The organism is Ornithinimicrobium avium (genome assembly GCF_003351765.1).
Taxonomy (GTDB): domain Bacteria; phylum Actinomycetota; class Actinomycetes; order Actinomycetales; family Dermatophilaceae; genus Ornithinicoccus; species Ornithinicoccus avius.
The window spans coordinates 3251684-3307505 of the sequence record NZ_CP031229.1 but is presented as its reverse complement, the minus strand read 5'-3'; the positions used below and the strand labels follow the sequence as shown (position 1 = coordinate 3307505).

General features: G+C 72.9%; 55 protein-coding genes, 3 tRNA genes and 1 pseudogene (2 of these 59 cut by a window edge). 21 read left to right on the top strand and 38 right to left on the bottom strand.

Features of this window, described 5'->3' with window-relative positions; translation table 11 throughout:
• Positions 1-374, top strand: the final stretch of a protein-coding gene (locus DV701_RS15170; RefSeq protein WP_114929468.1) for an SPFH domain-containing protein. 598 nt of this gene lie to the left of the window's left edge; 374 of the gene's 972 nt are visible here — the last part of the coding sequence; its start codon lies off the left edge, out of view; it ends in the stop codon at positions 372-374.
• A 40-nt stretch (positions 375-414) separates the two neighbouring features.
• A complete protein-coding gene (locus DV701_RS15165; protein WP_114929466.1) occupies positions 415-669 on the top strand; it encodes a hypothetical protein in 255 nt (84 codons plus the stop codon).
• Here the strand turns inward: DV701_RS15165 and DV701_RS15160 are convergent.
• From DV701_RS15160 to DV701_RS15140, 5 genes are all read right to left on the bottom strand, one after another.
• Positions 666-1094 carry a hypothetical protein gene (locus DV701_RS15160; protein ID WP_114929464.1) on the bottom strand — a complete coding sequence of 143 codons (429 nt, stop codon included), beginning with the start codon at positions 1092-1094 and terminating at the stop codon, positions 666-668. The two genes, DV701_RS15165 and DV701_RS15160, sit on opposite strands and share 4 nt — an antisense overlap.
• A gap of 91 nt (positions 1095-1185) precedes the next feature.
• On the bottom strand, positions 1186-2025 hold the full coding sequence (gene rsmI, locus DV701_RS15155) for a 16S rRNA (cytidine(1402)-2'-O)-methyltransferase (protein WP_114929462.1): 840 nt from the start codon (positions 2023-2025) through the stop codon (positions 1186-1188).
• A gap of 82 nt (positions 2026-2107) precedes the next feature.
• Positions 2108-2851 (bottom strand): succinate dehydrogenase/fumarate reductase iron-sulfur subunit, encoded by a 744-nt coding sequence (locus DV701_RS15150; protein ID WP_114929460.1) that lies wholly within the window; start codon positions 2849-2851, stop codon positions 2108-2110.
• Positions 2848-4818, bottom strand: a complete 1971-nt coding sequence (locus tag DV701_RS15145) for a fumarate reductase/succinate dehydrogenase flavoprotein subunit (RefSeq protein WP_114929458.1) — start codon at positions 4816-4818, stop codon at positions 2848-2850. Before DV701_RS15145 ends, DV701_RS15150 begins: the two co-directional genes overlap by 4 nt.
• Before the next feature lie 18 nt (positions 4819-4836).
• A complete protein-coding gene (locus DV701_RS15140) occupies positions 4837-5532 on the bottom strand; it encodes a succinate dehydrogenase cytochrome b subunit (protein WP_114929456.1) in 696 nt (231 codons plus the stop codon).
• Positions 5533-5598: 66 nt separating this feature from the next.
• Here DV701_RS15140 and DV701_RS15135 point away from each other — a divergent pair, with 66 nt between their 5' ends.
• Positions 5599-7200 carry a dolichyl-phosphate-mannose--protein mannosyltransferase gene (locus DV701_RS15135; protein ID WP_114929454.1) on the top strand — a complete coding sequence of 534 codons (1602 nt, stop codon included), beginning with the start codon at positions 5599-5601 and terminating at the stop codon, positions 7198-7200.
• 25 nt (positions 7201-7225) lie between these two features.
• On the opposite strand, the gene DV701_RS15130 is transcribed toward DV701_RS15135, so the two are convergent.
• From DV701_RS15130 to argF, 4 genes are read right to left on the bottom strand one after another with little or no spacing between them, the layout of a single operon-like run.
• Entirely contained in the window at positions 7226-7624 is a 399-nt protein-coding gene (locus DV701_RS15130; protein WP_228255065.1) for a tetratricopeptide repeat protein, read from the bottom strand.
• A gap of 8 nt (positions 7625-7632) precedes the next feature.
• Positions 7633-9255, bottom strand: coding sequence for a PH domain-containing protein (locus tag DV701_RS15125; protein WP_114929452.1), 1623 nt, complete (start codon positions 9253-9255; stop codon positions 7633-7635).
• Positions 9252-9752 carry a PH domain-containing protein gene (locus tag DV701_RS15120; RefSeq protein ID WP_228255064.1) on the bottom strand — a complete coding sequence of 167 codons (501 nt, stop codon included), beginning with the start codon at positions 9750-9752 and terminating at the stop codon, positions 9252-9254. Before DV701_RS15120 ends, DV701_RS15125 begins: the two co-directional genes overlap by 4 nt.
• A gap of 11 nt (positions 9753-9763) precedes the next feature.
• Positions 9764-10768, bottom strand: coding sequence for an ornithine carbamoyltransferase (argF, locus tag DV701_RS15115; RefSeq protein ID WP_114929448.1), 1005 nt, complete (start codon positions 10766-10768; stop codon positions 9764-9766).
• 152 nt (positions 10769-10920) lie between these two features.
• Here argF and DV701_RS15110 point away from each other — a divergent pair, with 152 nt between their 5' ends.
• A complete protein-coding gene (locus DV701_RS15110; protein WP_114929446.1) occupies positions 10921-12051 on the top strand; it encodes a cysteine desulfurase family protein in 1131 nt (376 codons plus the stop codon).
• A gap of 117 nt (positions 12052-12168) precedes the next feature.
• Here DV701_RS15110 and DV701_RS15105 read toward each other — a convergent pair.
• The 5 genes from DV701_RS15105 to DV701_RS15085 all read right to left on the bottom strand — a co-directional run bounded on the left by DV701_RS15105 (position 12169) and on the right by DV701_RS15085 (position 15774).
• Positions 12169-12244, bottom strand: a tRNA-Ala gene (locus DV701_RS15105).
• Between the two features lie 93 nt (positions 12245-12337).
• On the bottom strand, positions 12338-13264 hold the full coding sequence (locus tag DV701_RS15100; RefSeq protein ID WP_114929444.1) for a hypothetical protein: 927 nt from the start codon (positions 13262-13264) through the stop codon (positions 12338-12340).
• A gap of 121 nt (positions 13265-13385) precedes the next feature.
• On the bottom strand, positions 13386-14018 hold the full coding sequence (locus DV701_RS15095) for a GNAT family N-acetyltransferase (RefSeq protein ID WP_114929442.1): 633 nt from the start codon (positions 14016-14018) through the stop codon (positions 13386-13388).
• Positions 14015-14515, bottom strand: coding sequence for a cyclic pyranopterin monophosphate synthase MoaC (moaC, locus tag DV701_RS15090; RefSeq protein ID WP_114929440.1), 501 nt, complete (start codon positions 14513-14515; stop codon positions 14015-14017). The genes DV701_RS15095 and moaC overlap by 4 nt, the downstream gene beginning before the upstream one ends.
• Positions 14512-15774, bottom strand: a complete 1263-nt coding sequence (locus DV701_RS15085; protein WP_114929439.1) for a molybdopterin molybdotransferase MoeA — start codon at positions 15772-15774, stop codon at positions 14512-14514. Before DV701_RS15085 ends, moaC begins: the two co-directional genes overlap by 4 nt.
• A 58-nt stretch (positions 15775-15832) precedes the next feature.
• Between DV701_RS15085 and DV701_RS15080 the strand changes: the two genes are divergently transcribed.
• Entirely contained in the window at positions 15833-16492 is a 660-nt protein-coding gene (locus DV701_RS15080; protein WP_114929437.1) for a 5-formyltetrahydrofolate cyclo-ligase, read from the top strand.
• Here the strand turns inward: DV701_RS15080 and DV701_RS15075 are convergent.
• The gene (locus DV701_RS15075) at positions 16461-19157 is read right to left on the bottom strand and encodes a penicillin acylase family protein (RefSeq protein WP_114929435.1); all 2697 of its coding nucleotides are present in this window, start codon (positions 19155-19157) and stop codon (positions 16461-16463) included. The two genes, DV701_RS15080 and DV701_RS15075, sit on opposite strands and share 32 nt — an antisense overlap.
• A 59-nt stretch (positions 19158-19216) precedes the next feature.
• Here DV701_RS15075 and DV701_RS19290 point away from each other — a divergent pair.
• Positions 19217-19357 (top strand): annotated as a pseudogene (locus DV701_RS19290) (FmdB family zinc ribbon protein); the annotation flags it as partial.
• Between the two features lie 14 nt (positions 19358-19371).
• Here DV701_RS19290 and DV701_RS19285 read toward each other — a convergent pair.
• Positions 19372-19572, bottom strand: a complete 201-nt coding sequence (locus DV701_RS19285; protein WP_324616631.1) for a hypothetical protein — start codon at positions 19570-19572, stop codon at positions 19372-19374.
• 53 nt (positions 19573-19625) lie between these two features.
• On the opposite strand from DV701_RS19285, the gene DV701_RS15065 reads away from it, so the two are divergent.
• Both DV701_RS15065 and mscL read left to right on the top strand, forming a co-directional pair.
• Entirely contained in the window at positions 19626-20327 is a 702-nt protein-coding gene (locus DV701_RS15065; protein ID WP_114929431.1) for an SAF domain-containing protein, read from the top strand.
• A 192-nt stretch (positions 20328-20519) separates the two neighbouring features.
• Complete coding sequence (gene mscL / locus DV701_RS15060) at positions 20520-20921, top strand: large conductance mechanosensitive channel protein MscL (protein ID WP_114929429.1); 402 nt, start codon at positions 20520-20522, stop codon at positions 20919-20921.
• Between the two features lie 130 nt (positions 20922-21051).
• Here mscL and DV701_RS15055 read toward each other — a convergent pair whose 3' ends face one another.
• Genes DV701_RS15055 through DV701_RS15040 form a run of 4 tightly spaced genes read right to left on the bottom strand, consistent with a single transcriptional unit; the run spans position 21052 to position 26618 of the window.
• Positions 21052-21354, bottom strand: coding sequence for a hypothetical protein (locus tag DV701_RS15055; protein ID WP_114929427.1), 303 nt, complete (start codon positions 21352-21354; stop codon positions 21052-21054).
• Positions 21351-24974 (bottom strand): hypothetical protein, encoded by a 3624-nt coding sequence (locus tag DV701_RS19175; protein ID WP_162803072.1) that lies wholly within the window; start codon positions 24972-24974, stop codon positions 21351-21353. Before DV701_RS19175 ends, DV701_RS15055 begins: the two co-directional genes overlap by 4 nt.
• The gene (locus DV701_RS15045) at positions 24971-26260 is read right to left on the bottom strand and encodes an MFS transporter (RefSeq protein WP_114929425.1); all 1290 of its coding nucleotides are present in this window, start codon (positions 26258-26260) and stop codon (positions 24971-24973) included. The genes DV701_RS19175 and DV701_RS15045 overlap by 4 nt, the downstream gene beginning before the upstream one ends.
• Before the next feature lie 7 nt (positions 26261-26267).
• Complete coding sequence (locus tag DV701_RS15040; RefSeq protein ID WP_114929423.1) at positions 26268-26618, bottom strand: 6-pyruvoyl trahydropterin synthase family protein; 351 nt, start codon at positions 26616-26618, stop codon at positions 26268-26270.
• Between the two features lie 77 nt (positions 26619-26695).
• On the opposite strand from DV701_RS15040, the gene DV701_RS15035 reads away from it, so the two are divergent.
• The 4 genes from DV701_RS15035 (at position 26696) to DV701_RS15020 (ending at position 30928) form a co-directional block, all read left to right on the top strand.
• Positions 26696-26768: transfer RNA gene (locus tag DV701_RS15035), tRNA-Arg, on the top strand.
• 245 nt (positions 26769-27013) lie between these two features.
• Positions 27014-28285, top strand: coding sequence for an ATP-binding protein (locus tag DV701_RS15030; RefSeq protein ID WP_114929421.1), 1272 nt, complete (start codon positions 27014-27016; stop codon positions 28283-28285).
• 517 nt (positions 28286-28802) lie between these two features.
• The gene (locus DV701_RS15025) at positions 28803-29516 is read left to right on the top strand and encodes a tyrosine-type recombinase/integrase (protein ID WP_228255063.1); all 714 of its coding nucleotides are present in this window, start codon (positions 28803-28805) and stop codon (positions 29514-29516) included.
• Positions 29513-30928, top strand: coding sequence for a tyrosine-type recombinase/integrase (locus DV701_RS15020; RefSeq protein ID WP_162803071.1), 1416 nt, complete (start codon positions 29513-29515; stop codon positions 30926-30928). Before DV701_RS15025 ends, DV701_RS15020 begins: the two co-directional genes overlap by 4 nt.
• A 35-nt stretch (positions 30929-30963) precedes the next feature.
• On the opposite strand, the gene DV701_RS15010 is transcribed toward DV701_RS15020, so the two are convergent.
• Entirely contained in the window at positions 30964-32298 is a 1335-nt protein-coding gene (locus DV701_RS15010) for a glycoside hydrolase family 36 protein (RefSeq protein ID WP_202863553.1), read from the bottom strand.
• Positions 32299-32678: 380 nt separating this feature from the next.
• Between DV701_RS15010 and DV701_RS15005 the strand changes: the two genes are divergently transcribed.
• On the top strand, positions 32679-32927 hold the full coding sequence (locus tag DV701_RS15005) for a ribbon-helix-helix protein, CopG family (protein WP_114929415.1): 249 nt from the start codon (positions 32679-32681) through the stop codon (positions 32925-32927).
• Positions 32928-32995: 68 nt separating this feature from the next.
• Positions 32996-33166, top strand: a complete 171-nt coding sequence (locus tag DV701_RS15000) for a hypothetical protein (protein WP_407669324.1) — start codon at positions 32996-32998, stop codon at positions 33164-33166.
• 55 nt (positions 33167-33221) lie between these two features.
• On the opposite strand, the gene DV701_RS14995 is transcribed toward DV701_RS15000, so the two are convergent.
• From DV701_RS14995 to DV701_RS14980, 4 genes are all read right to left on the bottom strand, one after another.
• Entirely contained in the window at positions 33222-33452 is a 231-nt protein-coding gene (locus DV701_RS14995; RefSeq protein ID WP_114929411.1) for a helix-turn-helix domain-containing protein, read from the bottom strand.
• On the bottom strand, positions 33439-34065 hold the full coding sequence (locus DV701_RS14990) for a hypothetical protein (protein ID WP_114929409.1): 627 nt from the start codon (positions 34063-34065) through the stop codon (positions 33439-33441). Before DV701_RS14990 ends, DV701_RS14995 begins: the two co-directional genes overlap by 14 nt.
• Before the next feature lie 234 nt (positions 34066-34299).
• The gene (locus DV701_RS14985; protein ID WP_114929407.1) at positions 34300-34572 is read right to left on the bottom strand and encodes a Txe/YoeB family addiction module toxin; all 273 of its coding nucleotides are present in this window, start codon (positions 34570-34572) and stop codon (positions 34300-34302) included.
• A complete protein-coding gene (locus DV701_RS14980) occupies positions 34569-34811 on the bottom strand; it encodes a type II toxin-antitoxin system Phd/YefM family antitoxin (RefSeq protein ID WP_114929405.1) in 243 nt (80 codons plus the stop codon). Before DV701_RS14980 ends, DV701_RS14985 begins: the two co-directional genes overlap by 4 nt.
• Positions 34812-34988: 177 nt before the next feature.
• Between DV701_RS14980 and DV701_RS18335 the strand changes: the two genes are divergently transcribed.
• From DV701_RS18335 to DV701_RS14965, 4 genes are all read left to right on the top strand, one after another.
• Positions 34989-35086 (top strand) — tRNA-Arg (locus DV701_RS18335).
• Positions 35087-35228: 142 nt separating this feature from the next.
• Positions 35229-36173 (top strand): cold-shock protein, encoded by a 945-nt coding sequence (locus tag DV701_RS19400; RefSeq protein ID WP_114929403.1) that lies wholly within the window; start codon positions 35229-35231, stop codon positions 36171-36173.
• A gap of 145 nt (positions 36174-36318) precedes the next feature.
• Positions 36319-36795 (top strand): OsmC family protein, encoded by a 477-nt coding sequence (locus DV701_RS14970; RefSeq protein WP_114929401.1) that lies wholly within the window; start codon positions 36319-36321, stop codon positions 36793-36795.
• A 21-nt stretch (positions 36796-36816) separates the two neighbouring features.
• Positions 36817-38919, top strand: coding sequence for a heavy metal translocating P-type ATPase (locus DV701_RS14965; RefSeq protein WP_114929399.1), 2103 nt, complete (start codon positions 36817-36819; stop codon positions 38917-38919).
• Positions 38920-38951: 32 nt separating this feature from the next.
• Here the strand turns inward: DV701_RS14965 and DV701_RS14960 are convergent, their stop codons facing one another.
• Together DV701_RS14960 and DV701_RS14955 are read right to left on the bottom strand one after the other, a co-directional pair.
• Positions 38952-41633, bottom strand: a complete 2682-nt coding sequence (locus DV701_RS14960) for an AAA family ATPase (protein ID WP_114929397.1) — start codon at positions 41631-41633, stop codon at positions 38952-38954.
• The gene (locus DV701_RS14955; RefSeq protein ID WP_202863552.1) at positions 41630-42844 is read right to left on the bottom strand and encodes a metallophosphoesterase family protein; all 1215 of its coding nucleotides are present in this window, start codon (positions 42842-42844) and stop codon (positions 41630-41632) included. Before DV701_RS14955 ends, DV701_RS14960 begins: the two co-directional genes overlap by 4 nt.
• 237 nt (positions 42845-43081) lie before the next feature.
• Between DV701_RS14955 and DV701_RS14950 the strand changes: the two genes are divergently transcribed.
• Both DV701_RS14950 and DV701_RS14945 read left to right on the top strand, forming a co-directional pair.
• Positions 43082-44515 carry a hemolysin family protein gene (locus tag DV701_RS14950; RefSeq protein WP_114929395.1) on the top strand — a complete coding sequence of 478 codons (1434 nt, stop codon included), beginning with the start codon at positions 43082-43084 and terminating at the stop codon, positions 44513-44515.
• The gene (locus DV701_RS14945) at positions 44512-45621 is read left to right on the top strand and encodes a hemolysin family protein (protein ID WP_114929393.1); all 1110 of its coding nucleotides are present in this window, start codon (positions 44512-44514) and stop codon (positions 45619-45621) included. Before DV701_RS14950 ends, DV701_RS14945 begins: the two co-directional genes overlap by 4 nt.
• Positions 45622-45728: 107 nt before the next feature.
• On the opposite strand, the gene DV701_RS19275 is transcribed toward DV701_RS14945, so the two are convergent.
• The 8 genes from DV701_RS19275 to DV701_RS14905 all read right to left on the bottom strand — a co-directional run bounded on the left by DV701_RS19275 (position 45729) and on the right by DV701_RS14905 (position 54054).
• Complete coding sequence (locus DV701_RS19275) at positions 45729-46580, bottom strand: C40 family peptidase (RefSeq protein ID WP_324616595.1); 852 nt, start codon at positions 46578-46580, stop codon at positions 45729-45731.
• A 431-nt stretch (positions 46581-47011) separates the two neighbouring features.
• Positions 47012-47695, bottom strand: coding sequence for a metal-dependent transcriptional regulator (locus DV701_RS14935; RefSeq protein ID WP_114929391.1), 684 nt, complete (start codon positions 47693-47695; stop codon positions 47012-47014).
• A gap of 46 nt (positions 47696-47741) precedes the next feature.
• A complete protein-coding gene (gene pdxH, locus DV701_RS14930) occupies positions 47742-48434 on the bottom strand; it encodes a pyridoxamine 5'-phosphate oxidase (protein WP_114929389.1) in 693 nt (230 codons plus the stop codon).
• 1 nt (position 48435) lies between these two features.
• Positions 48436-48825 (bottom strand): hypothetical protein, encoded by a 390-nt coding sequence (locus DV701_RS14925; RefSeq protein WP_114929387.1) that lies wholly within the window; start codon positions 48823-48825, stop codon positions 48436-48438.
• 51 nt (positions 48826-48876) lie between these two features.
• Positions 48877-50631: a gamma-glutamyltransferase family protein gene (locus DV701_RS14920; protein ID WP_114931229.1), complete on the bottom strand. Its 1755-nt coding sequence runs from the start codon at positions 50629-50631 to the stop codon at positions 48877-48879.
• Between the two features lie 136 nt (positions 50632-50767).
• Positions 50768-52063, bottom strand: a complete 1296-nt coding sequence (locus DV701_RS14915) for an MFS transporter (RefSeq protein WP_202863551.1) — start codon at positions 52061-52063, stop codon at positions 50768-50770.
• Complete coding sequence (locus DV701_RS14910; protein WP_228255062.1) at positions 52060-52482, bottom strand: MarR family winged helix-turn-helix transcriptional regulator; 423 nt, start codon at positions 52480-52482, stop codon at positions 52060-52062. Before DV701_RS14910 ends, DV701_RS14915 begins: the two co-directional genes overlap by 4 nt.
• 111 nt (positions 52483-52593) lie before the next feature.
• Entirely contained in the window at positions 52594-54054 is a 1461-nt protein-coding gene (locus tag DV701_RS14905; RefSeq protein WP_114929383.1) for an NCS2 family permease, read from the bottom strand.
• A gap of 18 nt (positions 54055-54072) precedes the next feature.
• Here DV701_RS14905 and DV701_RS14900 point away from each other — a divergent pair, with 18 nt between their 5' ends.
• Positions 54073-54333 (top strand): DUF2530 domain-containing protein, encoded by a 261-nt coding sequence (locus tag DV701_RS14900; protein WP_114929381.1) that lies wholly within the window; start codon positions 54073-54075, stop codon positions 54331-54333.
• A 40-nt stretch (positions 54334-54373) separates the two neighbouring features.
• Here the strand turns inward: DV701_RS14900 and DV701_RS14895 are convergent, their stop codons facing one another.
• From DV701_RS14895 to DV701_RS14885, 3 genes are all read right to left on the bottom strand, one after another.
• The gene (locus DV701_RS14895; RefSeq protein ID WP_114929380.1) at positions 54374-55120 is read right to left on the bottom strand and encodes a DUF3027 domain-containing protein; all 747 of its coding nucleotides are present in this window, start codon (positions 55118-55120) and stop codon (positions 54374-54376) included.
• A 2-nt stretch (positions 55121-55122) separates the two neighbouring features.
• Complete coding sequence (locus DV701_RS14890; protein WP_114929378.1) at positions 55123-55524, bottom strand: cold-shock protein; 402 nt, start codon at positions 55522-55524, stop codon at positions 55123-55125.
• A gap of 137 nt (positions 55525-55661) precedes the next feature.
• On the bottom strand, positions 55662-55822 hold the end of the coding sequence (locus DV701_RS14885) for an ABC transporter ATP-binding protein (RefSeq protein WP_114929376.1). Its footprint extends 1714 nt past the window's final position; the window shows 161 of its 1875 coding nt (coding positions 1715-1875); its start codon lies off the right edge, out of view; its stop codon occupies positions 55662-55664.

Below are 55822 nucleotides of genomic sequence, written 5' to 3'. Positions count from 1 at the left end.
CCGACGCCTCGGCGGTCAGCCTGCGCGGCGACACCGACGTCATCTCCGGAGAGCTGGCCACCGAGGTGGCCGAGCGCATCACCCTCGCCGGCCTGGAGGTCATCGAGGTGCGGATCTCGGCGCTGGCCTACGCCCCGGAGATCGCCCAGGCCATGCTGCAGCGCCAGCAGGCCTCGGCGATCATCGCCGCCCGCGAGAAGATCGTCGAGGGCGCGGTCGGCATGGTGGAGAACGCCCTGCACAGGTTGGAGGACAAGGGGCTCGTGGACCTCGACGACGAGCGCCGCGCGGCGATGGTCTCCAACCTGCTCGTGGTGCTCTGCTCCGAGCGCGGGACGACCCCCGTCGTCAACGCGGGGTCGCTCTACGCCTGAGCGGCGGAGCCGGACGCACCGACCCGTGAGCGGACCTGAGATGAGCGAGGAGCAGGAGGACCGCCCGCCCAGGCGCCGTGCCGGGGCGGAGCGCAAGTCCGTCCTGCTGCGCCTGGACCCGGCGGTCCACGAGGCCCTGCAGCGGTGGGCGGCCGACGAGCTGCGCAGCGTCAACGCCCAGGTCGAGCTGCTGCTGCGGGACGGCCTGCGACGCGCCGGGCGCGCACCGCGCGACGCCGGCCCGCTGCCCCGTCGCGGGCGTCCGCCCAAGGGGCAGCGCGGCGACCGCTCCTAGACGTCGGTCGCCGGGCGGGCCGCCGCTGAGGCGGGCCGCAGCAGCGCGACGGTCAGCCCGCACACCGCGACCAGCGCCACGAGGGCCACCCCGAGCAGGATGATCGCACCCACGACGTAGAGGCCGGTCTCGTCGGTCGGCCCCACCACACGCACCCACGCGACCGTGGCCCACACGGCCCCCACGAACGAGACGATCGCCGCGATCCCGCTCAGGCCCGAGGCCCGTCGGCCGTTGCCCAGCCACCCGAGCAGCGTTCCGAGCACGCCGCCGCCGAGCGCGACCGCACCGGCGCGCACCATGTCCCCGGTCGAGTAGGCGCCGGAGGCGGCGTGCAGGACGGTCGTGACCGCATACCCCGCGACCCAGGCGGCCACCGCCCCGCCGAGCAGGCCGGACAGGATCGCCCGCCAGTTGATCACCACGTGCCGACCTCCAAGTCCCAGCGCGCCTCCACCTCGAGGCGTCGGACCAAGTCTGTCGCCGGTCGGCCTCGTGTCAAGACCGCGCGGTCGGTCAGCGGGCGGCGAGGGCGCCGTCGTAGAGCTCCTTGACCGACAGGCCGGTCGCCGCGGCGACGTCCCGGCACACGTCCTTGAGCCGCTCGCCGGCCGCCACCCGCGCCAGCACCTGGGGGATGACGTCCTTCGCCTCCTGCGGCCCGCCCGCCAGCGGGTCCGCCCCCGCCACCACGACGGTGATCTCCCCCCTGACGCCCTCGGCGGCCCAGGTCGCGAGCTCGGCGAGCCCTCCGCGGCGGACCTCCTCGTAGGTCTTGGTCAGCTCCCGGCACACGGCCGCCGGCCGGTCCTCCCCCAGCGCGGAGGCCATCGCCGTCAGCGTCGCCGCGAGCCGGTGCGGCGCCTCGAAGAAGACCATCGTGCGCGGCTCGGCGGCCAGCGCGGCCAGGACCCGTGCGCGCTCCCCCTGCCTGCGGGGCGGGAAGCCCTCGAAGCAGAACCGGTCGACCGGCAGCCCGGACAGGGCCAGCGCCATGAGGACCGCCGACGGGCCGGGCACGCCGGTGACCGGCAGCCCCTCCTCGACGCACGCGGAGACGAGCCGGTAGCCGGGGTCGGAGACGGACGGCATGCCCGCGTCGGTGACCAGCACCACCCGGTCCCCGGCGGCGATCCGGGCGAGGAGGTCGGGCGTGCGGGAGGCCTCGTTGTGCTCGTGGTAGCTGACGACCTCGCCGCCGACCCGGACCCCGAGCCGCTCGGCCAGCCGGCGCAGCCTCCGGGTGTCCTCGGCCGCGACGACGTCCGCCCCGGACAGCTCCTGCAGCAGCCGGGGGCTGGCGTCCCGCGGGTCCCCGATCGGGGTGGCGGCCAGGACGAGGGCTCCGGTGGTCATGGGGTGCAGGCTACGACGCACGGACCCCCGGTGCGCCGTCGGCGGGCCGGGGGTCCGGTGGTGCTGGTGTGCGGCAGGGCGCTCAGCGGTGCCCGTAGCCGGCGCGGCGGACGTCGCCGTTCATCTGCGAGATGACGTTGAGCGGGATGCCCTTGGGGCAGGCGCGGGTGCACTCGCCGAGGTTGGTGCAGCCGCCGAAGCCCTCGTGGTCGTGCTGCTCGGTCATCGCCACCGCGCGCGCGTCGCGCTCCGGCTGGCCCTGCGGCAGCTCGCCCAGATGGGTGATCTTGGCACCCATGAACAACGAGGCCGACCCGTTGGGACAGGCCGCCACGCAGGCGCCGCAGCCGATGCACTCGGCCGCCATGAAGGCCCGGTCGGCGTGCTCCTTGGGGACCGGCACGGCGTGGGCGTCGGGGGCGGCACCGGTGTTGACCGAGACGAAGCCGCCGGCCTGGATGATCCGGTCGAAGGCGCTGCGGTCGACGACCAGGTCCTTGATCACCGGGAAGGGGTCCGCGCGCCACGGCTCGATGACGATCTCGTCGCCGTCCTTGAAGGAGCGCATGTGCAGCTGGCAGGTGGTCGTCCGCTCCGGCCCGTGGGCCGAGCCGTTGACCACGACGCCGCACATCCCGCAGATGCCCTCGCGACAGTCGGAGTCGAAGGCGACCGGTTCCTCGCCCTCCTCGATGAGCTGCTCGTTGAGCATGTCGAGCATCTCCAGGAACGAGCTGTCCTCGGAGACCCCGTCGATGTCGTAGCGGACCATCCGCCCCTTGGCTCGGGGACCGTCCTGCCGCCAGATGCTGAGGGCGAGCTTCACTTGTAGCTCCTCTGCTTGAGCTCGATGGCCTTGAAGGTCAGGTCTTCCTTGTGCAGGACCGGGGTGCCGCCGTCCCCGCCCCACTCCCAGGCGGCGACGTAGGCGAACTCGTCGTCGTGCCGCAGCGCCTCGCCGTCCTCGGTCTGGGACTCGGCGCGGAAGTGGCCGCCGCAGGACTCGCGCCGGTGCAGGGCGTCGATGCACATCAGCTCGCCCATCTCGAGGAAGTCGGCCACCCGGCCGGCCTTCTCCAGGGACTGGTTCAGGCCATCGGCGGTGCCGAGCACCCGCACGTTGTCCCAGAAGTCCTGGCGCAACGCGCGGACCTGCTCGATGGCCTCGCGCAGCCCGGCGTCGGTGCGCTCCATCCCGCACTTCTCCCACATGATCTTGCCGAGCTCCTTGTGGTAGGAGTCGACGCTGCGGGTGCCACCCACGGACAGGAACCTCTCCACCCGGTCCGAGACCGAGCGGCGCGCGTCCTGCACGTCGGGGTGGTCCTCCGCGACCTTCTCGAAGGGACCCTTGGCCAGGTAGGCGCGGATCGTGTTGGGCAGCACGAAGTAACCGTCGGCCAGACCCTGCATCAGCGCCGAGGCCCCCAGCCGGTTGGCGCCGTGGTCGGAGAAGTTGGCCTCGCCGGCGACGAACAGGCCCGGGATGCTCGCCTCGAGGTCGTAGTCGACCCACAGCCCGCCCATCGTGTAGTGCACGGCCGGGTAGATGCGCATCGGCACCTGGTAGGGGTTGTCGCCGGTGATCTGCTCGTACATCTCGAAGAGGTTGCCGTACTTGGCGCGGACCGCCTCCTCGCCCATCCGCTCGATCGCCGCCGCGAAGTCCAGGTAGACGCCGCGCCGGACGCCGTCGACCTCCGGGCCGACGCCGCGACCCTCGTCGCACATGTTCTTGGCCTGGCGCGAGGCGATGTCGCGGGGCACCAGGTTGCCGAAGGCCGGGTAGATGCGCTCCAGGTAGTAGTCGCGGTCCTCCGGCGGGATCTGCCGCGGGTCCTTGTCGCAGTCCTCGGCGTTCTTCGGCACCCAGATGCGGCCGTCGTTGCGCAGCGACTCGCTCATCAGCGTCAGCTTGGACTGGTGCTCCCCGGACTGGGGGATGCAGGTCGGGTGGATCTGGGTGTAGCACGGGTTGGCGAAGTAGGCGCCCTTGCGGTGCGCCCGCCACGCCGCGGTGACGTTGGAGCCCATCGCGTTGGTCGACAGGTAGAAGACGTTGCCGTAGCCGCCGCTGGCCAGCACGACCGCGTCGGCCATGTGCGTCTCGATCTCGCCGCTGACCAGGTCGCGGGCGATGATGCCGCGGGCCCGCCCGTCGACGACGACCAGCTCGAGCATCTCGTGGCGCGCGAACATCTGGACCGTGCCCGCCGCGATCTGCCGCTCCAGCGCCTGGTAGGCGCCGATGAGCAGCTGCTGGCCGGTCTGGCCGCGCGCGTAGAAGGTGCGGGAGACCTGCACGCCGCCGAAGGAGCGGTTGTCGAGCAGGCCGCCGTACTCGCGGGCGAAGGGCACGCCCTGGGCCACGCACTGGTCGATGATGCCCGCGGACACCTCGGCCAGCCGGTAGGTGTTGGTCTCCCGCGAGCGGTAGTCCCCGCCCTTCTCGGTGTCGTAGAAGAGGCGGTAGACCGAGTCGCCGTCGTCCTTGTAGTTCTTCGCCGCGTTGATCCCGCCCTGGGCGGCGATCGAGTGCGCGCGCCGCGGGCTGTCCTGGTAGCAGAAGGACTTGACGTTGTAGCCGGCCTCGCCGAGGGTCGCCCCCGCCGAGGCGCCGGCCAGGCCGGTCCCGACGATGATCACGTCGAGCTTGCGCCGGTTGGCCGGGTTGACCAGGGCCGCGTCGAACTTGCGCCGGGTCCACATCTCCGGGACCGGGACGTCCGGGGCCTTGGTGTCGGCGATCGGCTCGCCCTCGCGGTAGAGGCCGTCGATCAGCTGGTCAGTCATGGTGATGTCTGGTCCTTCTTACTTGACGAGGCCGAAGAGGATGGCGAAGGGCGGGATCAGGAAGCCGACCACGATGAGCGTGGTGACCACGATGCTGGTCAGGCGGATGTTCTCGGCCCGTTCCAGCGAGGTGTTCAGACCGAGGGTCATCGCCGCCCCCCAGATCCCGTGCAGCAGGTGCAGCCCCAGGAAGATCATCGCCAGCACGTAGATGCCCACACCCCACCAGTGGCTGAAGCTGTCGATCACCCTGGCCGCCGGGCTGGCGTGCGCCTCGCCGATCGTCACCGTCTGCCAGGTGAAGTGCATCAGGTGGAAGATCACGAAGGCCAGGATCGCCAGCCCGCCCCACCGCATGGCCTTGACGTAGAAGTTGCCGTAGCTGCGCCGCGTCACCTGGTAGCGCACCGATCGCGCCGCCCCGGCGCGCCGCCACAGCACGACCGCACTGCCCACGTGGGCCACGAGCGCGACGAGCAGCCCGATCCGCATCACCCACAACGCCCCCCGCTCAGGGACCATCGCGCCGCCGAAGGTGCGCAGGTGCTCGGCGTACTCGTCGAAGGCCTCGCGCCCCGAGAGGATCATCAGGTTGCCGTACATGTGCAGCAGCAGGAAGGCGATGAAGAACAGGCCGCTGGCAGCCATGATCGTCTTCAGCAGGATGCTGGACCGCCTGCGGTCCGTGCTCGCGGGAAGGGTTGAAGTGGCCACGGGGGCAGGGTACTACTCCCGTGGTGCCGGTCGTCGGCGCCCTGCGGCGCCCCTACGATGACCGGTATGGAGTATCTGCGGGCTCGGCTCCTCGGGCCGGACCCCAGCTCCCTGCCGCGCTCGGACCGCGCCGCCTGGCTGGGCGTGCTGCTGGTCACCGTGCTCGGCGGGGCCGTCCGGTTCTTCCGGCTGGGCCACCCCCACGAGCTGGTCTTCGACGAGACCTACTACGTCAAGCAGGCCTGGTCGCTGCGCCTCTTCGGCTACGAGCGGGAGGTCCGGGAGGGCCTCGAGGAGCCCGACCAGCTCTTCACCCACGGCACCCCCGACGTCTTCGGCACCGCCCCCGACCTGGTCGTCCACCCGCCGGTGGGCAAGTGGATGATCGCCCTCGGCGAGATGCTCATGGGCCCTGACTCCGCGGCCGGCTGGCGGCTGAGCTCGGCGGTCGTGGGCACCCTGTCGATCCTGCTGCTGGGCCGCATCGCCTGGCACCTGTGGCACAACGCGCTGCTGTCCGTGGCGGCGGCGACGCTCCTGGCCGCCGACGGCCACCACTTCGTGCAGTCCCGGATCGGGCTGCTCGACATCTTCGTCATGTGGTGGGCGCTGCTGGCCTTCTTCTTCCTGCTCCTCGACCGCGAGCAGGCACGTCGACGGTTGGCGGTGCGCTGGGGACCCTGGTCCGAGCGGATCCGCGGACGAGCGGTGCCGCGCAACCCGCTGCAGCGGTGGATGCGCTGGTGGGGGCCGGGCCTGGGGATGCGCTGGTGGCGCCTGGCCGCCGGCATCAGCCTGGGCCTGTGCACCGGGACGAAGTGGTCCGGTCTCTACTTCCTGGCCGTCTTCGGTCTGATGACCGTCTGGTGGGACATCGGGGCGCGCCGGACGGCGGGTGCACCCGGGTGGTTCACCGGCGGCGTCGTGCGCGACGGCATACCGGCCTTCCTGACCGTGGTGCCCGTCGCCCTGGTCACCTACGTGACCTCCTGGACCGGCTGGCTGGCCACCACCGGGGGCTGGAAGCGGGAGTGGGCGCAGGACCACCCGGCGACCGGGGGCCTGGCGGCCCTGGTCCCCGACCCGTTGCGCTCGCTGTGGGCTTACCACCAGGAGATGTACACCTTCCACGTCGGCCTGCAGAACGAGCACGCCTGGAAGTCCAACCCGTGGAGCTGGAGCGTCCAGTGGCGTCCCACGCTGTTCTTCAGCGAGTGGCCCACCCGCGGGGAGAAGGGCTGCGAGGTCGCCGACTGCGTCGAGTACATCGCCTCGCTGGGAAACCTGTTCGTCTGGTGGGGCGCGACGCTGGGCCTGCTCGTGGTGGCCTTCCTGTGGCTGCTCGGGCGCGACTGGCGTGCGGGGGCGGCGCTGGCCGGGGTCGTCGCCGGGTGGTTCCCGTGGTTCCTCTACCAGACGCGCACGATCTACAGCTTCTACGCGGTGGCGTTCGTGCCCTGGCTCGTGCTGGTGGTGGTGTGCTGCCTGGGCCTGGCGCTGGGGCCCGCGGACGCCTCACGTCGACGACGCAGGTGGGGCGCCGTCCTCGTCGTGGGCTACCTGACCCTGGCCGTGGCCTGGTTCGTCTGGTACTACCCGGTGCACACCGCGATGGTCATCCCGCGCCACGAGTGGAAGCTGCGGATGTGGTTCGACTTCTGGACCTAGGGTCCCCCGTCCCGGGACGGTCCGGTCAGTCGCCCAGGCCCATCGCCTCGGCCAGCTTCAGGTGCGGGGCGCCCTCCTCGGCGCGGCCGGCACGCTGCAGAGTACGCGCCAGCAGCAGGTGCGCGTAGCCGTCGCTGGGCCACCGCTCGACCATGCCGCGCAGCACCGTCTCGGCCCGGCCCAGCTGCGCGGAGTAGTAGAAGGACCGCGCCTGCAGCAGGAGGACCTCGGCGTTGTCCGGGTGCTCGGTCGCCAGCGGCTCGAGCAGCGCCGCGGCCTGGCTGTAGCTGCGGGTCTCGAACAGGAAGGTCGCCCGGTCGTAGCGGGCGTGGTCGTCGAGGTCGTCGTCGGCAGGCAGCCCGATCTGCGGCACTCCCGCGGCAGGTTGCCCGAGCTCGCGCCAGGTCTGCTCGAAGTCGCTCATGTCTGGCACTACGCCAGGAAGCCCTCCAGCATTCCCGGGGTGGCCCTGCGCGCGAGCTCGACGGCGAGCGGGACGGGGATGTTCGGCGCCGTGACCTGCTCGCCACCCGCCGCGGTCGTGGCCACCAGGTCGCACAGGTCCTGGCGGCGCTGGAAGAAGGACTGCTGCACCACCCAGCCGATGACGCCGGCGGTCTCCAGCGCCTCGCGGGTGCGCACGAGCGCGCCGGTCTGCACGACGAGGTGGCGCTGCGTCAGCCCGTGCCCGAGGTTGCGCCAGGCGCTCTCCGCCACCACGGCGCTGAGCGCGCCGAGGCCGACGAGCAGGGCGGGCGGGCCCCAGCCCGGCAGCCGGTCCAGCCACGACGCGTCCACCCGGTAGGTGAGGACCGCGAGCACGGCCACCAGGATGAGCGTGCCCCACTGGTGGCGCACGTGGATCCGGCGCCGGGCCCGGGGACCGTGCCCGACCAGGGTCATCGTCAGCGGCCCCTGCTCCTCGAGCAGGTCGTGGCCCACCGCGGTCACCACGTCCCGCGGTGCCGGCGGCAGGACCTTGGTGGTGCCGCCGCTGCCGACTCCGGTGGCCAGCGCCGTCAGCTCGGCGCCGCGCACGAGCCGCAGCAGGAACGGCTCGCCCATCCGCGCACCGCGCACCTTGGCCCGCTCCACCGTCTGGCTGTGCGTGGTCAGCAGTCCGCGGGTGATCCGCAGGTTGCCCCGCCCCTCGCGCACGACGCGCAGGTTCCACCAGGTCAGCACGTAGCTCGCGGTGGAGACGACGACCCACCCGAGGACGACGGCGACCACGACCGCCGACACCAGGATCAGCACCGCCTGGGCGACGACCCAGCGCCACGCGTCCTGGGCCACGTCCAGCTCGTCGACCGGCAGCTCGTCGCCGAACTGGAAGAGCGCACCGACGGCGCCGGCGACCACGACGAGACTGGACAGGCTGAACGGGGCATACCTCAGCCACCCCCAGTCGATCCGCGCCAGCTCGGTGTCCTCCGCACCGCCCACGGGGTATGCCGTGCGCCTGTCCTCCTCGTCGGGAGCCGGCCGGGTCTGCAGGTCCGCGGGCGAGCCATCCGGCACCTGCGCGTGCGTGCCGGCCGTCGTCCGCGAGCGGGCGAGCAGGAAGGTGCGCAGCTCGCCGGCCTGCTCATTGCTCACGCCGTCCAGCTCGATCCGCTTGTCGTCCACGCCGGTGCCGATCTTGACCTTGGCCAGACCCAGGACGCGGTGGACGACGGAGGACTCGACGTCGACGCTGCGGACGCGGTCCAGCGGGGCGGTGAGGACGCGCCGGTTGAGCAGCCCGGTGCGCAGCTGGACCTGCTCGTCGGTGAACCGGTAGCGGGTGACGAACCACGACGCGACGCCGAAGGCCACGGCGAAGGTCGCGCCGACCAGGAGGAACAGCCACGTCGGGGGGCCCCCGTCCTGCCCGGACCGGAAGCCGAAGGTGGCCAGCAGGATCGGCACCGCGAAGGAGCCGAGGATGCGCACGGGGTGCACCAGGAGCATGCGCGCGCTCTGCCGCTGCCACTCCCCGGGTCGGGCGGCGCCGGGCGGTGTCGGCCCCGGCACGGGCGCACCGACCGGCGGCGGCAGGTCGGGCAGGGTCACGTGGCGTCCCCGCGGGTCTGGCCGGTGATGCGCGCCAGCTCGGCGGTGACCCGGTCGGCGAGGTCGCTGTCCAGGGCGGGGATGGTGATCGGGCCCGCCGCCGAGGCGGTGGTGACGGTGATGTTCGCCAGGCCGTAGAGCCGCATGATCGCGCCGCGGTGCGTGTCGACGGTCTGCACCCGGGACAGCGGTGCGATGCGCTGGTCCCGGGACAGCCAGCCGGTCTGGACGAAGACCTTGCCGTCGGCAACCTCCCAGCGGGTGCGCCGGTAGCGGATCGTCGGCTCGAGGACGACCTCCACGACGTTGGCGGCCATGCCGAGGACGAAGAGCCAGCGCAGCCCCACCGCCCACCACGCGTGCTCGGGCAGGAACCAGGCGATCGCGAACATCACCGCCCAACCGACGACGCCCCCGAGCGCGGAGTTGACCACCCAGTAGCGCACGGCGCGCGGACTCACTCGGTGGGCGGGCTCGCGCAGGCGCGCGGACGGCATACCCCCCTGGCTCATGCGAGCGTGGCGACCATGAGCGCCTTGATGGTGTGCAGCCGGTTCTCTGCCTGGTCGAAGACGATGCTGGCGGAGGACCCGAAGACCTCGTCGGTCACCTCCACGCCGTCCGCGAGCTCCGGGCGTCGGGCGACCAGGGCGGCGCCGACGGTGGTCCGGGCGTCGTGGAAGGCCGGCAGGCAGTGCATGAACCGGGCCCGCGGGTTGCCGGTCGCGGCCATGAGGGTGGCGTCGACGCGGTAGGGCAGCAGCAGGTCGATGCGCTCGTCCCAGGCCTCCACCGGCTCACCCATCGACACCCACACGTCGGTGTGGACGAAGTCGACGCCGACGACCGCCTCGCGAGCGTCATCGGTGATCGTCAGTCGGGCCCCCGACTCCTCGGCAAACCCCCGGCACAGCTCGACCACGGCGGTGGCCGGCTGCAGACCGGCGGGCGCCGCGATCCGCACGTCCATGCCGAGCTTGGCCCCCAGCAGCAGCAGCGAGTGCCCGGTGTTGTTGCGTGCGTCGCCGAGGTAGGCGAAGGAGGTCTCGTGCCGGTGCTTGTGGGTGTGCTCGGTCATCGTGAGCGCGTCGGCGAGCATCTGGGTGGGGTGCCACTCGTCGGTCAGTCCGTTGTAGACGGGGACGCCGGCGTGGCGGGCCAGCTCCTCGACGGTCTCCTGGCGGGCACCGCGGTACTCGATGGCGTCGTACATGCGACCCAGGACCCGCGCGGTGTCACGGACGGACTCCTTGTGCCCGATCTGGGTGCTCGACGGCTCCAGGAAGGTGGTGTGGGCGCCCTGGTCGGCGGCGGCCACCTCGAAGGCCGCACGGGTGCGGGTCGAGGTCTTCTCGAAGATGAGCGCGACCGAGCGGCCCTCCAGGCGCCGTCGCTCCAGGCCGGAGATCTTCGCCCGCTTCAGGTCGCGGGCGAGGTCGACCAGGTAGCGGATCTCGGCCGGGGTCTCCTCGACCAGCGACAGCAGGCTGCGACCCCTCAGGTTGACGGCCACGTGCGTGCTCCTCCCTCGTGCGGCGGCGGACGACCGGCGCCCGTGAGGGTTTAGCGTATCCGTCCCCGTCGGCGTGACCACGTCCGGCGCCTCGGCCATGATGTGCGTGCACGGACCCGTGAACGGCACGGGCCGGGTGCGGAGGTCCGACGATGCAGAACTCGATCTACCTCGACCACAACGCCACCACACCGGTCGCCGGCGAGGTGGCCGAGGCCATGTGGCCCTACTTCACGGAGCGGCACGGCAACCCCTCGAGCACCACGCCGCAGGGCAGGCGGGCGCGACGTGCCGTCGAGGAGGCCCGCGAGCAGGTCGCCGCCCTGCTCGGTGCGCACGCGGACGAGGTCGTGTTCACCTCCGGCGGGACCGAGGCGAACAACCTGGCGGTCCGGGGCGCCGCCGACGTGGCCGGGACCCGGGTCCTGGTGACCTCCCCGGTGGAGCATCCCGCCACGACCGCCCCGGTGGCCCACCTGCGCGAGCGGCACGGCTGGCTCGTGCACGAGCTGCCGGTCGACCCGAGCGCCCGGTTCCTGACGGACCGGTGGCCCGCGGGGCCGGTCGGCCTGGGGACGGTGATCCTGGCCCACAACGAGACCGGCACGGTGCAGCCGGTGGCGGTCTTCGCCGAGGCCGTCCACGCGCGGGGCGGCGTGGTCCACACCGACGCCGCCCAGGCGGTCGGGAAGATCCCGGTCCAGGTGGACGAGCTGGGCGTGGACCTGCTCAGCGTGGCTGGGCACAAGCTCTACGCGCCGCAAGGCGTCGGGGCGCTGTTCGTGCGCCGCGGCGTGCCGCTGTCGCCGGTGCTGCGCGGAGCCGGTCAGGAGCGCGGGATCCGCCCCGGCACCGAGAACGTCGCCGGGATCGTCGGGCTGGGGGCCGCCGCGGAGCTGGCCGGCACCCTGCTGTCCACGGAGCCGGCCAGGCAGGCCGGCCTGCGCGAGCGGCTGTGGCAGCTGCTCAGCAGGGCACTGTCCCCGCTGGTGCGGATCACCCCGTCGCAGTCCGCGCTGCCCAACACGCTGCTCGTGGCCGTCCCCGGGCAGCTCGGGGAAGACATCCTCGCCAGGGCTGCCGGTGTGGCGGCCTCGACCGGCAGCGCCTGCCACGCCGGGACCCACACGCCGTCCGCCTCGCTGCGTGCGGCGGGGCTCGCCGACGACGTCGCCCTGGGCTCGCTGCGCCTGACGCTGGGCAGGTCCACCACGCGGGCCGAGGTGGACCCGGCCGCGGACGAGATCGTGCGTGCCGTGCTGGCCGGCAGCAGGGCCTCCTGACTCCGGCAGGACCCTCCGAGCGTGGGCGGGTCCGCCCGACCGTCGAGGCGAGCGGACCTCCGCTAACGCGGTCGGACCCTGCCGCCGACAGGCGGACAGGGTCCGTGGTGCTTCTTCTGGTGGAGCTGAGGGGATTCGAACCCCTGGCCTTCTCATTGCGAACGAGACGCGCTACCAACTGCGCCACAGCCCCTTGTGCGGCTACCGACTATACACCTCGGCACCGGACGGGAAAAATCCGTGCGGCCGTCGTAGAGCCCTGCCGCTGCTGGCTGCGGACGCGCCGTCAGCCGACCAGATCGATGCGCGGGAGGTCCTCGAACTCCTCCTCGAGGGCCATCTCGGTGCCGTCGGCGGGCAGGGAGACGGAGCCGCGCAGCTCGCCGCGCCTGGCCGGGGCCTTGAGGGTGTAGGTAGGCGGCGGGACCGGGACCGGGCTCCAGGTGCCGTCCGTGGGCTGGACCACGGGGGCGGCCGGCTCGGCCGGTCGGCTCGGCCGCAGTCCGGCCTCGACCTCGACGACGTCGTAGGGAGCCGCGTCGTAGGGGGCCGGGGCGGAGGCGGCCGCAGGGGCCACGACGGCGTCGCGGCGCGCAGGGCTGCGCAGGGTCACGGCGAGGCTCTGCGCCGCGAACTGGTGATCTGCCGCCCCGGTCGCCGCCAGGCGCTCGACGCGGGCTGCGGGGTGGTGCACCCGCGTGACCGGCCTGTTCGCCGGGCGCGGACGCGCGCCGGCGGGGGCGCCCGCCGCAGCCGTCGCCACCGACCAGCGGACCAGCACGAGCGCCACCGCGGCGACACCGACGCCGGCGACCGCCCACCAGCGCCCGAGGACGCCGACGACGGAGAGGGTGACCAGGGTCATCATCGCCAGGGAGCCGATGAGCAGCACCGCGCCCCGCACGCGGGCCGTGGCGCGGGTGCGGCGGTAGGCGGCGGACGGGGCGACGGCCGTGGCGCCGTGCGCGCCGTTCTTGACGACCACCTCGGGCCTGCCGGGTCGCGCCGGACGCAGCGGCGAGGCGGCGTAGGAACGGGGCGCGGCGTCGACCTCCGGGGCGGGCAGCTCCCGGCGGCGCTCCAGCACGCGCATCGCCTCGGAGAACCGGTCGACCGAGCGGGCGGTGGCCAGGTGGTCGCGGCGACGGACCCAGTGCTGCACGAGGTAGACAGCCCACACCGCCACGATGACGACGAAGACAAGACTGCTCATGGGAGGCACGTACGTCACGCTAGTCCCAACAGCACCACAGGCGTCCCAGCGCCCCCGGAGTGTCGTGGAAGTCCTGGCCCGGACCGGCCGGGCGCGCCCTCCGAGGAGCAGCGGCCGGTGCCTACCCGCGCCGGCGGAGGTGCTCGACGAGGCCGCCCGCGGCATACCCTCCGGGCGCGAGGTCCGCGGCGACGACCGCGAAGCAGCGGTGGTCGCGCCAGCCGCCGTCCACGTGCATGAGCTCGCGCCGGACCCCCTCCTCGGGCATGGCCAGCCGCTGCACGACCGCCAGGCTCGTGGTGTTCTCCGGGCGGACTCCGACGTCCACCCGGTGCAGGCCGGCCGCCAGGAGCGCGTGGTCGACGAGGGTGGCCAGCGCCCAGGTCGCGTAGCCGCGCCCGGTCGAGCCCTCGTCCAGCCAGTAGCCGGCCCAGCCGCTGGCCCGTGACCCCCACAGCACGTCGAAGAGCTGCATCTGGCCGACGAGCGCGCCGTCGACGTCGACGACGAAGGGCAGCATCAGCCCGTCCCGGGCAGCCCGGTCCAGGCTGCGCCGCAGCCGGGGGTACGTCGTGCGCCCGGCCCGCTCGCCGGGGACCGTGGCCTCCCACGGCGCGAGCCAGGCCCGGTTTCGGCGCCGCACCTCCGTCCAGGCGGCGCGGTCGGCACGCTCCAGCGGACGCAGGGTCAGCAGCTGTCCGGAGGGCAGCACCGTGCGCCGGCTGACCGGCCAGCGCCAGCCACCCTCGTTCACGCGGGTCGGGTCCAGTCCCCCGAGCGGCCGCCGGACTTGGCGGTGACCCGCACGTCGGTGATCGTGGCGAGCCTGTCGACCGCCTTGACCATGTCGATCAGGGCCAGCGCTGCGACGCTGACGCAGGTCAGCGCCTCCATCTCCACGCCGGTGCGGTCGGCGGTGCGCACGGTCGCAGCGATCCGCACGCCCTCGTCGACGACCTCCAGGTCGACCTCGACGGCGTGCACCGCGACCGGGTGGCACAGCGGCACCAGGTCGGGGGTGCGCTTGGCGGCCTGGATGCCGGCGATCCGGGCGACGCCGATCGCGTCGCCCTTGGGCACGGTGCCGCCGCGCAGTGCCGCGACCGCCTCCGGGGAGAGCAGCACCAGACCGGCGGCCGAGGCGGTGCGGGCGGTGACGGCCTTGGCGGTGACGTCGACCATGTGCGCGGTGCCGTCGGGACGCAGATGGGTCAGCCCGGCGGGAGCGGACCCACGGTCCGGCCCGGTCATCCCCCGGTCTCCTTCTCCCTGGCCAGCCGCCCGTCGATCTCCCGGCGGGGCCGCAGCAGCAGCAGGTCGACGCGCGAACCGGCCTCGACCTCGGTCACGTCCTCCGCGGAGACGGCGAGGGCGTCGGCGAGCGCCAGCCCGGCCACGAGGTGGGAGCCGCTGCCACCGACCGGCTCCACGGCATACTCCCCCGTCGCGTCGAGGGTGGCCCGGACCCGCGTGTAGGTGCGCCGGTCCGAGGCGCTGCGCCACGAGGTGAGGGCGTAGCCGGTCGTGGTCCGGTCAGAGACGACCCGCCCGGCCCGCTTCTCCAGGGCGGGGCGGACGAAGACCTCGAAGCTGACGATGGCGCTGACCGGGTTGCCGGGCAGGGTGAAGACGGGGATCCGGCGCCGCCCGAGCAGCCCGAAGCCCTGCGGCTTGCCCGGCTGCATCGCGACCTCGAGAAACTCCATCGAACCCTCGCCGGTGAGCACCTTCTTGACGATGTCGTAGGCGCCCTTGCTCACCCCGCCGGTGGTGATGACCGCGTCCGCGTGACCCAGGTGGTGGCGCAGCTCCTTGCGGGTGGCCGCCTCGTCGTCGGGCAGGTGGCCGACGTGGACGGGGAAGAACCCGGCCTCGCGGACCAGCGCCTCGAGCATCGGGCCGTTGGAGTCGACGATCTGGCCCGGTCCGACCGGCTGCCCCAGCGGGACCAGCTCGTCGCCGGTGGAGAGGACCACGACGCGCACGGGGCCCACGACGTCGACCTCCTCCACGCCGGCCGAGGCCAGCGCCGCGATCTGCGCGGCCGCGATCCGGGTGCCGGCGGGCAGGACCAGCTGGCCGGTGCGCACGTCCTCCCCTGCGCGGCGGACGTTGGCGCCCTCCTCCGGCTGCACGCGGAACTGGGCCTCGCGCACGTGCCCGTCGGTGTCCTCCACGCGCACCACCGAGTCGGCGCCGACCGGCATCGGCGCGCCGGTCATGATCCGCCAGGCCTGGCCGGGCACGTGCTCGCGCGGCAGGGGGTCGCCCGCAGCGACGTCCCCCGACACCCGCAGCAGGACCGGCGTCTCGGGGGTGGCGCCCTCGAGGTCCTCGCGACGCACGGCATACCCGTCCATCGAGGAGTTGTCGAAGCGCGGCAGGTCCGCCCTGCTGGCCACGTCCGCCGTCGTCACCAGCCCGTGGGCGCGGGCGACCGGGAGCCGCTGGGTGCCGACGGGCACGATCTGGCGCAGGACGGCCTCGAGGTGCTCCTCGACGCTGATCATCGGCGGACCTTTCTCTCGGGGACGACACCGTCAGCCTAGTCAGGGCCACAATGGGGCGATGAGCCCCTCCCAGGTCCTTCCCGCCTACGAGCCCACCGGCGACGTGGTCGCCGACAAGGTCACCTGGCGCGCCCTCGTGCGCGCCGAGCGCCGCGCCCTCGCGGAGCGCTGGACGCCGCAGGTGCGGGCGGAGGCCGGCGCCGCGCTCGGCCGGGCGGGTCTGTCCTACCTCGAGGGGTATGCCGCGCGCTCCGGTCGCGGGGGTGTCGCCGGGATGTGCGTGACGGCCTACGAGCCGATGCGCACCGAGCCCCCGGTCGACGGGCTCACCGAGGCGCTGCTGGCCGCGGGGGTGCGGGTGCTGGTCCCGGTGACCCTGACCAAGCCGCGGCTGGACTGGGCCGACCTGACCGACCCCGACCGGCAGCAGCTGGGGCCGGAGGTCCTGGCGCAGGTCGACGTCGCGTTCGTGCCCGCGCTGGCGATCTCCGCGCAGGGCGTGCGGCTGGGCCAGGGCGGCGGCTACTACGACACGACGCTGCCGCGGATGCGCGAGCTGTCCGGCGGCGCGCCCGTCGTGGTGTGTCTGCACGACCACGAGGTGGTGCCCGCGGTCCCGGCCGACGAGCACGACGCCGTCATGGACGCGGTGCTGCGGCCCGGCTCGGGCGTGGTGGCGGTGCCGGTCAGCCGGCCTGCTCCGCCGGCAGGAGCGTGAGGGTCTCCTCCGCAGCGTCCTTCACGGCGGTGCGGGTGAACGGCCAGGCGTAGGTCTCGCCCTCGATCCACGCCCGCGTCTGGTCCTTCCAGTGCGGGTGGAAGGGGTGGCCGGAGGTGCCGGTCTGGTCGACCCAGCGCGACGCGTCCAGGTCGGACAGGTCGACGACCATGCGCATCGAGGGCGCGGAGGTCACCTCGAAGCTGTCGGTGGAGGCGTCCCAGTTCATCGCGTTGACCAGGGAGCTGCCACCGCTGACCGGCTGCGGGTCCTGGCCGAAGATGCCGCGCACGACCGCGGGGACCGCCTCGCCGCCGAGCACCTCGTGCTCGAGCCGGACCTGGTGCAGCTCCCCCCAGCTCCAGTCGTCGACGTCCTTGGACAGCGCGCGGGTCAGGTCGTCGCGGGCCCCGACCATCGCGGTGCGGATCACCTCGTCGCGGGACTCCACGACGCCGGGGGTGCGCCGGTCGTCCCACCAGGCGCTGTCCGGCCGGTCCAGCAGCTCCTGGAGCAGGAGCATCGAGCGCGAGTGGCCCGAGGCACCGAGGTCGGGAGGCAGCTCGTCGTCCAGGACGGTCTCGAGCAGGTTGTCGTAGACGGCGTAGAAGTAGGCCGCGGCGGCCGACTGCTCGCCCTCGGCCGGGGCGGTCAGGTCCCACTCGTCCAGGAGCCGCTGGGCCTGGGTGTAGAACTCGTTGCCGAGGTCGATGCGCGTCAGGTAGGGGACGAGCACCTCGGCGAAGGGGTTGCGGTCGTCCAGCTGGAGCTGGGTCATCGCCTCGACGGTGAGCGGGGTGCCCGCCTCGATCTGCGCGGTGAGCAGGTCGAGGATCCGGGTGGAGCGGTAGCCCTTGTCGGAGTCGACGGTGAGGAACGGCGTGGTGCCGCGGACCACGGCCTGGTTGGCGGCCACGATGACGCCGTCGGCCGGGTTGTAGGCCCAGGGCAGGTCCTCGAAGTCGACGTAGCCACGCCAGTCGTAGGCGTTGTCCCACCCGGGCGCCGGGTAGTAGCCGGGGGGCGTGCCGTGGGTCGCTGAGCTGCGGACCGGGACCAGTCCGGGGGCCTGGTAGCCGATGTTGCCCGAGGTGTCGGCGTAGAGCATGTTCTGCGACGGGGCGGCGAAGAGCCGGGCGGCGTCGCGGAAGCCCTCCCAGTCGGTGGCCGCGTTGAGCGTGAAGACCGCCTCGCCGGTGCGGCTCGGCTCCAGCGCCGTCCAGGCCAGCGACACCTCGTAGTCGTTGGAGGTCTCCACCCCGTCGAGCGGAGCGTCCTCGCCGAGCTCCTGCGCGGGCGCGATCACGTCGGAGACGATCGGCCCGTGCCCGGTCTCGCGCACCGTGATGGTCACGTCGTCGCCGCCGGCGACCTTGATCGTCTCGGTGCGCACGTCCATGGGGGCGTACTCGTCGCCGCGCAGCACCCGGTCCTCGCGCACGTCCTCGAGGAAGAAGTCCGTGACGTCGGGGTCGAGGTTGGTGAACGCCCAGGCGATCGACTGGTTGTGCCCGATGATGACGCCGGGGTAGCCGGCGAAGGTGAAGCCGCTGACGTCGAAGGGGCACTGCGGCCCGACGACCCGGCAGTGCAGCCCCGTCTGCAGCCAGACGCCGGGCTGGGAGACGGCCAGGTGCGGGTCGTTGGCGATCAGCGGCCTGCCGGACTCGGTGTGCTCGCCGGAGACCACCCAGGAGTTGGAGCCGATCCCCTCGCCGGAGCCGACCAGGGCCGGCACGGCGGCCATCGCCAGGCCGGTGCCCGCCAGCGCGTCCTGCGCGTCCCCGGAGGCCAGGCTGTTGCGCAGCGGGCCCAGGGCAGGCCCGGGCGGGGCGACGGGGTCGACCAGGCCGGCGCGGTCCGCCGGGTCGACGGTCTGGCCGGGGGCGGGTGCGACGACGGGTCCGGACGTGCCGCCGCGGCTGTCGCCCGGTGCGCCGGACGCACGCTTGGGCGCCCACTCCTCGAGGCTGAGGATCGGCGGGTGCTCCTCCACGGGATAGTCGGGATAGAGCTCGTCGAGCTGGGAGAGGCTGACCTTGCCCACCAGCCTGCCGCGGGCGAGCTCGTCGCTGTAGTTGCCGCGCAGGTCCCAGGCCATCGCCTTGAGCCAGGCCAGCGAGTCCACCGGGTCCCACGGCTCCACCCGGTAGCCGGGCGCCGAGGGGGCCAGCACGGCATACTCCAGGCCCATCGTGGACGGCGAGCCCTTCTCCTCGATGTAGGCGTTGACGCCGGCGGAGTAGGCCTGCAGGTAGCCGCGGGCGACAGGGTCGAGCATCGGCAGCTCCTGCTCGGCGACGCGGCGCCAGCCCAGGGTGCGGATGACCTTGTCGGTCTCCACGCCGCCCTGGCCGACCAGCTCGGCCAGCCGGCCGCTGACCACGTGGCGGCGCAGGTCCATCTGGAAGAACCGGTCCTGGGCGGCGACGAACCCCTGGGCCCGGAAGAGGTCCTCGGGGGTGTCGGCGTAGATCTGCGGCACGCCGAGGCCGTCCCGGAGCACCTCGACCTCGCCGGTCAGGCCGGGGATGCGCAGCTCGCCGCTGACCTGCGCGAAGGACCTGCGGGCCAGACCGACACCGAGCACCGCCGCGGCGACGGAGACGACGACCAGGATCGCCACCACCGGCACGGTCACGCGCTGCCACACGGGTCGGGACACGGGCCAAGCGTAGGTCACGATGCAGCCCCGGGCCGGGAGCAGACGTAGAATGCGGCCTCGTGCCCACCTACTCCTATATGTGCAAGGACTGCGGCCACGCGCTCGACGTCCAGCAGGCCTTCAGCGACGACGCCCTGACGGTCTGCCCGAACTGCTCCGGCTCCCTGCGCAAGGTCTTCAGCGCGGTCGGGGTCGTCTTCAAGGGCTCCGGCTTCTACCGCACGGACTCGCGCAGCTCCTCGTCCTCCTCCGGGAAGTCGACGTCCTCATCGTCCTCGTCCTCGGACGGCGGCTCGTCCTCGTCAGGCTCGGGGAAGTCCTCCTCCGACGCCGGCGACAAGCCGGCCGCGACGTCGTCCGGGGCCTCCTCGGGCGGGTCGTCCACATCCTCCAAGGCGTCGACCTCCTCGTCCACAGGGGCCGCCTGACCCCTGTCGGGTCCGGCACGGTGCGCCTAGCGTCGCAGGCGTGCCCGCCCCTGACCTGCTGACCGTCCGTCCCTCTGCCCGACCGCGCCCCGCGCTGCGGGAGCGGCCCGCGCTGCGGCGACTGCTCTCCGCCCTGCTGGCCGCGGTGGCCGTCGCAGGCACGGGCTGGGTCGCACTCGGCCACCGCGCGGCGGACGGCGTCGCCGTGCTCGTCGCCACCGGCCAGGTCCCCGTCGGCGACGTCCTGTCCGGCACCGACGTGGAGGTGCGCCACCTCCCGCCCCGAGCCGTCCCGCAGGGAGCGCTCGCCCGCCCCGACGAGGCGGTCGGGCTGCCCGCGGCCGCCGTCCTGGCGCGCGGCGAGGTCCTGACCGCGCACGACGTGCGCACCGGCTCGCTCCTCATCGGCCGTGACGCCGCCGAGGTGGCGGTGTGGCTGCCGCTGCTCGAGCCGCAGGTCGTCGCCGGCCTGACCGCGGGCGACCTGGTCGACGTGCTCTCCCCCGTCGACGGCACGGTGGTGCTGACGTCGGTCCCCGTCCTCGCCGTGCCCGTGCGTGGCGGGCCCGTCACCGGCCTGGCCGCTGTCGCCGGGGGCGGCGCCGGTGGGCAGGCAGCGGCCGGCGGCGTCTGGCTGGCGGTGCCCACCGAGGGTGCCGGCGCGCTGGCCGCGGCGCGCGGCGCCGACCCGGCGGGCGCGGGACTCCTCGTGGCCGTGCGCCCTCCGGCTCCGAGCGGGTGACACCGGACCCCGGATGTGCACTCCTACCGGGCGGCCTGAGGTGCGCGACGCGGCGTGCCACCTGCACGAGTAGGTCATCGCGTCGCTGGTCCGTTACCCTTCCCCGCGGCCCTGAGCGCGCACCTCGCGCCGGGGCGACACGATCACCATCCGAGATTCCCGGGACAGGGAATCCGGCGGAAAGGAGAGGCCGTGCTCAAGGGCTTCAAAGACTTCATCATGCGCGGCAACGTCATCGACCTGGCGGTCGCGGTCGTCATCGGCGCCGCGTTCGCCGCGGTCGTCGAGGTCGTCGTCGGATCCATCGTCACCCCGCTGCTCAACGCGGCAGGTGGCGCCTCCGCCAGCGGCCTGGGCTTCGAGCTCATCAGCGGCAAGGAGAACACCTACATGGACTTCGCCGCCATCATCAACGCGCTGATCGTCTTCCTGATCACCGCTGCGGTGGTCTACTTCGCCCTCGTGCTCCCGATGAACGCGTTCAACGAGCGCCGCAACGCCCGGCTGGGCATCGTCGAGGAGGAGGAGATCACCGACGAGGTGGCCACCCTGCGCGAGATCCGCGACCTGCTCGCCCAGCGCCGCGACGTCTGAGCGACGGCTCCCCGACGCAGGCCTCGTGGTCGGCGTCGCACCGGCCCCGGCACGCACCAGCGTGCCGGGGCCCTGCTCATGCCTGCACTGCCCGAGCGGCTGCTCCGCCCAGACCCCACCAGCACCGCGTTCAGCCCCAGTGGGGCGGCCGCTGCGCGCGGATCCAGGCGTCCCGGGCGCTCTCCCCGGGGGCACCCGGCTCCGGGCCGGTGCGCGCCACGGTGTCCTCGGAGGCGTCGGCGCTCGGGTTGGTCGCCGGAGCGAGCACCCGGTGGTGCCTGCGGGAGCGGCTCGGAGCGACCTCCTCCGGCTTGTCAGGCACGGCCCCGTCCTCCTGGTCGGGGTGCTCCGCGGAGTGATCCTGCTGCGCCGAGGGCTGCTGCGCCGAGGGCTGCTCCGCCGAGCGGTCGCCCCCGGGGGCGGTGCGCGTCACGGTCCCTCGCGCGCCGAGGCGTCGCGCAGCGCCTGCAGCACCCGGGCCACCTCCCGGGCCGGGTCGGTGAAGACGTCCGTGCTGCGCACGCGGACGGGCACCCAGCCCATCCGGGTCAGCTGGTCGTGGCGCAGCCGGAGGTCGTCACGGCCCAGCGGCTCGTCGTCGCCGCCGTCGATCGCTCCCGGGCGCACGTCGCTGTCGACGGCGACCGCCATGCGGCCCTCGTCCATCGTCGAGGTGACGGCGAGGTCGATGCCGTGCGGGCCGTGGGCGTAGTCCTCGTAGACCGTCAGTCCCTCCTCCCGCAGCCGTCGGGTCAGCTCGGCGAGAACCGCCGAGCGGCTGCTCCTGGCTGACCGGTCGCGGAAGGTCACTGCCTGGTGGACGAGGTCGCGTCCTGCTCCCTCGGGCCAGTGCTGCACGGGGACGGGGGTGACGACGTCGACGCCGCGCCGGGCCGAGCCGACGGCCGTCGCCGCCCGGCGCACGTCGTTCGCGGCAGCCGGACCGGTGACCCACACCACACGGTCGCGGACCTCGCCGGCCGTCCGGTGCAGCGGGCGGACCAGCAGCGGCTCCACCACGGAGGCGTCGTCGAGCAGGGCGTTCACCGGCTCGGACCGGTTGCCCCGGGAGCTCGCCGACAGCCGGGCCCGGAGCGCCGCATCCAGGTCCTCGGCGGTCGCCTCGTCGTCGGCGAGCAGCAGCAGGCTCGCCTCCGGGGCGCTGCGCGCGTGCTCGATGACCAGCTCCACGGCCGCCCGCACCTGCTCCTCCACCCCGCCGGGGGCGAGGTGCTCGCCGACGGGGGCGGCGCGCCATACCCCCGGAAAGCTGTGGACCGGGACCGACATGACCGCGGCGAGCGGGGCGACCAGGCCCTGGTCCAGGGCGCGGTAGTGGGTCTGCAGGTGCCGGACCGGGAGGACGGCCGAAGCGTCCGCGAGCAGCGAGCCGGACGTGTCGGCCGCCACCGACAGCTCGTCGTCGGCGCGGGGGTCGGCGACGACGGTGAAGCCGACGGGGCCCGTCCCGCCGCTGTCGCCGACGACGAGCACCTGACGCCCCCTGGCCAGCGCCGGGACCGACCGCGCCGTCGTCGTGCGGCCGGCCCGGTCGAGCACCACCAGGTCGAAGACGGTGTCCGGCGGCAGGACCGACGGCACCACGAGGGGCGAGGCCAGCACGACCGGCTGGGCGGCGAGGACGACGTCCGGCGCCCGGCTGATGACGTCGCGAAGGTCCACGCCGCCGACCTGGCTGCGCTCGACGGCCCGCTCGAAGGCCGTGAGCTGCGAGGCGTGCGAGGAGAGCGTGCGACGCAGGCGCCGGATTACGGCGCGCCGGGCCCGCAGCGCGTTGCGGTGCAGGTGGGCGCGATCGGCACGACGGAAGGTCCGCTCGGCCTCGCGCACGGCCTCGGCGGGCAGCTGCTGGGAGACCTCGTCGGAGCGCAGGTGGGCCAGCAGCGAGGAGCGGTGCACGAAGCGGACCTCGGCGGCCACCCGCTCGGCCGGCACTCCCCGGCGGGCGAGGTCGTCGACGACCTCCCCCAGCCCCCGGCGCCGCAGCGGGTCCAGGAGCGGGTGGACGGTGGCCGCGACCTGCGCACGGTCGGCGCGGGCGTCGAGGATGACGAGCCGCTCGAGGACGGTGTCGAGGTGGACGGTGGTCAGGTCCTGACCGAAGGGACGGTCGGCGAACACCTGCGCCAGCCAGGCGAGGTCCTCCCCGATGGGCGCGTAGGCGGCCAGCGCCTCCTCCCAGCCCTGGGGTGCGGCCGGGCGGGCGGCCCGGCCCGCGACGGACTCCCACTCGGCGAGCTCGTCGCGGGCCATCCGGACGCGACGGGCCAGGTCCGGCGGCGGCGTGCCGGGCCGCAGCAGCGAGCGCACCTGCCGGCGCAGCCGCGCCCGGGAGACGGCGCCGGGCCGTTCGCGCACCTCGTCGCGCTCCGCGGTGGCCGCGACCATGGCCTCCAGCGGTGCGTCGTAGATCCGGGGCGAGAAGATGTCGAGGGTCTCGCTGGCGCGGGCGACGAGCCCGAGCCGGTGGCCCCACTGCTCCAGGTTCGCCGGAGCGGGGACGCCCGCCTCCCGGCAGACCTCCTCGGCCTGCTCCCGTGCCTGCGTGAGACCGCCGGTGACCAGCCTGGCCACGACCTCGCGGGCACGGGCGGCCTCGTCGTCGGAGGACAGGTGCGCGGCGTACCAGGGGTCCTCGGCGCGGCTGCGGGTCCAGGCGTCGGCGCCGGCGGCCTCGACGAGTGCGTCGCTGACCTCCGCCAGAGACTCGTCGTCCAGCTCGCGCAGCACGTCGACGGGCAGCCGCACCCGCGTCGACGGCGGGTCCTCCAGCGCGGCCAGGGCAGCCAGGTCGTCCTCGGTGCGGGCCAGCGAGAGGCCCCAGGGGTCGTGCCGGTGGTGGAGCACCTCGTGGTCGCGGCGCAGCACGGCGAGCGCGTCGGCGCGCGCCGGCAGCGGGTCGGTCCCGAGGTCGGCCTCCGCCTCGGAGGGCAACCGGTCGATCGCCTGCCGCACGGTGGCCAGCCCTGCCCGCATCGAGACCGGATCCTCGCCGAGGTGCAGGCACAGGTCGCCCAGGCCGACGTGGTCGAGCCTGCGCCGGAGGCCCTCGAGCGCGGAGCGCTCCTCGGAGCAGACCAGGACGCTGCGGCCCTCGGAGAGGGCTGCGACGACGGCGTTGGCGACGGTCTGGGTGGCCCCCGTGCCCGCAGGTGTGTCCAGGGCCACGTGCGCGCCCCGGGCGACCTCCTCGAGGACGAGGCGCTGGGCCCGGTCCGCGTCAAGCGCGGACAGCTCCTGGGCCGGGTCGTCGGCCCGGACCGGGTCGGGGCCCGGTGAGGTGAGCGGCACGTCGGCCCCCGCGAGCGCGGCGACGACGTCGTGCGCGGCGAGCCGCTGGGCGTCGCCGGTGTAGGAGGTGACGAGAGGCAGCTTGGCCCACGGGAAGGTGCTCACCACCATCTGGGGGCCGATCGCGAAGCCGGCGATCTCCGTGCAGATGGCCTCCAGCTCCTGGTAGGTCATCCGCGGGTCGAAGCCGTGGCTCTGCGCGGAGAGCCCGGCCAGCATCGCCGGGTCCAGCTCCAGGTGGGCCTCGCTGCGCAGGTAGTGCTCGAGGACCGGGTTGAAGACGACGTCCTCGTGCAGCTCGATCAGGTAGTCGGCGTGCGCCGGACCGGTCGGGCTGATCCGGCAGCTGCGGAGCAGGACGGGGGCGCGCGGGGGCACGGGCACCCGCTGGAGCTTCCAGGTGGCCAGGCCGATGCCGAGGAACCCCGTCTCCAGACCGTGCTCGCGGCGCAGCTCGCCGACCTTGTCCCGGATCGCGCCGATCCGCCGGGCCGCGTCCTGGAGGGCGACCTGCTCGCGGACCAGCTCGGAGAGCAGGGTGGCGCGCCCGGACAGCAGCTTGGCCACGCCACCGGGGTGGGCCAGGTTGAGGTCGAAGGTGCCGGTCAGGGAGGTCCGGTGCCACAGCAGGGTGTTCGGCCCGCCCAGCTCGGCGACCTCGTGACGCCACTCGGCGCGCGCCCGCTGGACGGCCTCGGTGCGGCCGGTGTCGGGCGGGTGGGAGGAGCGGGACGAGGTCACCGACCCAGGCTAACTACTCCGCGTCGCGCAACCGTGAAGGCACCCAGCGCGAGCGCGGCGGCTGCCGCGAGCGCGCAGAGGACGGCATACCCCCACAGGTCCATGACCACCCCGGCGAGCGCCCCTCCAGCTGCCGCGGAGAGGCCCATGACCAGGTCGGCGGCCCCCTGGACGGCCGCTCGCTCGGAGACCGGCACCGAGCCGGCGATCGTGCCCGAGCCGGCGACCATCGTGCACGACCAGCCGAGCCCGAGCAGGACGAGGCCGGCGGTGAGCCCCGCCGAGAAGCCGGCGACCGAGAGGCCCGCGAACAGGCAGGCCAGCAGCAGCAGCCCCACCCCGGTCAGGACGACGGCCGGCGCGCCCACGCGGTCGGTGAGGTAGCCGGCGACGGGCGAGAGTCCGTACATGCCCAGGATGTGCAGCGAGATCACCAGTCCGATGAGCTCCACGACCGCGCCGCCGTGCCGCATGTGCAGGGGCGTCATCACCATGACCGCGACCATGACGACGTGACCGGTGGTCACCGCGGCCGTCCCCCACAGAGCGGCCGGGGTGGACCGGATGAGGCGCAGTCCCTCGGCGACGTTGCCGCGGCGCGCCGCGGCGGGCGCCGTCGCCTCCAGCACCGGCCGCGCGCGGTGCTCGAGCTCGCGGGAGAGCAGGAGGGGGTCGGGCCGCAGGAGCGCCTGGAGCAGGACGGCGGCGAGCAGGAAGCCGACGAGGGACAGCACCCAGGCGCCGGCGAGGGGGGCCAGCCCGAGCTGCAGCGCGATCCACTTCCCCGGCCCGATGAGGTTGGGTCCGAGCACCGATCCGACCGTGGTCGCCCACACCACCCAGCTGAGCTGCCGTCCGCGGCGCTCCGGCGGGGAGAGGTCGGTGGCCGCATACCTCGCCTGGCTGTTGGCGGTGGTCGACGCCCCGAAGAGGGTCGTGCCGAGCAGGAGCAGCCAGAAGCTGCCGACGGTCGCCGCGGTCACCGCGAGGACGGCCCCGACCGCGCCGACGAGGTAGGCGGCGACGAGTCCCGGACGGCGGCCACGGGTTGCCATCAGGGCGGCGACGGGGACGGTGAAGAGCGCGCCGCCGAGGATCTGCGTGGTGTTGGCCAGGCCGGAGAGCGCGTCGCTGCCGCTCACCTCCGCAGCGACGATCGCGGCCACCGCGATCCCGCTGGCGACACCGACACCGCCCAGGGTCTGGCTGCCCATGAGGGTCAGGACGGTCCGCCCCTGGGTCGTCGCCACGTCCAGGTCCGGAGCGGGGGTCGGCGCCGTGGTCACCGGGGAACTATCGCACGTGGACGAGCGCCGAGGCGCGCTCCGTCTCCCACACCTGCACGCTGACCAGTCCGGGCACGGCCGGCTCGAGCTGGTCGAGCAGCCAGAGGGCGATGATCTCGGCCGACGGCGTGCCGAGCAGCGCGACGAGGTCGCCGCCGTCGAGCTGCTCCAGCGCGGGCGCGGCCAGCCGGTCCAGCACACCCCAGTCGACCACCATGCCGTGCGTGTCGAGCTCGCCCGCCACGGTGAGCGCGACCCGGTAGGGATGTGGGCTCGTGCGGCCGCCCCAGACGTGCGGCAGCGACCGGGCCGCCGCGAAGGAGAGCTCGCGGACCACGTGGACGGTGCGGGAGACCATGCTGCGAGGGTATGCCGTGCACGCTCGGGTCCGCCGCGGATTCGTGAGAAGATCTCTCCTGGCCCCGCAGGGGCCCCGCCCTCGTAGCTCAGGGGATAGAGCACCGCTCTCCTAAAGCGGGTGTCGCAGGTTCGAATCCTGCCGGGGGCACTTCCTGTCGTTGCAGGTCAGACGCTTTACCTCCCCTCCGCGGTCGGCCGCAGGCCTGAGCTCGGGCATGGACTGGTGCCCGGTCGGCGGACTCCCTAACGCGATGCCGACCCGAGGAGAGCCTTATCGACGGACCGGCACCACACGCCCCGGACCATCACCCGTCGGCTTGCTTCCTTGCGGTTGACTGACTGAAGGCCTGCTAATTGACTGATTCACTCGCTGCTTCTTGTAGGGTTGAGGGTATGGGCTATACACGCCGGGTGCTGGATGACGAACTGGACGAGCTTTTCGGGCAGGTTCCTGCGATCGCGATCGACGGTCCCAAGGGTGTGGGGAAGACGACCACGGCCGAGCAGCACGTGCGCGGCCTGCTCCGGCTGGACTCGCGGGCGAACCGGACGGCGGTCGAGGCCGACCCGGAGCTGGCGTTGCGGCGAGCCCGACCGCTCCTGATCGACGAGTGGCAGAAGGTGCCCGAGGTCTGGGACGTGGTCCGTCGTGCGGTGGACGCCGACCCGAGCGGTGGGCAGTTCCTGCTGGCGGGCAGCGCTTCACCATCCCCGGACGCGACCGCGCACTCCGGGGCTGGCCGGATCGGCCGGTTGCGGATGCGTCCGATGACGCTGGTCGAGCGTGGGCTGGCCGAGCCGACGGTCAGCCTGGCCGCCCTGCTCGCGGGCCGCCGGACAACGCTCGAAGGCAGCTGCGACCTGGGCCTGGCCGACTACACCGAGGAGATCGTCGCCTCAGGGTTTCCAGCGATGAGATCCCTGTCGGCTCGTGCCCGTCGGTTCCAGCTGGACTCCTACCTGCGCAACGCGGTCGACCGGGATGTGCCGGAGCAGGGTCTGGCCGTGCGCAAGCCAGAATCCATGCTGGCCTGGCTGCGGGCCTATGCCGCCGCGACCGCCACGACAGCCAGCTACTCCCAGATCCTGGACGCGGCGACTCCCGGCCAGGCTGACAAGCCGGCCCGGTCGACCTCGATCGCCTACCGGGACGTGCTGACCTCGTTGTGGCTCATCGACCCGGTCCCCGCCTGGGCCCCTGGCGGCAACCTGCTCACCAGGCTCGGTCAGGCACCCAAGCATCACCTCGCCGACCCTGCGTTGGCGGCGCGCCTCCTCGGACTGGGGTCGGACACGCTCCTGGAGGGAGACGGCACGCCCGTGGGCCCGCAGGCCGGCACCATGCTCGGCCACCTCTTCGAGTCTCTGGTCACGCTGTGCGTCCGCGTGCCGTCCCAGGCTGCCGAAGCGCAGGTCGCCCACCTGCGCACCCGCAACGGTGACCACGAGATCGACCTCGTGCTCGTCCGCGACGACGGCCGCGTCCTGGCCATCGAGGTCAAGCTGGCCACCACCATCACCGACCAGGACACCAAGCACCTGCACTGGTTGACCGACCGGCTCGGGGGCCGCCTCCTGGACGCCATCATCATCAACACCGGCCCCCACGCCTACCGCCGCCGCGACGGAATCGGCGTCATCCCACTAGGACTGCTCACCACCTGACCACGCTGCAACACACCAGTCACGCCGCTGTGGGCGCGCAGCGTCCGGACGTCGTGCCACCAAGCACTGGTGCCTCACTGGTGCCCGGTGGGCCGCACGGTGGACCTCTCGTACCGCGGCACCCGGTCCCTTACCGAAGCCGACGACCCCGCCGCCGCCCTCGCCTGGCGCATCGCCGGCGCCACCCCGCCGTCCCACCGGGACGCGCCCCTGCCCTGGCTGCCCGACGCCCCACCCGTCCTGCGGCAGGACGCGGAGAACAGCGACTACCTCGACCAGCTCACCCACCGGATCGACGACCTCAAGCAGCGCGTCGCAGACGAAGCACAGCGGGCGGGCGCCTCCGATCGAGCCCCCTGGCAAAGCACGCTGCCCCCAGAGGCCGACGACCAGCTCCTCGGCGACCTCGCCATCTGGCGCGCTGCCCACGAGATCCCACCCACCGACCCGAGCCCAACGGGCCGCCCATCAAGGACCCCCCGGCAGCGAACGCAACCGCCCCCGCCAGGGGGTGCCGTTGGTCCGGGCGCCACGGACACTGCCCAGAATCCTGACCCCGCAGGAGGTCGACGCCCTCACCGCGGCCCTGCGCACCCACCGCGACCGGGCCATGGTCGCGGCGATGCTGCTCGGCGGGCTGCGCCGCTGCGAGGTCCTGGGCCTGCGGCTGGAGGACCTTCGCCCCGGTGAGCGGCGCGTGTTCGTGGCCGACGGCAAGGGCGGGCACCAGCGGTACGTGCCGATCGCGCCCGCGTTCTTCGTCCACCTCGGCGCCTACCTGGACACTGAGCGGCCCGCGGAGGCCGGCACCGGCCAGGACGACGGCGGCGGCACCGGCCGGGTCTTCGTGTGCCTCAAGAGGCCCCGGCGCGGTCGCCCGTTGAGCGCGGACGGGCTGGACGAGGTCCTGCAGGGTGCCCGCCGCCGTGCCGGGCTGGACCGGGCGACGTGCCACCAGCTGCGCCACACCTGCCTGACCCGGCTGCGGACCGCGGGGATGCCGCTGGAAGCGGTGCAGGCACAGGCTGGGCACGCCTCGATCGAGTCCACCCGGATGTACCTGCACCTGGGCGAGGACTGGCTCGCCGCCCAGTACCGCGCCGCCTCGGAGGTGATCGACGCCCAGGTCTTCGCCATCGACCCACCGCTGTCGCCACCACCGACGCCCGTCCCGTTCTTCACGAGCACCACCGACCGTCCCGGACCCGCGCTCCCCGGGCGGTCCTCATGAGGCGCGGACGCCGGCGGCTGCGCCCGCCGAACCCCTACGCGGCGATCCCGTTCGCCACCTGGGAGCAGCTCACCGAGACGGTCCCGGCGATCGCCGACGTCATGGTCCGCTACGTCGAGCAGGTCGCCTGCATCCTGCGCCCGGGCAGCGTGGTCGGCACCGACCTGGACCTGCGCTCCTTCGCGACCTACCTGCTCCGGTGCCACCCGCAGGTGCGCACGGTCGCAGCGATCGGCCGTGCCCAGATCGAGGGCTACAAACCGTGGCTGCTGGCCCGCCCGGGACAGAACAAGCCGCACCTGACTCCGGCCACCATCGCCCACCGGCTCGGGGTGCTGCGGATGTTCTTCGTCCGCATCGACGAATGGGGCTGGCCCGAGGCCCCGCCCCGGGTGCCGATGTTCCACGGCGACATCCCCGTCCAGGACCACGCCCTGCCCAAGGCCCTCGACGACACCTCGGCCTCCGCGCTGCTGCGCGCCGCGCAGGCCGACAAGCGCCAGCTCATCGGCCTCACCGTGGAAGTCCTTCTGCGCACCGGCCTGCGCGTCGGGGAGTACACCGCCCTGAGGTCCGACGCCGTCGTCCTCATCGCAGAGACCTACTGGCTGCACGTGCCGGTCGGCAAGCTGCACGAGGACCGCTACCTGCCCCTGCACCCGCACCTGGTCGAGCTCATCGGCGCCTACCGGGCCGCGCACGTCACTCACGGTCACGAGCTGCTCATCCCCTACGAGAACGGTCGCCAGCTCGACCGGCATGCCGTCACCCGGTTCATCAACAAGGCCGGGACCGCCGCTGGGCTGGCTCACATCAACCCTCACCGCCTGCGCCACACCCTGGCCACCCAGGCCATCAACCGAGGCATGTCGCTGGAGGCGATCGCCGCGATGCTCGGCCACAAGTCCCTGGACATGACCCTGGTCTACGCCAGGATCGCAACCGCACCGTCGCCCAGGAGTACTTCGCGGTCGCCGCCAAGGTCGACGCCCTCTACACCGCGCCCGCGAAACTTCCCGCCGAGGACCTCGGGCCGAACATGGCCCGCCTCAACCGCGAGCACCACCGCCTCCTGGGCAACGGCTACTGCACCAGGCCCAAGGTCATGGACTGCGAGTACGAGAGCATCTGCGAGTCCTGCACGTTCTTCCAGACCACCATCGAGTTCCGTCCCGCCCTTCTCGCCCAGCGCGCCGACGCCTGCGCCAAGGGCCAGACCCGGCGCGCGGCGATCTACGACGAGCTCATCACCGGCCTCGACACCACCGAGGCCTCTTGACAACGATCACCCACATAACGCCGATGTCCGGATGTTGGCTGAGGCTCCCTCTAACCGGCCGGACACGCCCAAGAACGGACGGCCGCACATGACAAAGCCTGCTTCGAGCAACGCTGCCGGACGGGCACCGTAAGCAGGTCCGGATTCCTCGCGGCAGGCGGGTCCCCCTCAGTCGAACGGCGTAGGTGGCGGGACCTCGCTGAGCAGCCGCCGGGTCACCTCCAATCCCCATTCGTCGAGCGCTGCGAGTCGGTCGCTCGAGCCGCGGAGGCCCCCGTACCGCTCGATAAGAGCGGCCCACTCCGGCCGCTTCGCGACACCGTCCGGGCGCGCGACGAGGCAATCAGGGTCGTTGACCCAGAACCGCCCGTGCTGCCAGGCCCGCGCCTCGACGTTCTTGGTGGCGTCCACCTGCGAGGGGACGCTGAGGTCCTCGCCGTGCGGCTCGTAGGTCGCGCTGATGTCGCAGCCGACCCGCATCCCGTCGAAGAGCCCGACCGAGGGGAAGATGGGTGCCCCGCAGCCGAGCAGGTAGGAGTCACCGACCGCCTCCCGGATCAGCTCGATGCCCCGCCGGTATGCCGTGATCGACGGCAGGTCCTCGTGCCGGCGCCCACGCAGCGCGCCGGCGTAGGTGAAGTCGAGTTTGAAGAAGTCGAACCCCATGTCGAGGAAGCTGGTGAAGACCTCGGTGAGGTAGGCGGCCGCGTTGGGGTGGGTCACGTCGAGGACGCAGAGGTCTTGGCCCCAGTTGTTGCCGGCGTCCGCGCCGCTGACGAGCCAGTCCGGGTGTTCTGCCGCCAACCGGGAACGGCTGCCGACGAGGAAGGGCGCCACCCACAGTCCTGCCCGCCGCCCCTGGTCGAGGATCCGTGCGGTCAGTCCTGGAAGGGACTCGAAGCGACCGGAGAGATCGAGCCAGTCGCCGATCTCGGCTTGGTAGCCATCGTCGATCTGCACCACGTCGACCGGCAGCTCCAGCCGCCGCATCTCCTCGAGGTTCTCGATGATGTCGACCTCGGTCACCTGGGTGAAGTACTGGTACCAGGAGCACCAGATGGTGGGCGCGGGTCGTAGGGGGCCGACCCCCGCTGCGGCGGCATGTTCATCTGCCCATGCTCCGAGCGCCGCCCCGAGGCCGCCCCGCGACGAGACCTGCCGCACGGGCCCGTCGGAGCTGATCACGAGCTTGTCGCCGTTCGCTTCGGCGCGGATCGAGGCCACCCCGACCGAGGCGTCCTGGAGCCCGAAGACCTGCACCGGGCCGTCGGCCCCCGGGTCGACCGCGAGCAACCCCTCACCCTGGTAGGCGCTGACGGGCGCCAACCGGTCGGCTCGAAAGTGCATCGCGATCTCCTTGGCGTGCCGTGGGCGCGCAGGGATCGGGCCGAAACGGTACGCCCGGGTAGGGCTCCAGGACTGCCATCCCTCCTCGTAGACGGCCGCCCGCTGAGGGTCCACCTCGATCTCGGCGATTTGCTCCCAATGCTCCTCGGCGCTCACGGGCGCCAGTCTAGGCGTGTGCTTCTGCGGGCCTCAGGCCCCGGAGCGATCACCTCACCTTGACCCTCGGGACCGCCGGCTGACGGTCGCCGTCCGTAGCTGCGGAGGCTCGTTGCGAGTGAGTTGCATGTTGTTGCTAACGGGCTTTCGTCCCCGGCAAGGGGCACAGGCATCAGCTCAAAGAGGCGTCGGATGTAATCCTACGGATGAACCGCGACAGGCCCCGTCACTGACTATTGCGTTGGCGGGCACCTCATTCCCGCGTCCGCACCATCACCCCGTCATAACCTTGTTGTCCGTGTTCACGCACATGCCGCATCCTGCACCGTCGTGCTGGAGGGCATCTTCCTGATGCCGGGTTTTCGTTATACGAGTTTGCCATGGCAGATGACGACCAGGTGACGGACGAGCAGATCCAGCAGTGGGCTGACGAGGCCGAGGCTGGCTATGACGTCGAGGAGCTCAAACGCCGCGGCCGGGGCCGTCCCGGGCGCGGGGCCGAACCAACGCAGGTGATCGCCGTGCGGCTCACGGCCGAGGAGATCGCGGCGCTGGAGGCGTACGCCGCCCGGGAGCACCTGTCCCGCTCCGAGGCGATCCGACGTGCGCTGGCCGGCTACGCCGCGTGAAGGTCCACCGCAGCGCGCTTAGGCACGGGGTCGTTCCCGAGGACGCGGTCCAGGCTGCGGACCTGTCGTTGTGGGTCGAGCCGCTGGAGGACGACGAGTGGCCCCACCGCGAGCTGCGGCTCGGCTTCGACACCCAGGCACGGTTGCTGGAGACGGTCGTGCTCGTCTTCCGCAGCGGCGAGGAGATGGTCATCCACGCGATGCCGGCCCGTCGTCAGTTCTGGGACCTTCTGCCCTGAACCGAACGCACTACTTTGCCGCAACCAGCGAGCTCCTTCGCGGTCTGACTTGAAGCTACGGCGCCGCTCGGTCGAGTTGGAGGAGTTGCCCGGCTTCGCAGTCCAGTGCTTCGCAGATCAGGGTCAGGGTGCTGAATCGGACTGCTTTGGCCTTACCAGTCTTCAGGATCGACAGGTTCGCCATCGTGATGCCGGTGGTGCGGGACAGCTGCGTCATGGTCATCGAACGGCTCTTGAGGAGCTCGTCAAGGCGACAGATGATGCGGTGCCCCTCAGACGAGGCCATCGGCTTCCTGCCGTAGGCGTTCTCCCTCTCGGAAAGCGGCTACCAGGACGCCGGTGACAAGAGCAAGAACGAGCAGTGCGACAGGAGTTCCCAGGGCGACCCCGGAGGTGTGCAGCGCAAGCTCGCCCCACTCCCGCACCGGTGCCGCCTGAACCCACCGCTCGACCTGGGCAACCGAGACGAACCTGGCAAGGGGGACGACCACCGCCGCCGTCAGCAGTGCCACGCTCGCGCGGCACAAAGCGTGCGCGATGCCGACGGCGAACGGTTCCGCCGTGGCCACCTGCCGGGCGACTTGCGAGGCCGCCCCGAGCGCCAGGGTGAGCGCGAGGAAGAGCGCGGCAGTGCCGGCCCACGAGATCACTCGGGCGGCCAGGGGGAGGTCGGAGAGGGCGGCCATCTCGGCGACCGCGGGATCCGTCCGCAATAGGTCTACCCCTGGCAGGGTCGCCGCCGAGATGCCTGTGGGCGCCCACAGCGTGACAACCCCGAGGACCACCAGCCACACAAAGGCCATGCTCTGTAGGACGTTGAGGGCCCGACCGCCGGTCAGCGCCAGCCCTCGCCCGGCTGCAGTGACTGGCTGTTTCGTTTCGATAAGGCGCTTGGACACGCAGAGCTCCTCTCACGGGCTGTTATCGAAAACGATAACAGGTTGAGCTAGCCAGCGCCTCGCGAATCGCACTCATCTGCCGCACTGAGCGTGGCCGCGCGCTACTGCCGCGGACCGACCAGTTGCTGCTCAGGAGTCATGGCCTGCACGGGCGTCCCAATGCCGTGACCGAGCTGATGGGCCGCCTCGATCTCTCAATCGCGGCGCAACGAGGGCCGCTGGCACTGGCAAGCCCTACTCGTAGTGAGTCCACATCCGCAGCACGTGGACGATGCGCTCTTCCGGGAGCACCTCGTAGACGAGTCGGTGCTGGATGTTGATCCGCCGCGAGTAGCAGCCGGCGAGGTCACCGACGAGCTTCTCGTAGCGCGGGGGCGTGGCGAACGGATCCTCCGCCAGGACGTCCAGGAGGTCCTGCGTCTTCTTCCTCAGGCCTGACGACGCCAGCTTCTTGGCGTCCTTCTGGGCCTGGCGTGAGTAGACCAGGGCCCAGGATGTATCGCTCACCAGTCGAGCTCGGTGGATCCAGCCCCTACACCCTCGGCGCGAGCCTGACGGATCGACTCGGACAGGCCAGGGACCGACTCCAAGAACAGTGTCTCCTGGATCGCTCGCCAATCGTCCTCTCCGATCAGCACAGCGTTGCCCCGCTGACCGGTGATGGTCAGCGGCTCAGACTCCCGGTTTACCTGGTCGATCAGCCGGTACAGATTCGCCCGGGCCGTGGTCGCGCTCACAGCGGTCATGTCACCCACCTCCACAGCAACCGTACGCCATCCCGTACGGATCAACAAGGCCGTCCGTCTGCATGCCCCGGCATACGGTCCATGAGGCCCTGCACGAGCAGCCGTCGTGTGGGTCGTCACTGGGACGTCATCACCTTGAGAGGCCCACTACGTCCCAGTGTCGACTACATGCTCTAGGCCTTTGACCAGGCAAGACTCGGCTTGGCGATCGTCGCGTGCCTACCCAGGTCGCTCTCCTAAAGCGGGAGTCGCAGGTTCGAGTCCTGCCGGGGGCACTTCACGGCTGTCTAGGTCAGCAGGTTCTCCACGAGCAGCGACGGCCTGCCGAAGGACGGTGTGAGCACTGTTCGGGCGCGTCGCGGTCCGGTCGGGGAGACTGTGGGAACACCGACCGTAGCTTTGGACAAGGAGTCAGCCGTGACCGAGGGAACCGTCCGCTGGTTCGATGCCGACCGGGGGTTCGGCTTCATCGCCGTGGAGCAGGAGGCGGAGGACGTGTACGTGCATGCGTCCGAGATCATCAGCGACGACGCGATGAAGCTGCTCCGGGAGGGACAGGTGGTCTCGCTGGAGATCGGCGAGGGGGACCGCGGCCCGCAGGCACGCCGCGTCCGGGTCCTGGCCGACCGGGTTGCCGACACACCGACGGGGCTGCTCGGCACGGTCTCCTGGTACGAGCCTGCCAAGGGGTACGGCTTCATCACGCCCGACGGTGGTGGTGACGAGATCTTCGTGCACAGCTCGGCCATCGTGGGGGGCGGGGTGGTCTGGCAGGGGCAGCGGGTGGCGTTCCTCCTCGTCGAGGGAGAGAAAGGGGCGCAGGCCGACCATCTGCTCCCCCTGGGTACCCAGGCCGCCCAGCCGGTCGTGGCATCCGACGGGGCTGACGGCACCGTGTCCTGGTTCGACGGGGACAAGGGCTTCGGGTTCATCACCCCCGAGTCCGGCGGCCCCGATGTCTTCGTCCACGTCCGGGCGCTGACCGACGGCCTTTCCGAGCTGGACGAGGGGGACCGGGTGATGTACGACGTCGTCGTCAGCGAGAGGGGCCCTCAGGCTCGCGACGTACGCCTGGCTCGCAGCTGGACACCGGGTGGCGCACCCGCGACGTCGACGACCCGCGCCCGGGCGGGACGAGGGGAGGGGTCCGACGTTCCGGCGCGCGGCGGCGAGGGGGTGGTCGTGCGCTACGACGCGGAGCGGGGGTTCGGCTTCATCGCCCCGGACACGGGAGGCGCGGACCTGTTCGTGCACGTCTCGGTCCTTCGGGGCGCCGAGGCGCTGCACCAGGGCGATCGGGTCCGGTACCAGGTCCGACAGAGCGACCGAGGACCACAGGCGGACCGGGTCGAACGGGTCTGAACGCAAGCCAGTTGCCCAGCGGCTACACCTGGGACCCACGCCGCAACTACCCGGTGCACTGATCCGCGACGGCCTGGGGCCCGGGAGCTCGACAGTGGGCCGGTCGCCGAGTCGCGAGGAGGCTGGTGGCTGGCAGACTGGCGGTATGGCGACGCACACCTACGAGCTCGAGCTCGCCTGGACCGGGGACCGCGGGGTCGGGACGACCGGCTACCGCGACTACTCCCGGGACGTGCGGGCCACCAGCGACGGCCGGCCCGTCCTCGAGCTGTCGGCCGACAAGCCTTTTCGCGGGGACCCGCAGCGGTGGAACCCTGAGCTGCTCCTGCTGGCCGCGCTCGGCGAGTGCCAACTGCTCTCCTTCCTCCACATCGCGGTCCGCCACGGTGTCAGGGTGACGTCCTACCACGACTCCCCCCTGGGCTGGTTGGAGCAGGAGGGGCTCGGCGGACGCTTCACACGCGTCCTGCTGCGACCGCGGGTCACGGTGACGGACGCCTCGCACGTCGACCTCGTGCCCGAGCTGCACGACGAGGCGGCACGGGCCTGCTTCATCGCGTCGTCGGTGAACTTCCCGATCCAGCACGAGCCGGTCACGACGATCGGACGGAATACCCTCTAGGGGTATTTCTGTTCCCTCCTTATGGAACATCACTCGCAGCTCGACGAGCACCAGGAGCACCAGGAGCACCAGGAGCACCAGGAGCACCAGGAGGACGGTGGCCACGGGCACGGTGGCCACGGGCACGGAGATCACGGTGACCACGTCGCCCAGTTCCGCCGGCTCTTCTGGATCATGCTCGTCGTGGCGGTCCCGGTGGTCGCGTTCAGTCCGATGTTCGCCGGGCTGGTGGGCTACGAGCTTCCCGACGCAGGATGGACCGGATGGATCTCTCCTGTCCTCGGCGTCGTCGTCTACGCCTGGGGAGGTCAGCCGTTCCTGACCGGCGCGGTCGACGAGATCCGCGGGCGCAGCCCCGGCATGATGCTGCTCATCAGTCTGGCCATCACCGTCGCCTTCCTCTCTTCGCTCGGGGCCAGCCTGGGGCTGCTGCACCACGAGCTGGAGTTCTGGTGGGAGCTGGCCCTGCTGGTCGTGATCATGCTGCTGGGCCACTGGATCGAGATGCGCTCGTTGGCCCAGACCACCTCGGCGCTGGACTCCTTGGCCGCGCTGCTGCCCGACGAGGCGGAGCGGGTCGAGGACGGTGAGGTCGTGCGCGTGGCCCCCTCGGACCTGGCGGTCGGCGACGTGGTGCTGGTCCGCCCCGGCGGCGCGGTCCCGGCCGACGCCAGGGTCGTGGAAGGGGCGGCGGCCATGGACGAGTCCATGGTCACCGGCGAGTCGCGCACGGTGCGCCGGGAGGTCGGCGACACCGTCGTCGCGGGCACGGTCGCGACAGACTCCGGGCTGCGGGTCGAGGTGACCGCCACCGGCGACGAGACCGCACTGGCCGGGATCCAGCGTCTCGTCGCCGACGCCCAGTCCTCCTCCTCGCGGGCGCAGCGGCTCGCCGACCGGGCAGCCGCGTGGTTGTTCTGGTTCGCGCTCGGAGCCGCGATCGTCACTGCTCTCGTCTGGATGCTCCTGGGCATGCCGGACGCCGCCGTCGTCCGCACGATCACCGTCCTGGTCATCGCCTGCCCCCATGCGCTGGGCCTGGCAATCCCGCTCGTGGTCTCGATCGCGACCGAGCGCGCGGCCCGCGGGGGCGTGCTGGTCAAGGACCGACTGGCGCTGGAGAGCATGCGCACCGTGGAGGCCGTCCTCTTCGACAAGACGGGCACCCTGACCAGGGGTGAGCCGGCGGTCACCGCCGTCGAGCCGGCGCAGGGTCACGATGTCGACGAGGTGCTGGCGCTCGCAGCCGCCGCCGAGTCCGACAGCGAGCACCCGCTCGCGCGGGCCATCACCGGCGCCGCCGGGGCCCGCGCCCTCCAGGTCCCGTCCTCGACCGGCTTCTCCTCCTCCCCCGCCGTCGGAGTGACCGCCTCCGTCGAGGGCCGCCAGGTGCGGGTGGGCGGGCCGTATCTGCTCGACGAGCACGACCTGCAGGAGGTGGCGGTGGCCGAGGACTGGCACGCCGAGGGCGCGACGGTGCTCCACGTCCTCGTCGACGGCGAACCGGTCGGTGCCCTGCGGGTCGCCGACGAGATCCGTCCGGAGTCGCGCGAGGCGGTCGACGCGCTGCACGCGCTCGGACGTTCCGTGGTGATGATCACCGGCGACGCCCGGCCGGTCGCGGAGGCGGTGGCTGCCGAGCTCGGCATCGACCGCGTCTTCGCCGGCGTGCGCCCCGAGGACAAGTCCGCCATCGTCGCGCAGCTGCAGCAGGAGGGCCGCAAGGTGGCCTTCGTGGGGGACGGCGTCAACGACGCCCCCGCGCTGGCCCAGGCCGACGTCGGCATCGCGATCGGCGCCGGCACGGACGTCGCGATCGCCTCGGCCGGGGTGATCCTCGCCAGCTCCGACCCGCGCTCCGTCCTCTCCGTGATCGAGCTGTCGCGGGCGAGCTACGCCAAGATGAAGCAGAACCTGTGGTGGGCGGCCGGCTACAACCTGCTCGCGGTGCCGCTCGCCGCTGGCGTGCTGGCGCCCGTCGGTTTCGTGCTCCCGATGAGCGTCGGCGCGATCCTGATGTCGTTGTCCACCGTGGTCGTCGCCCTCAACGCCCAGCTGCTGCGCCGACTGGACCTGCGCCCGGAAGCGAGCGCGGGCCGTCACCTGGAGGCCGCGGTCTCCTGACCCGTGAGGGGGGGGTATGCCGCGGAGCGGTCCTAGGCGGTCAGGCGGACCGTCCGCGCGTGCGGGATCGCGGCGTAACGCTCGGGGGTGCAGGTGAGCAGGATGACCTGCACCTCGTCGCCATCCCCCACGGTGGTGCCGAGCACCTCGCCCATCTGGCGCAGACGCTCGGGGTCGGAGTAGCCGAGCGCGTCGTCGATCACCACCGGAACGCCGTGGACGGGATCCACGAGCCGGGCGACCGCGAGCCGCGCCAGGATGCCGAGCTGCTCCTTGGCGCCGCCGGACAGCCCTGCGTAGGGCACCGTCACGCCGTCGAGGGTGCGCGCCGCGAGAGCGAGGTCCTCCCCCACCGTCACCGCGAAGCCGGCGCCGAAGACGCGGCGACCCAACTCCTCCAGGGCCTGGGTGTAGGGCAGCACGTAGGTCCGGTGGGCGGCATCGCGGTGCTCGGTCAGCGTTGAGCGCAGATGCCGCGCGGCACGCGCGCGGCGGTCGACGCCCTGGAGCTCTCGCTCCGCGTCGTCGAGCTCGTCCGACGCGAGCTCGTAGAGCTCCTGGCGGCCCTCGCCCGCAGCCATCTCCAGCTGTCCTCCGACGGTGTGCAGCTCGGCCAGCGCCTGCTCGCGCTCCCTCGTGGCCTGGCGGTGCTGGTCCAGGGCGCGGACGAGCCCGACCCGGGCCGCCTCGACGTCGGCAGCGGCCAGCTCGGCCGCGGAGGCTGCGAGGGCCTCCTCGGCCGTGGTGACCGTCGTCTTCCGCTCCTCGACCAACGCGACCAGCGCGGTATCGGAGCTCTCCTCACGTGCCGCGGCGAGCTCTGTGGTCAACTCCTCCAGACGCGTCTCGTGGGCGGCGATGCTCCCCTCGGCCCGGTCGAGGCGGGTGGTCACTGCGGCGGCCTCGGAGCGGGCGACGGCCAGCACCTCGGCCGCCCGGCGCTGGTCCGCGCGGGCCTGCCGCAGCTGGGTGGCGGCACGGTCCGCGGCGGTCCGGGCCTGCGGCTCGTCGTCCGGCGCGGGGCGTCCGGACCGGGCGCGGTGCGCCTCCACCCGAGCACGGGCCTGATCGACCCGGGCCACCAGCGCGGCGGGGACGGCTCCACCGGCCGCCTCCGCGGCGAGCCCCGGACCCACCGGGAGGAGGAGCGCATCGACGTCCCGGAGCGCCTCGCGCACCGCCGAGTGCGCCTCCTCGGTCCGGTCTGCCAGCGCCTCGACGTCGTCGAGGTGCTCCACGTCGAGGTCGGCGAGCGCGGCGGCGAGCTCGGAGCGGAGCCGGTGGATCTCGTCGGCCCGACCACGGGCGTCCTGCCGGAGACGGACCCGAAGCCGCACCTGTCCGGGGATCTCGACGCAGGTGTCCTCGCCCAGGCTGACCTCCCGGCTCCCGCCCGGCGGCACGCTCAGCCGGGTGCCGTCGGCCGCCACCACGTCCACGGAGGCGGCCGTCGAGTCGACCTCGAGCACCGGGCTGAGCAGCTCGTGCTGGGTGACCGTGGCGTCCAGCCGGTCGTGCAACCCCCGGACCCGGCGGGCGGCCTCGCGCGTGACGCCCCGCTGCGGGAGCGCGCCCCTGGCCCGGCACAGCGCCGCCACCAGCTCCTCGGTGCGCGCGAGCAGCGCCTCGCGGGCGACGAGCTCGCGCACCTCCCCGAGGTGGTCCAGGTCCTCCCGGGCGGCGTCGAGCGCCTCGGACGCGGCCACCACCCCAACTCCCGCCTCCTCGACCCCGGACTGCGCCCCGAGCAGCACCTCGTGCAGCTCCTCGGCCCGCGCGACGTCCTCCCGGCGTGCGGCGCGGGCAGCCTCCAGAGTGGCCGAGAGCGAGTCTGCGCCGGCCACCAGGCGCGCGCGCTCCTCGTGGGCCCGGACAGCGGCCCGCCGCAGCTCCAGCGCCTGGGCGTGCTGATCGAGGGCGGCATCGTGCCTCCGGACGACGTCCTCCGCGGCCGCGGCTATCTGCTCGGCCTGCTCCAGCAGCTCCGCGGCCGCTGCCAGGCGCGTGCCGCAGGCCGCGGCCCTCTCCCGCGCCGTCTCCTGGCGGTCCAGCAGCTGCCGTCCCTCCTCGAGACGCAGATGGGCGTCGGCGACGTCCTGCTGGGCCTGGGTGAACCGGGACATCGCCTGCCGGTAGTCGCCGGTCGGCCGTCCGGTGGCCGTGTAGTAGAGCCGGTACTCCGCCTCGACGCTGTCCAGGATCGCGTCGGCCCCGGCCGCGTGCAGCTGGGCGCCCGCGGCGGCGTCCAGCGCCTGGGTGAGCAGGGCGCTCGAGGCGAGCGGCGCGAGCGTGCCGTCGCCGGACTGGGTCAGTCTCAGCGCGTCGTAGAGGGTGCGGTCGAGGTGCTGCTTCAGCAGGCCGTCGACCCTGGTCTGCGCGGCGTCCCCGGTCAGCTGCTCGGGCCGGGTGCCGAGCACGTCCAGGGTGGTCGCGGGCTGCCGCAGCCAGCGCTTGGCGAAGCGCAGCCGCGTCCCACCGACGGTGAGCTCGGCCTCGACGTAGGGCGCGACGTCGCGGTCCACCGGCTGCAGCGCGCGCACCTCGGCCGCGCGCGAGGTCGCCTTGAAGGTGAGCAGCGCGTCGAAGGCTTCGAGCATCGTCGACTTGCCGATCTCGTTAGGGCCTTCCAGCACGACGATCCCGTGCTCGGGCAGGTCCACGGTGCGCTCGCGCACCCCCTTGACGTCCCGCAGCGTCAGCCGGTGCAGCCTCATCGGGCACCCCCCGAGGCGAGACGGTAGAGCAGGGCGAGGGCGTCCCGGGCGCTGTCCGCGTCGTCCGGACGCCCGGGGACGAAGTCGGTCGTCGCTGCGGCGCCACCGTCGACGCCCGGACGCGTCGGCGCCGCCTCGTGCGACACCGTGCGGATCTCCTCCACGGCGGCGGCGAGGAAGCCGCCGAGACCGAGGTCGGCGATGTCGTCCTCGCCCGCGAGCACGAGGTCGGTGTGCTGTGACGGACGGTGCAGCGCGGCGAGCAGGTCGGCGTGCCTGGCCAGGAGCTCCTCCAGCCGGGCGTGCTGGGCGAGGCCGAGGGTGCCGCGCAGACCCAGGCGGACCACCGTGCGGTCCTTGTCCGGCAGGGCTGCCAGCTCCGCGTCGAGGGCGTCGAGGTCCTCGTCGCAGTCCGTGCGCCGGTCGAGCGCGACGAACCGCCAGGTCGCCACGGTGTGGGGCGTGACCTGGACGGCGGCCCGAGCGGCGCCGGCCGGCTCGACCTCGACGACGAGCACGTCGCCGGGGTCCTGCTCGCGCCAGGCGGTGGGCTCGGGAGCCCCGCAGTACCAGATGGCGGGGTCGACGCGGGTGCGCGAGTGCCGGTCACCGAGCGCGACGTAGTGGATCTGGCCGGCCTCCAGGGCGGCGACCAGCGGCGCGACCGCGATCGCGGAGGCGGAGCGACGGTCCTGGTCGAGGACGTCCACGGCGCCGTGGGCCGCCACGACGCGCACGGTGCCCTGCGGCGCCGGTCCCTGGGGCAGGTCCGCGACCACCTCGGCGACGAGGTCGGAGCCCGGGTGCTTGCCGTGCCACGGCACGGCGACGATCTCGACGCCGGGCGCCACCGCGTGCACTCCGGGTGCGTCGAGGACGTGCACGTGGGCCGGCAGCTCCTCGGCCAGCAGGGCCGTCGCCCACAGCGACAGCGGACCGAGGTGGTCGTGGTTTCCGGGCAGCAGGTAGACGGGCACCTCGACGGCGCGCAGCGCCTCGAGCGCGCGACGGACCGTCTGCGGGGTGAGCTGCGCGTGCTCGAAGACGTCGCCGCAGACCAGCACGAAGTCGCAGCCCTGCCGGACCGCCACCTCCCCGAGCCGGCGGATCACGTCCACGCGCGAGGAGGCGAAGCGCGCCTGGGCCTCGGACGCCAGGTAGCGCCGCGTCATACCGACCTGCCAGTCGGCGGTGTGCAGGAACCGGACCACGACCTCACCTCCCTGTGTCGTTGCGTCGAGATGCCGTTGCCTCGAGCGTGCCACCCACGCTAGGAGACGGCACCGACAGACCTGAGCAGGTGGGCTGCCGTGTCGGGATCGCCGGGGTGGACCGGCCTGTCGGGGAGGGCCGTAAACTCAAGGGATGACGTCCGCGAACGCCGACCCCCCTGATAGTCCCTGGCCGGGCAGTGCCCGGCTTCCTCGCCGAGGTGGGAGGGGCACCTCGTGCTGATCCTGACCGGCGTCGCCGTCATCGTCGGGCTGACCGTGATGACGGGTTACTTCGTGGCCCAGGAGTTCGCCTACGTCAGCGTAGACCGTGGGCGGCTCCGCCAGCTGGCCGAGCAGGGCGACCAGCCTGCGGCCCGCGCCCTGAAGATCACCTCCCGGCTGTCGTTCACGCTCTCGGGTGCGCAGTTCGGGATCACCGTCACCGCGCTGCTCGTGGGCTACCTCGGCGAGGAGTTCCTCAGCCGGGGGCTGACCGAGGCCTACGCCGACTCCGGCTGGCTCTCGCGTGCGGCGCTCATCTCGCTGTTCTCCGCTGGCACGCTGGTGTTCTCGACCGTGCTGCAGATGGTCATCGGCGAGCTGGGCCCCAAGAACCTGGCCATCGCCCGCCCCGTGCCGCTGGCCCGCGCCCTGTCCCGCACGACGCTCATCTACCTGACCGTGCTGGGACCGGTCATCCGTCTCTTCGACGCCGCCTCCAACGCATTCCTCCGGTCGGTCGGCATCGAGCCGGTCGAGGAGCTGCCGCAGGGCGCGACCCCCGAGGACCTCACACGAATCATCGCCGAGTCGCACTCCGGCGGGACGCTCGACGAGGAGCTGTCCACGCTCCTGGAGCGCGGCCTGGCCTTCCGCGGGCGGGTGGCCGAGGAGGTCATGACGCCGCGCACCTCCGTGCAGACGGTGCAGGCCGACGAGACGGCCGCGGTCGTTCTGGAGGCCCTGCAGACCGGGCACGCCCGCTTCCCCGTGGTGGGTCGGGACATCGACGACATCGTCGGCGTCATCGGCCTGCACGACCTGCTCGAGGTGGACGCGCACGAGCGCGAGGACACCATCGTCCGGGACCTGGCCAGCGACGCGGTCATCGTCCCCGAGTCCCTTCCCCTGCCCCGGGTCCTGGAGGAGCTGCGCGAGCGCCACCAGCAGCTGGCGGTCGTGGTGGACGAGTACGGCGGGTTCGCCGGCATCGTCACCTTCGAGGACGTGGCCGAGGAGGTCGTCGGCGAGATCTGGGACGAGGACGACGCGGAGGAGTCCACCAGCCAGTTCCGCGGGGACGGTCTGTGGGACCTCTCCGCCCGGCTGCGCATCGACGAGGTCGCCAAGGTGACCGGTCAGGAGCTTCCCGAGCACGAGAACTACGACACGCTCTCCGGCCTGGTCCTTGACCAGCTCGGCCGCACCGCCGAGGAGGGCGACACCGTGCTGGTGCGCTGGACCAGCCGGGACGAGGAGGGCGAGGAGCTCGTCCACCAGACCCGGCTGGACGTGGTGACCACGCACCGCTTCGTCCCCGACACCGTCGTCCTGCACCCCGTCGTGAGCCGCACCCGCGCGGAGTGGGCCGCTCTGAGCGAGGACGAGCGCGAGCAGCTCTCGCAGGACGCCTCCGCCATCATCGCCGAGCCGGAGGTGGCCCGATGAGCACCCCCGTCGCCCTGGTCGTCAGCGTCCTGCTGCTGGCCGCGAACGGCTTCTTCGTCGCCTCGGAGTTCGCCATCGTCGCCGCCAAGCGGCACCGGCTCGAGGACCGCGCGGAGGAGGGCAACCGGTCGGCACGGGCCGCCGTCGAAGCGTCCAAGGAGCTCTCCCTCATGCTCGCGGGCGCGCAGCTGGGGATCACGCTGTGCACGCTGGGTCTCGGAGCGCTGGCCAAGCCTGCCGTCGCCCACCTCCTCGAACCCCTGATCCACGCGCTCGGGGTCCCGGAGGTCGGGGTGCACGCGATCGCCGTCATCATCGCAGTCTCGGTCGTGGTCTTCCTGCACATGGTGATCGGGGAGATGGCGCCGAAGTCGTGGGCGATCTCGCACCCGGAGAGCTCCGCGCTGGCCCTGGCCATCCCGTTCCGCGCCTTCACCTGGGTCAGCCGCCCCGTCCTGTGGCTGATGAACGAGATGGCCAACCTCCTCCTGCGCATGGCGCGGGTGGACCCGGTGGACTCGCTGGGCAACGCCCAGACGCCGGCGGACCTGCAGCTCCTGCTGGCCCAGTCCTACGAGCACGGTGTGCTCGAGGACGCGGACCACCAGATCCTCACCGGGGCGCTGCGCCTGGAGGAGTTCACGGTGGCCGACGTGATGTTCCCCCCCGGTGCCGCCGTGACGATCCCGCGGTCGGCGACCGCGGCAGAGGTCGAGCGGATCAGCCGCGAGAGCGGCCGCTCCCGCCTCTTCGTCGTCGAGCCGACGGGCCGGGCCGGCCAGCGCCGCATCCGCGGCCTCGTGCACGTGCGGGACGCCATCCTGGCAGCCGCCGCAGGCGACGAGCGGCGGGGCGTGGGCGAGTTCGTGCAGCCGGTCGCCTCCTTGTCGGCCGGGCTGCCCCTCATCGACGCGGTCGCCAGCCTTCGCCAGCAGCGCGGCCAGCTGGCGCTCGTCCGGGACCCCGACGGGCGCCTGGTCGGGATGACCTCGATGGAGGACATCCTCGAGCAGATCCTCGGGGAGTTCGACGACGAGTCAGACGAGGCGGAGCCCGCGGAGGACGCTGCGTCCCGGTCGGCGGGCCACGGCGTCCCCACCCCGTGAGCGACCCGCCCCGGTCACCGTGAGCGACCCGCCCCCGGTCACGGGGAAGGCCCCGCCCCCGTCGACCGGGGGCGGGGCCTTCCTCGTGCGTCGGTGGTGCCTGCGGCTCAGGCCCGGCCGTAGCCGGAGACGCCGCTGAAGATGGCGCGCAGCTGGGTCGGGATGCCCGGCTTGCCGGAGTCGTACATCATGCCGTTGCCGGCGTAGATGCCCACGTGGTAGGCCGGGTAGCCGAAGAAGACCAGGTCGCCCGGCTGCGGGTTGCTCACCGGGGTGGTGGCGGCCTGCTGGGCGGCGGCGCTGCGGGGCAGGGAGATGCCCGCCTGGGCGAAGACGTACTGGGTGTAGCCCGAGCAGTCGAAGCCGGCCGGGGTGCTGCCGCCGTAGACGTAGTAGATGCCGGTGTAGGCAGCCGCGATGCTCAGGATGCCACCGCTCGGGGCGGGCGCGGGCGCGGGAGCCGGGGTGGCAGCCGGAGCGGGCGCGGGGGCGGGTGCGGGGGCGGGTGCGGGGGCGGCCTGCTGGGCCGGTGCCGCCTGCGCGGCGGGCTCGGCCGCGGCCTCCTGGACCGGCGCGGTGCGCTCCTCGGTGCGGCTCGCGGCGGTGCTGCTGCGGTCGGCGACCGCAGCCTCCGCCCGGTCGGCGGCCGGCGTCTCGACGACCACGTCGACGGCGGTGAAGCCGGAGGTGCCGAAGCTCACCGCCTCGTCGGCCTCGGGCGCCGGGGCGGCCACGGCGGGCCGTTCGGCGGCGGCGACCGACTGGACGACGCGGACCAGGGTGTCGGTGGCGGAGACGCCGGAGACGGGCTCCTGCGGGCTGGCGGGTGCGGCACCGGCCGTGCCGGCGACGCCGGCCAGCAGGCCGGTCGAGGTCGCGGCCACGGCGGCCGAACGAGTCAGGGTGGCGGTGCTGAGGCGGGCAGGCTGACGGTGCCGGCCCTGGTTGCGCTGGGTCACGTGTGTCCTCCGGGAGCGCCTGCGGGGTGAGCTGTCGGGCTAGGGATGGAGCGTCCCTCGGTCCGGTGGGCGCCGGACCGTTAGCCCCGAGGAGCCTTGCGGCCCCGATGTCGGGTCCCCCGCTCCTGTCGCGCGATGTTCGTGCAGTACCCGGACATGCTGACAGGACTAGGCGTGCTCGTCACGGGGCTCCTCCAGGGGAGAGGAACGTCTCGAAGGCTACACATACCCCCCGCCCGTTGTCACGCTCCGGTAACGAACCTGTGGACATCGAGATGTCGGTGACCCGACGGGCGACGGCGCGACCTGCGAGGACACGGTCCTGACGGGCGCCTTCCCGGTCGCGGCGTGACCGAACTCACACGGCTCGCACGCAACTTCCGGCAAGGCAGGGACGTCCGGCCCCGCAGGCCCCGCCGCCCCCGGAGCGATCAGCGGCAGAAGATGTGCGAGGCGACGTCGACCGGCAGCGAGACCGCCTGACCGCCCGCGGCCTCGACGATCGTGCGCCCGTCCTCGGCCCAGACGCGCACGTCGGCGCCGGGCCGCACGCCAGACTCCAGCAGCAGCCCCAGGACCTCCGGGTCGACCTGCGCGGCCTCCCCGAGCCGCACCACCTGCACCGACACCTTCTCACCGACCGCCTCGTCGGCGAGCTGGTGGCTCGGCCGCCCCGTCGGCGCGCCCGCAGGCGTGTGCCCGAGCTCCTCGAGGCCGGGCACCGGGTTGCCGTACGGCGAGGTGGTCGCGTCCTCCAGGAGGGACAGGATGCGCTGCTCGACCTCCACGCTCATGACATGCTCCCACCGGCACGCCTCCTCGTGGACGTAGGCCGGGTCCAGCCCGATGATGTCGGTGAGCAGGCGCTCGGCCAGCCGGTGCTTGCGCATGACGCGCACGGCGGCGGCCCGCCCCTGACCGGTCAGCTCCAGGTGGCGGTCCTCGTCCAGCTCCACCAGGCCGTCCCGCTCCATCCTGGCCACGGTCTGGGACACGGTCGGCCCCGACTGCTCCAGCCGTTCGGCGATCCGGGCACGCATCGGGACGACCCCGTCCTCCTCGAGCTCGAGGATGGTCCGCAGGTACATCTCGGTGGTGTCGATCAGCTCGCTCACGAGCGCCATCCTACGAGGCCGCGCCGCCACCGGGCCGGGTCGACGCTCACGGCGCCAGGCGGGTCCGCCGCCAGGCCGCGGCGTCGTCCAGGCCGCCGGGTGCCACCCGCTCCCAGACGATGCGGTCGTGCAGCCGACTGGGGCGACCGGCCCACAGTTCGACGCGGTCGGCCACCAGCCGGTAGCCGCCCCACCCCTCCGGCACCGGGACGTCGTCGGGGCTGCCGGTGTCCGGGTACCTGCGCGCCATCTCCTGGTATGCGGTCTCCAGCGCCGCGCGGTCGGGGACGGGTCGGGACTGGGCCGAGGCGTGCGCCCCGATCCGGGCGCCCCACGGCCGCGACCGGAAGTAGGCGGCCACCTCGTCGGCCGCCTGCTGCTCGGCATACCCGCGAAAGCGCACGGCGCGGAACATCGCCGGCCAGGTGAGCGCCGCGGCCACCCCTGGGTTGGCCCGCAGCTGGAGGCCCTTGGCGGACAGGGTGCTGGTGAAGAACCCGGGGCCGACCTCGTCGAGCGAGCGCAGCAGCACGGTGCGCACGTCCGGCAGACCGTCCTCGTCGACGGTGGCGACCGACATGGCCATCGGCTCGGGCGCGTCGCCGCGCTCGGCCTGCCGCCGCACCGCGTCGTCCAGCCACTCCTGCACGAGCGTCAGCGGGGCGTCGGGGCAGCGCGCCTCGTCCAGCCCCTCGCCGTCATAGTCGGCGCGCAGGCGGCGGTAGCGGTCGGAACCCATGTCAGCGCCTTCCTCGGCGGGGCAGGTGGACGGTGCGGCGCAGCTCCTCGGGACGCACCCGCCTGAGCGGGTCGGCGTTGAGGAGCAGCGACTCGTACGGGATGTTCGTGTGCGGATGGCTGCCGACCGGCTCGTTGCGGGAGAAGACCACCCAGTAGGCCTCGCCCGCGTGGAACACCTGCTGCAGGCTCCCGTCGACGACCGAGTCGGCGTGCCGCAGCGCGAGCCGGCGGGCCGAGGTCCGTCCCCGCTGGGCGGACACCAGCCGCTGCGCCGGCTCCCGCTGCCTGAGCAGCTGCTCGGCGACCTGCGGCCCGTACTTCTGCGCGAGGGTGTAGACGACGGGGCCGTACTTCAGCGCCAGCCTGGCGATCTTGGTGGGGGCTGCCACGTGTCCTCCTGCTCGGGGATGGTCGGGCACCACGCTAGGCGGTGCACCTGGTCAACGTCCGACGGCATACCCCTGCATTCCCCGCGGGTTGGCCCCGGCGGACAGCACGCCCGTGCCCGGGTCGCGCGCGACGGCGCACATCCGGCCCAGCGACCACGGCCCCTGGACGACCACCTCGTGCCCACGGGCCCGCAGCCCGTCGAGCAGGTCATCGCCCAGCCGGGACTCGGCCACGACGACGCCGGGCTCGGTCGCCCGCGGGTGGAAGCTGGCCGGGAAGCTGGTCGTGTGCAGCTGGGGCGCGTCGATCGCCTCCTGGAGGGACAGCCCGGAGACCAGGTGCCGCAGCAGGAAGACGCTCTGCCACTGGTCCTGCTGGTCGCCGCCCGGGCTGCCGCACGCGAGGACGGGTATGCCGTCGCGCAGGACGAGCGTCGGGGTCAGGGTGGTCCGGGGCCGGCGACCGGGCACCAGCGAGCTGGGCAGCCCCTGCTCGAGCCAGGTCATCTGCAGCCGGGTGCCCAGGGCGAAACCGACCTGTGGGATGAACGGCGAGGACTGCAGCCAGCCGCCGCTCGGGGTGGCTGAGACCGTCATCCCCCAGCGGTCGACGACGTCGACGTGGCAGGTGTCGCCCCGCACCTCGCCCTCGGGGGTGAGGACGGGACCGGGCTCGCGGCGGACGGTCGGCTCCCCCGCGGTCACGTCCACCAGCGCCGCGCCCTCCACGAGGAGTGCGTGCTCCGCCAGCCGGGGCGTTCGCCCCAGCGGCGAGCCGGGTCGGACCTCGCGGCTCGCCCGCGGGCCGACGAGCGCGGCGCGCTCCACCGCATACCCGGGGTCGAGGAGCGCGGCGAGGGGGACGTCGGCGCTGTCGCCGTACCAGGCCTCCCGGTCGGCCATCGCCAGCTTCCAGGCCTCGACGAGCGTGTGCAGGCCCTCGACCGTGTCCAGGTCGGCGTGGCCGACGGCGTCGACCGTCCGGAGGACCTGGAGCAGGGCCGGTCCCTGCCCCCACGGGCCGGTCTTGGCCACGGTGTGCCCGCGCCAGTCGAGGGTGACCGCGTCCTCCCAGGTGGCCTCGAAGTCGGCGAGGTCCTGCGCGGTGAGCACGCCGGGGAGCACGGGGCCGCCGGGGTGGCGGACCGGTCGCCGGACGAACGCGTCGACGGCCTCGGCGACGAACCCGCTAGACCACGCGCCGCGCACCGCCTCTATGCCCTGCTCGCGGGGTCCGGCGGCGTCCTCCTCGCCGAGCAGCCGCTCGAGCGTGTCGGCCCAGGCGGGATTGGTCACCAGGCTGCCGGGGACCGGTGGCGCGCCGCCGGGCAGCCACTGGGCCGCCGAGGTGGGCCAGTGCTGCTCGAACAGCTCGCGGACGGTCTCGATCGTGCGGCAGACCCTCTCCAGGACGGGGTGGCCGTGCCGGGCGTAGTGCAGCGCCGGTCCGGCGACCTGCCTCACGCTCATCGTCCCCCGGTCGCGCAGCAGCACCATCCAGGCGTCGAAGGCGCCGGGCACCGCCGCGGCCAGCAGCCCGGAGCCCGGGACGCGGTCCAGCCCGGACGCCGCGAAGTGCTCGGGCGTGGCGCCGGAGGGCGCCGGCCCCTGGCCGCACAGGACGCGCGGCGTCGGGTCGTCGGGCGAGGCGACGATGAGCGGCAGGTCACCACCGGGGCCGTTGAGGTGCGGCTCGACGACCTGCAGGACCAGGCCCGCCGCCGTCGCCGCGTCGGCGGCGTTGCCGTCCAGCTCGAGCATGCGCATCGCGGCCTGGGACGCCAGCCAGTGCGTGCTCGAGACCATCCCGAAGGTGCCGGCCAGGGTCGGACGGGTGGTGAACGTCGTCTCGCCCACGGTCAGAGGACCGTGGCAAGGACGGGCGTGAGGATCAGCGCGGCGAGCGCGACCAGCACGATGATGCGGCGGGTGCGTGGGGTCATCAGTTCACCTTCTCCGGCAGCGGCTCGGTCAGCGCCCGACCCCGCTGCAGGTAGACGGGGCGCAGCCAGCTCGCGCGCAGGCGCAGCCGCAGGTTGTCGTGCTTCATCAGGTAGATGATCGCAGCGACGGCGGTCAGACCGCACGCGATGGTGCCGATCAGCACCGTCCAGCGCGCACCGAAGACCTCGCCGACCCAGCCGATGACGGGCGATCCGATCGGGGTGCCGCCGAAGAAGACCGCCATGTAGAGCGCCATCACCCGACCGCGGACCGCCGGGTCCACCGAGAGCTGCACCATGGCGTTGGCGCTGACCATGACGGTGAGCGCGGTGAGCCCGGTCGGCACGAGCAGGATCGTGTAGATCGTGAACGTCGGCGCGAGCGCGAGGAAGAGCGTGACGAAGGAGAAGGCGGCCAGCGAGCCCAGCAGCAGCCGCCACCTCGGCCGCTCGCGGCGGGCGGCCATGAGCGCGCCGCCGAGGGAGCCGATCGCCATGATCGACCCGGTGATGCCGTACTCCTCCACCCCCTTGCCGAAGATCTCGGTGGCCATCAGCGCGTTGGTGATCTGGAAGTTCATCCCGAAGGTGCCGTGCATGAAGGCCACGACGAGGATGAGGATGATGTCGGGGCGGCGACGCACGTAGGCGATACCCTCCCTCACCTTGGGCCGGCCCTTGCCGGTCCGGTCCGGCCGGGGTTCGAGCCTGGTCGGGTCCATGACGGCGAGCGCGACGATGACCGCGACGAAGGTGAGGGAGTTGACCACGAGGGTGGGCCCGGTGCCGACGAGGGCGATGAGCAGGCCCGCCGTGCCGGGGCCCATCAGCCTGCCGAAGTGGAAGGAGGCGCTGTTGAGGCCGACAGCGTTGGTCAGCCGGTCCGGCGGCACCATCTCGGAGACGAAGGCCTGGCGCGCGGGGGCGTCGATGGCGGCGGCGCACCCGGAGAGCAGCGCGAGCAGGTACATGTGCCACAGCTGCATGTGCCCCGACATCACCCACACGGCCATGGTCAGGGCGAAGACCGCCATCAGCGACTGGCTGACCATCATGACCTTGCGCTTGGAGAAGGCGTCGCTCAGCGCCCCGGCGACCGGGGTGAGCAGCACGACGGGCAGGAACTGCAGCCCGGTGACGATGCCGAGCGCGGAGGCGGAGTGGTCTGTCAGCTCGGTCAGGACCACCCAGTCCTGGGCGACCCTGCCCATCCAGGTGCCGACGTTGGAGATGAGGGCGCCGGTGGCGTAGATGCGGTAGTTGCGCACCTTCAGCGCGCTGAACACCGTGCTCATCGGGCCGCCAGCGCCTCGATGAGGTCGGCGGCGCGGCGCAGCAGCTCGCGGTCCTCCGCACTGAGGTCCTCCAGACGCTTGGTCATCCAGGCGTCCCGATGGGCGCGCTCGACGCGCACCCTCTCCTGACCCTCGTCGGAGAGGGTGAGACGCACCACCCGACCGTCGTGCTCGTCGGGCGAGCGCACGACATACCCCGAATCGACCAGCTGGGTCACCGTGCGGCTCATGCTCGGCGCGCTCACCTGCTCGATCTGGGCGAGCTCGCCGACCGTACGGGGCTGCTCGGAGAGCCGGACCAGGACGCTGAACAGGTGCGGCGCGATGGTGTTCTCGGCCTCGTAGCGGACCCGTCGCGCCACCCTCATGCAGACGATGCGCAACCGGTGGGCCAGAGCTGGGACGGAGGAGTGCGGCACGAATGGTCAGGTTATCTCATTACCTAGGCTAACTATCGACGCGGGGACGCGGACCGGCCCGTCCCCGCGTGCTCGGGGACGGGCCGGTCGAGGTAGGGCGTGCTGGTGCGCTCAGACGCCGAGCCAGGTGCGGATCGGGTCGATGCCGAAGTAGGCGAGGAAGAGCACCGCGACGATCCACATCAGCGGGTGGACGGCCCCGGCCCTGCCGCGCACCACCTTGAGCAGGACGTAGCCGACGAAGCCGACGCCGATGCCGGCGGTGATCGAGTACGTGAACGGCATGACGACGATCGTGAGGAACGCCGGGATGGCGATCTCCAGGTCGTCCCAGTCGATGCCGGTGACCTGCTGCATCATCAGGAAGCCGACGATCACGAGCGCGGGGGTGGCCGCCTCGTGCGGGACCACCTCGACCAGCGGGGTGAAGAAGGTCGCCAGCAGGAAGAGCACGCCGGTGACCACCGAGGCCAGTCCGGTGCGCGCGCCCTCCCCGACGCCCGCGGTGGACTCGATGTAGGAGGTGTTGCTGCTGATGCCCGCGGCACCGCCGGCCGCGGCGGCGATGGAGTCGACGACGAGGATCGCGCGGGTGTTGGGCGGGTTGCCGTCCTCGTCGAGCAGACCGGCCTCGGCACCCACCGCGACCATCGTGCCCATCGTGTCGAAGAAGTCGGCGAGCATGAGGGTGAAGACGAGCAGGACGACGGCGGTGACCCCGATCGAGGTGAACGAGCCCAGCAGGTCGAAGTGGCCGAGCAGGCCGAAGTCGGGCACGCGCACGATCGAGTCGGGCAGCGAGGGGGCGTTCAGGCCCCAGCCGGTCGGGTTGGCGCCGTCGGGCGTCTGCGGGCCGACCTTGGCGAACGCCTCCACGATCACTGCCAGCACGGTGGCGGTGATGATCCCGTAGAGGATCGCGCCCTGGACGCGCAGGGTGAGCAGGGCGGCGATCAGGAACAGCCCGACGACGAAGACCAGCATCGGCCAGCCGGCGAGGAAGCCGCCGACGCCGAGCTCGACCGGGACCGGACCGCCGGCCGGCTTGCGCACGATGCCCGCGTCGACGAGGCCGACGAGGGTGATGAACAGGCCGATGCCCACGCTGATCGCCGTCTTCAGCTGGGCGGGGATGGCCCTGAAGACCGCCTCCCGGAAGCCGGTGAGCACCAGCACGAGGATGATGAGGCCCTCGAGGACGACCAGTCCCATGGCGTCGGCCCAGGTCATGCCGTCGAGGCTGGCCACCCCGTAGGCGACGAAGGCGTTCAGTCCCAGGCCGGTGGCCAGGGCGAGCGGGTAGTTGGCCACCGCGCCCATCAGGATCGTCATCACGCCGGCGACGAGCGCCGTGCAGGCGGCGATGACGCCGAGGTCGCCGCCGGCGAGCAGCTCGCCGGTGCCGTCCGGGACGGTCCCGATGATGAGCGGGTTGAGGACGACGATGTAGGCCATCGTGAAGAACGTGGCCAGACCACCGCGGATCTCGCGGCCGAGCGTCGAGCCACGCTGCGAGATCTTGAAGTAGCGGTCGAGCGCAGAGTCGCTGCGGGAGGGGGCGGTGACTGACATGCGCGCTAGCGTAGTGGGATGACCGACCCCGCCGCCCCGCGCCGCCCGGCGAGTCCTGACGACGTCGAGGTGCCCGACCCCGGGGTGCGCACGACCACGCTCGTGCTGTGGGGGACCCTCGCCTGGCTGGCGGTGCTCGTGGTGCTGCTGCTGGCTCCCCCGCTGCGCGCCGGCGACCGCTCGTGGTGGGTGTGGGTGCCGGTCGCCGGGGCGGTCGGGGGCGTGCTCGGCTACGGCTACCTGCGCCGGGGTCGGGGCAACGCGCGGTTCGCCGACTGACCCCGTCGCCCAGCCGGCTCCGGGCCTCAGGAGGTGTGCGTCAGCGCTCCATGAACTCGATCTCGGCCTGGTCGTCCAGGACCGGGGGGTCCACCCGCTCCGGGGGACGGCGCTCGACGTCGATCTCGCTGTGCGCCCCGCAGCCGAAGCCCAGGGCGACGACCGAGCCGTCGGCAGGCGACCAGGGGTTGGCGCACACCCCGAAGACCGAGCGCAGCGCGCCGGCCATCGGGATGAAGAAGCCGCAGGTCGAGCAGGGCGCGGGAGCCTTGCGTGCGGTCTCGCTGGCCGGTCCGTGCTCGCCGTCGAACCAGCGGGTCGCGGCGGCCTCGCGGCCCTCGGCGGAGAGCACGCGCGGGCGTCCGAGGCCCAGCTCCCAGAGGGCGACCTGGTCGACGTCCTCCTCCCCGGTGGCCTCGGCGCCCGGCTCGAGGAAGGGGTCCTCCTCGACGTAGGGGGTGCGGTCGTCGGCGCCGATGTCGCCGGGCGCGAGCCGCTCGGCGTAGGGCACCCAGTCCGGGGAGAGCAGCGCGCCCTCGCCGGGGAGCAGGTGCACCTCGCTGACCGTCGCGGTGCGGGCGCGGGGGACGCGGGAGAGCGTGACTGCCCAGCGCCAGCCCGGGTAGGCGCCGGCGGTGCAGGCGAAGCTGTGGGTGGCGACGCGGTCGTCCTCCATGACCACCCCGAGGTGGTCGCCGACGGTGCCGGGCTCGGCGATCTCCGCAGCGGCCGCGCGGGCCACCTCCACGGCGGAGGTCAGGACGTTGTCGGGCTTGGGCGCGGCCATGCTCAGCTGCCCGCCTCGAACTGGTCGGCCACCGCGCGCAGGGCCTTGGCCATCGCCGCGCCCTGGCGGCGCTCGGGGTAGTGCCCCTTGCGCAGCGAGGTGGAGGCGCCGTCGAGCAGCGCGATGAGGTCCTCGAGCACGACGACCATGTCCTCGGCCGGCTTGCGGTCGCGCAGGGTCAGCCCGCGCTCCACCGACGGGGCCGGCTCGAGCAGCCGCACGTGCAGCGCCTGGTCGCCACGACGGCCCGCGGCGATGTCGAACTCCACCCGCGTCCCGCGCTTGAGCGCGCCGACGCCCTCGGGCAGCGCCGAGCGCGGGACGTAGACGTCCTGTCCCTCGTCGCTGGACAGGAAGCCGAAGCCCTTGTCCTCGTCGTAGAACCTGACCTTGCCGGTCGGCACGGGGGCACCTCGCGTGGTGATGGGGGGTGGGAAAAACGTGCTCCCCGCAGGATATCGCCCCGCCGGGACGCTACCTAACGCGTTCTTCCCGAGGCGGGGGCACGCTCCGCCCGACCGCTTCTGCGCGGCGGGCGGACTCAGGCGGCCAGCGCCACCTCCCGGGCGTCGGCGGCTGTCGTCCCGGCGGCGACGAGCGCGGCATACCGGCCGTCCAGCTCGAGCAGCTCCTCGTGGCTGCCCTTCTCCACGATGCGGCCCTGCTCGAGGACGACGACGAGGTCCGCGTTGCGCACGGTGG

Excerpts from the sequence above, each read along its gene's own strand:
- DV701_RS15020 (WP_162803071.1), top strand. The coding sequence starts at position 29,513 with ATGAGGCGCGGACGCCGGCGGCTGCGCCCGCCGAACCCCTACGCGGCG.
- DV701_RS15030 (WP_114929421.1), top strand. The coding sequence starts at position 27,014 with ATGGGCTATACACGCCGGGTGCTGGATGACGAACTGGACGAGCTTTTC.
- DV701_RS14900 (WP_114929381.1), top strand. The coding sequence starts at position 54,073 with ATGACCGACCCCGCCGCCCCGCGCCGCCCGGCGAGTCCTGACGACGTC.
- DV701_RS14980 (WP_114929405.1), bottom strand. The coding sequence starts at position 34,811 with ATGACCGCTGTGAGCGCGACCACGGCCCGGGCGAATCTGTACCGGCTG.
- DV701_RS14995 (WP_114929411.1), bottom strand. The coding sequence starts at position 33,452 with ATGGCCTCGTCTGAGGGGCACCGCATCATCTGTCGCCTTGACGAGCTC.
- DV701_RS15080 (WP_114929437.1), top strand. The coding sequence starts at position 15,833 with ATGAGCCCCTCCCAGGTCCTTCCCGCCTACGAGCCCACCGGCGACGTG.
- DV701_RS14960 (WP_114929397.1), bottom strand. The coding sequence starts at position 41,633 with ATGAGGCTGCACCGGCTGACGCTGCGGGACGTCAAGGGGGTGCGCGAG.
- pdxH (WP_114929389.1), bottom strand. The coding sequence starts at position 48,434 with ATGGGTTCCGACCGCTACCGCCGCCTGCGCGCCGACTATGACGGCGAG.
- DV701_RS15110 (WP_114929446.1), top strand. The coding sequence starts at position 10,921 with ATGCAGAACTCGATCTACCTCGACCACAACGCCACCACACCGGTCGCC.
- DV701_RS15145 (WP_114929458.1), bottom strand. The coding sequence starts at position 4,818 with ATGACTGACCAGCTGATCGACGGCCTCTACCGCGAGGGCGAGCCGATC.
- DV701_RS15005 (WP_114929415.1), top strand. The coding sequence starts at position 32,679 with ATGGCAGATGACGACCAGGTGACGGACGAGCAGATCCAGCAGTGGGCT.
- DV701_RS14945 (WP_114929393.1), top strand. The coding sequence starts at position 44,512 with ATGAGCACCCCCGTCGCCCTGGTCGTCAGCGTCCTGCTGCTGGCCGCG.
- DV701_RS15130 (WP_228255065.1), bottom strand. The coding sequence starts at position 7,624 with ATGAGCGACTTCGAGCAGACCTGGCGCGAGCTCGGGCAACCTGCCGCG.
- DV701_RS15100 (WP_114929444.1), bottom strand. The coding sequence starts at position 13,264 with ATGAGCAGTCTTGTCTTCGTCGTCATCGTGGCGGTGTGGGCTGTCTAC.
- DV701_RS14905 (WP_114929383.1), bottom strand. The coding sequence starts at position 54,054 with ATGTCAGTCACCGCCCCCTCCCGCAGCGACTCTGCGCTCGACCGCTAC.
- DV701_RS14965 (WP_114929399.1), top strand. The coding sequence starts at position 36,817 with ATGGAACATCACTCGCAGCTCGACGAGCACCAGGAGCACCAGGAGCAC.
- DV701_RS15135 (WP_114929454.1), top strand. The coding sequence starts at position 5,599 with ATGGAGTATCTGCGGGCTCGGCTCCTCGGGCCGGACCCCAGCTCCCTG.
- DV701_RS14895 (WP_114929380.1), bottom strand. The coding sequence starts at position 55,120 with ATGGCCGCGCCCAAGCCCGACAACGTCCTGACCTCCGCCGTGGAGGTG.
- DV701_RS14970 (WP_114929401.1), top strand. The coding sequence starts at position 36,319 with ATGGCGACGCACACCTACGAGCTCGAGCTCGCCTGGACCGGGGACCGC.
- DV701_RS14915 (WP_202863551.1), bottom strand. The coding sequence starts at position 52,063 with ATGAGCACGGTGTTCAGCGCGCTGAAGGTGCGCAACTACCGCATCTAC.
- DV701_RS15165 (WP_114929466.1), top strand. The coding sequence starts at position 415 with ATGAGCGAGGAGCAGGAGGACCGCCCGCCCAGGCGCCGTGCCGGGGCG.
- rsmI (WP_114929462.1), bottom strand. The coding sequence starts at position 2,025 with ATGACCACCGGAGCCCTCGTCCTGGCCGCCACCCCGATCGGGGACCCG.
- moaC (WP_114929440.1), bottom strand. The coding sequence starts at position 14,515 with ATGACCGGGCCGGACCGTGGGTCCGCTCCCGCCGGGCTGACCCATCTG.
- DV701_RS15040 (WP_114929423.1), bottom strand. The coding sequence starts at position 26,618 with ATGGTCTCCCGCACCGTCCACGTGGTCCGCGAGCTCTCCTTCGCGGCG.
- DV701_RS15085 (WP_114929439.1), bottom strand. The coding sequence starts at position 15,774 with ATGATCAGCGTCGAGGAGCACCTCGAGGCCGTCCTGCGCCAGATCGTG.
- DV701_RS15120 (WP_228255064.1), bottom strand. The coding sequence starts at position 9,752 with ATGCCGTCCGCGCGCCTGCGCGAGCCCGCCCACCGAGTGAGTCCGCGC.
- DV701_RS14920 (WP_114931229.1), bottom strand. The coding sequence starts at position 50,631 with ATGGTCTCGAGCACGCACTGGCTGGCGTCCCAGGCCGCGATGCGCATG.